The 40,512-nt window shown below is 71.6% G+C and carries 31 protein-coding genes and 1 pseudogene; 10 read left to right on the forward strand and 22 right to left on the reverse strand.

Going from position 1 to position 40,512, the window contains the following annotated elements; genetic code table 11:
- From G3I41_RS28070 to G3I41_RS28080, 3 genes are all read right to left on the reverse strand, one after another.
- Positions 1 to 313: TSUP family transporter (locus tag G3I41_RS28070; RefSeq protein ID WP_164403174.1), on the reverse strand; the 313-nt coding region annotated here is incomplete at its 3' end.
- Positions 310 to 1,683 carry an MBL fold metallo-hydrolase gene (locus G3I41_RS28075; RefSeq protein ID WP_164403175.1) on the reverse strand — a complete coding sequence of 458 codons (1,374 nt, stop codon included), beginning with the start codon at positions 1,681 to 1,683 and terminating at the stop codon, positions 310 to 312. The genes G3I41_RS28070 and G3I41_RS28075, both read right to left, overlap by 4 nt.
- A gap of 133 nt (positions 1,684 to 1,816) precedes the next feature.
- Positions 1,817 to 2,458, reverse strand: coding sequence for a class I SAM-dependent methyltransferase (locus G3I41_RS28080; protein WP_164403176.1), 642 nt, complete (start codon positions 2,456 to 2,458; stop codon positions 1,817 to 1,819).
- Between the two features lie 542 nt (positions 2,459 to 3,000).
- Here G3I41_RS28080 and G3I41_RS28085 point away from each other — a divergent pair.
- Positions 3,001 to 5,829: an FAD-binding and (Fe-S)-binding domain-containing protein gene (locus G3I41_RS28085; protein WP_164403177.1), complete on the forward strand. Its 2,829-nt coding sequence runs from the start codon at positions 3,001 to 3,003 to the stop codon at positions 5,827 to 5,829.
- 80 nt (positions 5,830 to 5,909) lie between these two features.
- Here the strand turns inward: G3I41_RS28085 and G3I41_RS28090 are convergent, their stop codons facing one another.
- On the reverse strand, positions 5,910 to 6,125 hold the full coding sequence (locus G3I41_RS28090) for a DUF397 domain-containing protein (RefSeq protein ID WP_164403178.1): 216 nt from the start codon (positions 6,123 to 6,125) through the stop codon (positions 5,910 to 5,912).
- Entirely contained in the window at positions 6,101 to 6,949 is an 849-nt protein-coding gene (locus tag G3I41_RS28095) for a helix-turn-helix transcriptional regulator (RefSeq protein ID WP_164403179.1), read from the reverse strand. Before G3I41_RS28095 ends, G3I41_RS28090 begins: the two co-directional genes overlap by 25 nt.
- Before the next feature lie 177 nt (positions 6,950 to 7,126).
- On the opposite strand from G3I41_RS28095, the gene G3I41_RS28100 reads away from it, so the two are divergent.
- The 3 genes from G3I41_RS28100 to G3I41_RS28115 all read left to right on the forward strand — a co-directional run bounded on the left by G3I41_RS28100 (position 7,127) and on the right by G3I41_RS28115 (position 9,432).
- Complete coding sequence (locus G3I41_RS28100; protein ID WP_164403180.1) at positions 7,127 to 7,393, forward strand: hypothetical protein; 267 nt, start codon at positions 7,127 to 7,129, stop codon at positions 7,391 to 7,393.
- Positions 7,390 to 7,671 (forward strand): hypothetical protein, encoded by a 282-nt coding sequence (locus tag G3I41_RS28105; protein ID WP_164403181.1) that lies wholly within the window; start codon positions 7,390 to 7,392, stop codon positions 7,669 to 7,671. The genes G3I41_RS28100 and G3I41_RS28105 overlap by 4 nt, the downstream gene beginning before the upstream one ends.
- A 513-nt stretch (positions 7,672 to 8,184) precedes the next feature.
- Positions 8,185 to 9,432, forward strand: coding sequence for a cytochrome P450 (locus tag G3I41_RS28115; RefSeq protein ID WP_203601763.1), 1,248 nt, complete (start codon positions 8,185 to 8,187; stop codon positions 9,430 to 9,432).
- A 34-nt stretch (positions 9,433 to 9,466) separates the two neighbouring features.
- Here G3I41_RS28115 and G3I41_RS28120 read toward each other — a convergent pair whose 3' ends face one another.
- A complete protein-coding gene (locus G3I41_RS28120) occupies positions 9,467 to 11,113 on the reverse strand; it encodes a glycosyl hydrolase family 18 protein (RefSeq protein ID WP_164403182.1) in 1,647 nt (548 codons plus the stop codon).
- Positions 11,114 to 11,461: 348 nt separating this feature from the next.
- Positions 11,462 to 11,655, reverse strand: a pseudogene (locus G3I41_RS37130) (CDP-diacylglycerol--serine O-phosphatidyltransferase); the annotation flags it as partial.
- 212 nt (positions 11,656 to 11,867) lie between these two features.
- Between G3I41_RS37130 and G3I41_RS28125 the strand changes: the two are divergent.
- The 6 genes from G3I41_RS28125 to G3I41_RS28150 are packed head-to-tail and all read left to right on the forward strand — an operon-like array spanning position 11,868 to position 19,836.
- On the forward strand, positions 11,868 to 12,614 hold the full coding sequence (locus tag G3I41_RS28125; protein ID WP_343242238.1) for a thiamine biosynthesis protein ThiG: 747 nt from the start codon (positions 11,868 to 11,870) through the stop codon (positions 12,612 to 12,614).
- 22 nt (positions 12,615 to 12,636) lie between these two features.
- On the forward strand, positions 12,637 to 13,308 hold the full coding sequence (locus G3I41_RS28130) for an HAD family phosphatase (RefSeq protein WP_164403184.1): 672 nt from the start codon (positions 12,637 to 12,639) through the stop codon (positions 13,306 to 13,308).
- A complete protein-coding gene (locus tag G3I41_RS28135) occupies positions 13,301 to 15,133 on the forward strand; it encodes an ABC transporter ATP-binding protein (protein ID WP_164403185.1) in 1,833 nt (610 codons plus the stop codon). Before G3I41_RS28130 ends, G3I41_RS28135 begins: the two co-directional genes overlap by 8 nt.
- On the forward strand, positions 15,130 to 16,914 hold the full coding sequence (locus tag G3I41_RS28140) for an ABC transporter ATP-binding protein (RefSeq protein ID WP_164403186.1): 1,785 nt from the start codon (positions 15,130 to 15,132) through the stop codon (positions 16,912 to 16,914). The genes G3I41_RS28135 and G3I41_RS28140 overlap by 4 nt, the downstream gene beginning before the upstream one ends.
- A 46-nt stretch (positions 16,915 to 16,960) precedes the next feature.
- Positions 16,961 to 18,520, forward strand: coding sequence for a nucleotidyltransferase family protein (locus tag G3I41_RS28145; protein ID WP_164403187.1), 1,560 nt, complete (start codon positions 16,961 to 16,963; stop codon positions 18,518 to 18,520).
- Positions 18,521 to 18,537: 17 nt separating this feature from the next.
- Positions 18,538 to 19,836, forward strand: a complete 1,299-nt coding sequence (locus G3I41_RS28150) for a glycosyltransferase (protein WP_164403188.1) — start codon at positions 18,538 to 18,540, stop codon at positions 19,834 to 19,836.
- A 99-nt stretch (positions 19,837 to 19,935) separates the two neighbouring features.
- Here the strand turns inward: G3I41_RS28150 and G3I41_RS28155 are convergent, their stop codons facing one another.
- The 15 genes from G3I41_RS28155 to G3I41_RS28230 all read right to left on the reverse strand — a co-directional run.
- Positions 19,936 to 21,279: a dihydroorotase gene (locus G3I41_RS28155; RefSeq protein ID WP_164403189.1), complete on the reverse strand. Its 1,344-nt coding sequence runs from the start codon at positions 21,277 to 21,279 to the stop codon at positions 19,936 to 19,938.
- Positions 21,276 to 22,175, reverse strand: coding sequence for a dihydroorotate oxidase electron transfer subunit (locus G3I41_RS37720; protein WP_164403190.1), 900 nt, complete (start codon positions 22,173 to 22,175; stop codon positions 21,276 to 21,278). The genes G3I41_RS28155 and G3I41_RS37720 overlap by 4 nt, the downstream gene beginning before the upstream one ends.
- Positions 22,172 to 23,476, reverse strand: coding sequence for a Zn-dependent hydrolase (locus G3I41_RS28165; RefSeq protein WP_164403191.1), 1,305 nt, complete (start codon positions 23,474 to 23,476; stop codon positions 22,172 to 22,174). Before G3I41_RS28165 ends, G3I41_RS37720 begins: the two co-directional genes overlap by 4 nt.
- Positions 23,473 to 24,087, reverse strand: coding sequence for a hypothetical protein (locus G3I41_RS28170; protein WP_164403192.1), 615 nt, complete (start codon positions 24,085 to 24,087; stop codon positions 23,473 to 23,475). The genes G3I41_RS28165 and G3I41_RS28170 overlap by 4 nt, the downstream gene beginning before the upstream one ends.
- Positions 24,084 to 24,986 (reverse strand): IclR family transcriptional regulator, encoded by a 903-nt coding sequence (locus tag G3I41_RS28175; protein WP_164403193.1) that lies wholly within the window; start codon positions 24,984 to 24,986, stop codon positions 24,084 to 24,086. The genes G3I41_RS28170 and G3I41_RS28175 overlap by 4 nt, the downstream gene beginning before the upstream one ends.
- A gap of 50 nt (positions 24,987 to 25,036) precedes the next feature.
- Positions 25,037 to 26,305, reverse strand: a complete 1,269-nt coding sequence (locus G3I41_RS28180) for an MFS transporter (RefSeq protein ID WP_164403194.1) — start codon at positions 26,303 to 26,305, stop codon at positions 25,037 to 25,039.
- Between the two features lie 18 nt (positions 26,306 to 26,323).
- Positions 26,324 to 27,298 (reverse strand): dihydroorotate dehydrogenase, encoded by a 975-nt coding sequence (locus G3I41_RS28185; protein WP_164403195.1) that lies wholly within the window; start codon positions 27,296 to 27,298, stop codon positions 26,324 to 26,326.
- Between the two features lie 496 nt (positions 27,299 to 27,794).
- Positions 27,795 to 28,448: a dTMP kinase gene (tmk, locus tag G3I41_RS28190; protein WP_164403196.1), complete on the reverse strand. Its 654-nt coding sequence runs from the start codon at positions 28,446 to 28,448 to the stop codon at positions 27,795 to 27,797.
- Between the two features lie 59 nt (positions 28,449 to 28,507).
- Positions 28,508 to 29,302, reverse strand: a complete 795-nt coding sequence (locus G3I41_RS28195; RefSeq protein WP_164403197.1) for a BtpA/SgcQ family protein — start codon at positions 29,300 to 29,302, stop codon at positions 28,508 to 28,510.
- A 2-nt stretch (positions 29,303 to 29,304) separates the two neighbouring features.
- Positions 29,305 to 30,054, reverse strand: coding sequence for an orotidine-5'-phosphate decarboxylase (gene pyrF / locus G3I41_RS28200; RefSeq protein WP_164403198.1), 750 nt, complete (start codon positions 30,052 to 30,054; stop codon positions 29,305 to 29,307).
- Complete coding sequence (locus tag G3I41_RS28205) at positions 30,051 to 32,324, reverse strand: M20/M25/M40 family metallo-hydrolase (RefSeq protein WP_164403199.1); 2,274 nt, start codon at positions 32,322 to 32,324, stop codon at positions 30,051 to 30,053. Before G3I41_RS28205 ends, pyrF begins: the two co-directional genes overlap by 4 nt.
- Before the next feature lie 659 nt (positions 32,325 to 32,983).
- A complete protein-coding gene (locus G3I41_RS28210; protein ID WP_164403200.1) occupies positions 32,984 to 34,006 on the reverse strand; it encodes a hypothetical protein in 1,023 nt (340 codons plus the stop codon).
- A gap of 173 nt (positions 34,007 to 34,179) precedes the next feature.
- Entirely contained in the window at positions 34,180 to 34,692 is a 513-nt protein-coding gene (locus G3I41_RS28215) for a hypothetical protein (protein WP_164403201.1), read from the reverse strand.
- 43 nt (positions 34,693 to 34,735) lie between these two features.
- Positions 34,736 to 35,629, reverse strand: coding sequence for an IclR family transcriptional regulator (locus G3I41_RS28220; protein WP_164403202.1), 894 nt, complete (start codon positions 35,627 to 35,629; stop codon positions 34,736 to 34,738).
- A 1,320-nt stretch (positions 35,630 to 36,949) separates the two neighbouring features.
- A partial coding sequence (locus tag G3I41_RS28230; RefSeq protein WP_203601765.1) for a non-ribosomal peptide synthetase occupies positions 36,950 to 40,512 on the reverse strand: 3,563 nt, incomplete at its 5' end.

The following is a 40,512-nucleotide window of genomic DNA, read 5'->3' on the forward strand; positions in this document are numbered from 1 at the left end:
CGAAGGCCGCCGTCAGGACCGCCTGCGGGAGCCGGGTCGCGGCGAGACCGGCCACCGCCGCCGGGACGACGCCCGCCGCGGCGAACGCGGCCCCGGCCTTCCAGCGGACGTGTCCGGCGCGGGCGTGGGCGTACAGCGCGGTCGCGGAGGTGGCGGTGACGATGAACAGGCTCGCGGTGGTCGCCGCGGCCGGGCTGAGGCCGAGCAGGTAGATGAGCGCGGGTATCGCCAGGACGCTGCCGCCCCCGCCCAGCGCGCCCAGCGCGAGACCGACCACGGCCCCGGCGGCCAGGGCGAGGATGAGCACGCTCACGCGGCGGAACCGGTGGTGACCGTCAGCCCCGCCTGCCGCGCCGCGTCGAAGCCGTCGTCCACGGCGACGACCGCACGGCCCTCCGCGTCGAGCAGGGACGCGGCGATCGCCGCGCGCATCCCGCCCGCGCAGTGCACCCACACCTCGCCGTCCGGCACCTCACCGGATCGCTCGTGGAGTTCGTGCACGGGGATGTGGACGGAGTCCCGTACGTACCCCTCGGCCCGCTCCGAGTCGCGGCGCACATCGAGCACCACGACCCGCTCACCGCGTTCGCGGGCCCGCTTCAGGGCCGCGAAGTCGGTCCGGGGGAAGGACCGGGGCTCGTCGCCCGCGCGCAGCCAGGCGTCCGGTCCGCCCGTGGCGGCGGCGGCCGGGCGGTCGATGCCGACCCGGACCAGCTCCCGCTGGGCGTCCGCGAGCTGCTCGGCGGTGGCGGCGAGCAGGGTCACCGGCTTGCCCCACGGGATCAGCCACGCCAGGTACGTGGCGAGCTTGCCCTCGCCCTCGAAGTTGAAGGTCCCCGCCACGTGCCCCTCGGCGAACGCGGTACGGCTGCGGAGGTCCACGACCCACTCCCCGGCGGCCAGGCGCTGTGCGATCTCCTCCGCGCCGGCGGTCCTCGGCGGGGTCAGGTCCACGGGGGCCGGTCCGCCGGCATTGAGGGGCGCCATGTGCGCGTAGTACGCGGGGACGTCCTCGAGACCGGCGAGCATCCCGGCCACGAAGGTGTCGACGTCCTGGGTCAGGGCGTCGTTGCCCGTCCGCTCCGCGCCGATGGTCGTGGAGTCGCCCTCGGCCTGCGCGGACGAGCAGAAGCTGCCGAAGCCGTGCGTGGGGAGGACCCGGACGTCGTCGGGGAGCTCCCCGGCGAGCCGGTGGGCGGAGGCGTGCTGGGCCCGGGCCAGCTGCACGGTCAGCCTGGGCTCCACGAGGTCGGGGCGCCCGACCGTACCGATGAGCAGCGAGCCCCCGGTGAACGCGGCGGTCTCCCGGCCGCTCTCGGCGAGCACGTACGAGGTGTGGTGCGGGGTGTGCCCGGGGGTGGCGAGGGCCCTCAGTTCGAGGCCCGCGTCCACGGTGAACCGGTCGCCGTCCGCGACGGGGACCCGCGCGAAGGAGACCCGGGCCGCGGCCGGGACCAGGTACCGGGCGCCGGTCAGCCGGGCCAGCTCCGGGCCGCCGGTGACGTAGTCGTTGTGCACATGGGTCTCCGCCACGTACGCGATCCGCACGCCGCGCGCGGCGGCGGCCGCGAGGACCCGCTCCACGTCACGCGGGGGATCCACGACGACGGCCGTCGCCTCCCCGCCGGCCAGGTAGCTGCGGTTGCCCAGACCTTCGGTCTCCAGGGTGTCCACGAAGAACACGGTCGACTCCCTCCATCACCCATCACAGTCGGTACGGTTACCCCGGGGGGTATCCGTTTTCCACTGTAACAGGGATACCCCCCAGGGTATTTCCCGGGCCGTGGGCGCCCCGGGGAGCGGGCGCCGCCCCGCGCTACGCCTTGCGCGCGAGCAGGTGCACTTCCTGGAACTGGCGCCGGTCGTCCGGCCGGGGCTCGCGGACCATCCGGGCCGTCTCGGTCAGCCCGTGAGCCCGCAGCAGACCGGCGAGGTGGTCGGGCGACCACCGGTAGGCCGTCGCGACGGCGTGGTCGAAGGACTGCGTGGGGTGGCCGGGTCCGTCGGTGGCGGAGAAGCCGATGAGAAGGTGGCCGCCGGGTGCGAGCACGCGCCCGAACTCGGCGAGGACGGGCGGAAGCTCCGCCGGCGGGGTGTGGATCACGGACCACCGCGAGAGCACACCGGCCAGGGAACCGTCGGCGATGTCGAGCGCGGCCATCGACCCGACGTCGAACCGCAGCCCCGGGCAGGCCGACCGGGCCAGCTCGACCATGGCGGGCGAGGCGTCGACACCGAACGGGTCGAGCCCCAGCCCGGCCAGGTGGGCGGTGACGTACCCGGGCCCGCAGCCGAGGTCCGCCACCCGGCCGCCCGCGCCGACGGCCTCGGCGAAGACGTCCAGCATCGCGCGGTCCAGCGGGCTGTCGCGCAACGAGTCGCTGAACAACCGCGCGTACAGCTCGGCGGCGTCGTCGTAGGCGGCCCGGGTGACGGAGAGGGCTTCGTGTTCGACCATGGCGGCGAGGGTAGTGCCTCAGGGGACAGGGCCGGTCGCGAGCCCGGCGTGGGTCTCGACGTCGTAGCGGACACCGTCGTACGCCGGCTTCCTGCCGCTGCCGCGTTCTTCGGCGGGGCCCGGGAGGCGAGGGCTGGGCGGCGGGACTGGATGAGCACGACGGCGGCTGGTGGCCGCGCTTCGACCGGGACGTCATGACCGGCTCGCTCACGGAGAACGCCCGGCGCTCCTTCCACGAGGAGGGGGACCGGGTCGCGTGTCCCGCCCAGCTCGTCCGGTCCGCAAGGGCCTCGTCCCGGCGGACGAGGTGGACGAGGTGGACGAGTGAAAGCGCCCGGTGTTCGGGACGGTCGCCGCGTTCGCCGGGGCGGGCGGCAGCCCGGGCGCTACCCCTCAGCCGCCGTGAACGGGTGAGGGACGCCCTGCCGGTGGCCCGGCACTCCCGAGCGGTGGTGCGACGGCCGCGGGCGGACCGCTGAGAAGCTACGGGGGTACGGGCTTCGTACCCGTACCGCCGGCCCTCCCCCCAGGAGCAGCACTCGATGGACGCGACCACCGCAGATGCCCCCGCCCCCCTCAGCGAGGCGTTCCTCGCCGCCCTGCGCGGGGAGCTGGGCGATCTCGTCGACGCCTCGGCCACGACCCGGGCGGTCTACTCGTCCGACGCGTCGAACTACCGGATCGTCCCCGGGGCCGTGCTCACGCCCCGGACGAAGGAGGACGTGGTCACCGGGGTCGGGATCGCGCGTGAACACCGGGTTCCGGTCACCGTGAGGGGCGGCGGGACCTCGTGCGCCGGGAACGCGGTGGGGCCGGGGCTGGTGATCGACTTCTCGCGCTCGATGAACCGCGTGCTGTCCGTCGACCCCGCCACCTCGACGGCCGTGGTCGAGCCGGGCGCGGTCCTGAGCACGCTGCAGGCGGAGGCCCTGCCGCACGGGCTGCGGTTCGGGCCCGACCCCTCGACGGCCACGCGCTGCACGATCGGCGGGATGATCGGCAACAACGCGTGCGGGCCGCACGGCCTCTCGTACGGGCGTACCGCCGACAACGTGGTGTCGATGACCTGGCTGACGGGCGGCGGCGCGGTGATCACGGCGGGCTCGGGGCCGGACGCGCTCGCGGAGGTGCCGGGGCTGGACGCGTTCGTCGCGGAGCACCTGGCGGTCCTGCGTACCGAGTTCGGGCGGTTCGGACGGCAGATCTCCGGCTACTCACTGGAACACCTGCTGCCGGAGAACGGGCGCAACCTCGCGGCCGCGCTGACCGGCACGGAGGGCAGTTGCGGAATCCTGCTCGAAGCCGTGGTCCGGCTGGTCCCGCAGGCGCCCGCTCCGGCGCTCGCGGTCCTGGGGTACGCGGACATGGCGACGGCCGCGGACGACGTGCCGCGCCTGCTGCCGTTCCGCCCGCTCGCGCTGGAGGGCCTGGACGCGCAGCTCGTGGAGGTGGTCCGCCGGGCACACGGCCCCGGCTCCGTCCCCACGCTGCCCGCGGGCGGCGGCTGGCTGATCGCCGAGGTGGGCGGGGCGACCTCGCGGGAGGCGGTCGAGGCGGCGCGCGTGCTCGTCGCGGCCTCGACGGCAGCCGACAGCGTCGTCCTGCCCGCCGGCCCCGAGGCGGTCCGGCTCTGGCAGATCCGGGCCGACGGGGCCGGTCTGGCCGGACGCACCGCCGACGGCAAGCAGGCGTGGCCGGGCTGGGAGGACTCCGCCGTGCCGCCGGAACGGCTCGGGGACTATCTGCGCGGGCTCCAGGCACTGATGGCCGAGAAGGGGCTCTCCGGCCTGGCCTACGGCCACTTCGGCGACGGGTGCGTCCACGCCCGTATCGATTTCCCGCTCGACGCCGGGGGCGCGCCGATGCGCGACTTCCTCGAACGCGCCGCCGCCCTGGCCGCCGGGCACGGCGGATCGCTTTCCGGCGAACACGGCGACGGCCGCGCCCGCTCCGAGCTGCTGCCGACGATGTACGGCCCCGGGGCGCTGCGCGCGATGGAGGCGTTCAAGGCGCTCCTGGACCCGGACGACGTCATGAACCCCGGTGTCGTCGTCCGCCCCGCGCCGCTGGACGCGGACCTCCGGCGGCCCGGGGCGCGCCGGCTGCGGGCGACCGACGGTTTCGCCTTCGCGCATGACGGCGGGGACGTCACGGACGCCGTGCACCGGTGCGTCGGGGTGGGCACGTGCCGGGCGGACCTGCGCGGCCAGGGCGGCTTCATGTGCCCCTCGTACACGGCCACCCGTGACGAGAAGGACTCCACGCGGGGGCGGGCGAGGGCGCTCCAGGAGATGCTGAACGGCGGGTTCGTCGCGGAGGGCTGGAGCTCGCCGGAGGTCCACGAGGCGCTGGACCTGTGTCTGAGCTGCAAGGCGTGTGCCACCGACTGCCCGACGGGGATCGACATGGCCGCGTTCAAGTCGGAGGCCCTGCACCAGACGTACAAGGGCCGTCGCCGCCCGCTGAGCCACTACACCCTGGGCCGGCTCCCACGGTGGCTGCGCCTGCTCGCGCCGCTGGCCCCGCTGGCCAACCTGGCCGGCCGGGTGCCGGTGGTGCGGCGGATGACGATGAGCCTGATCGGCGCGGACGCGCGCCGCTCACTGCCGCCGCTGCCGGCGAGGCCGTTCCGGTGGAGCGGGGCTTCCCGGACACGGCTCGGGGCGGACGGCCCCAAGGTGCTGCTCTGGGTCGACTCCTTCTCGGACGCGCTCGCACCGGACATCCCCCGGGACGCCCTGGAGGTGCTGACGGCGGCCGGCTGCGACGTGGCGGTCGCGGCGCCGGGCGCGTGCTGCGGCCTGACCCTGATCTCCACGGGCCAGCTGACCGCCGCCAAAGCGAAGCTCCGCTCCACGGTGGACCTGCTGCTCCCCCACGTCCGGGCCGGCCGCACGGTGATCGGCATCGAGCCGAGCTGCACGGCGACGCTCCGCTCGGACCTGGTGGAGCTCCTGCCGGACGACCCCGGGGCGGCGGAACTCGCGGGCGCGGTCAGGACGTTCGCCGAATTCCTCACCTCGATCGACTGGACGCCCCCGCGGACGGCGGAACGCCTCCTGGTCCAGCCCCACTGCCACCACTACGCGGTGATGGGCTACGAGGCGGACCGCTCGCTGCTCCGGTCGATGGGCTGCGACATCGAGATCTCCCCGGGGTGCTGCGGCCTGGCCGGAAACTTCGGCATGGAGAAGGGCCACTACGAGGTCTCCGCGCGGATCGCCCGGGAGGGCATCCTCACCCGGGCGACCGCCGCCCCGGACCGCCGCATCCTCGCGGACGGCTACTCCTGCCGCACCCAGGTCCGGGACCTGGCGGGCCTGGACAGCCGCCATCTGGTGCAGGTGATCGCGGAGGCGTTGCGGGGGTGAGGGGCAAACGCGCTGGAATGCCGACGGCCCCGTTGGCGGATCACCGGCCAACGGGGCCGCGCCTCACGCGGTGGGGCGACTCAGACGCCCAGGGTCCCGTCCTTCACGGCCGACACGAAGGACGACCAGTCGTTCACGGGGAAGGTGAGGGCGGGGCCACCCAGGTCCTTGCTGTCACGGACCGGGACGACATCGGCGAAGCTGTGGGAAACCTCCACGCACGCCCCACCGTCCTGGTTGCTGTGGCTGCTCTTGCGCCAGGTCGCGACGCTCAGGTCGAGGTCGATGGATCGCACGACAGTTCCTCCAACATACGCAAGATGAATTTTCGCGACTCGGCCGGGGAAAGTGCCAGGTCGCGCATCGCATCGTACGCACGTTGCATACGCTCGACCGTAACGCTTTCCTCATGCAGCTCCCCGCCGTACCCATGCTCCGTGTACGCGACCGTACGAGTGTCCTGCAACCGGAGAAACCAGACGTCGGTGCTCGACAAGCCGTGGAGTCCGGCCTCTTGAGGCAGGATCTGCAGCGTCAGGTTCGGCCGCTCCCCCGCCTCGGCCAAGTACTCAAGCTGCGCTCGCCACTCCTGGGCGCTACGCAGAGTCGTCCGGAGCACTGTCTCCGAAAGGATGGTGCGGAAGGGCGGCGGGTCGTCCCCCGTGAGCAGGTGCCGCCTTCCCATCCGCGCCTCCACCTGTTGCTCCAGGGCGTCACCACGCAGCCCTCCAGCCACGAGCAACTCCCGTGCGTAACCCGGTGTCTGCAGCAAACCGGGCACGACGCTCACCGCGAAATGCCACAGGCTCGTCGCCTCCGCCTCCAGCGCCATATACCGCCGGTACCGCTCCTTGAACTGTGTCTGATCACTGATGGCCAGTTCCCACAGCGCCAGCAGCAGACCCGGTGTCCCGTAGTGCTGGTCCAGCGCCTCCACGACCTCCGGGCCGCCGACCGTCTCGCCCTTCTCCATCTTTCCGAACAACGACCAGTCCCAACCGAGCCGTTCACCGAGCTGCCGCAGGCTGTCACCGCGTGCGGTGCGCAAGTGCCGCAACTCCTCCGCGAACCGTGCCCGTGGTTCCCTGCTGCGGCCTGTGACCGCCCGCCTCGTCGGCATCGCGCCCTCCGTGGAACGTGTGGAACGTGGCTCACCCCCTGGGGAGGCACCCTCCACCCCCGGTGTGTCACGCCTCGGACGGGGTCATGCTCGTAACGAGCCCCTCACGCACCGTATGACCGGGCGTGGGGCCGGACAGAGGAACCGCGAAAAAATACACCCGAAGGAAGACCCCTCATGAAGCCGTCCCTCCCCCGCAGGACGCCCCAGGCGGAGAACACGTCAACGGCCAAGGTTCAGGAGGCCGTCGACGCCCGCGACGACCTGGCCGCCGCCCTGAAGGCCGCCGGCATCCAACTGCCCGCGATGGACGTACGCACCCCGTGGCGGGACGGGGAGGAGCGCGCCCGGCCGGCCGATTACGCGCTCGTCCACCTCGGCATCTGCTCCGCGCCCGTGGCGCACGCCCTCGCCGGAGTGATCCGGAAGGGAGCGGCCGGGTGACCGACGCCGGCGTCCCCCGCGTCGGAACGGCCGTGCACGATGCCGGGAGCGGCCGAGTGGGCCTGGTGACGGGCCGCGACGGCCCCCGCCTCCGGCTCCGCCCTCTCGGTGGTGGCCGCGAATGGCAGGCGGACCCCGCCCGCGTACGCCCGCTCGGCCCCGCCGAGTTGCTGAGCGCCCGCGTCGCCGAGGCCAACGCCCGCAGCCGCACCGGCCTCGGTGTCGGCCGCATACGGGGCTCCCCCCATGCCGGCCCGGCTGAAGAAGATGCCCGGTGAGGGCACGGACGGCGGTCAGGGCCCGCACGACGGCGCGGTAGTCGGCCGCGGTTCAGGGCCCAGGGAACCCGCCGCGTCAGGGCGGCGGGGGACGGCTGGCCCTGAAGGCAGACCAGGGAGGCGCACCGGGTGCCGTACGTGTCGGCGGCTGCGGCGAGCGCCGACCGGTTCTGGCGGACACGGGCCATCGGCGGCACCGGGCCGGGCGTGGGCACGGCCCAGGAGCCGGGAGGAGAACGCGGGAAGCGACACCGACGGTTCGGCCGGGAGGGCTTTCACGGCGGTCGAGGGCCCGTCCACCGAAGTGGCCGATGCTGCCGGAGGGCGGCGCCTCCTCCGACGTCGAGGACCACGACGCCTACGACCTGGCCCGGGGAGCGCTGCTGCGCCTCGTGGACCGGATCGCGCCGGACTACAAGGACTGAGCGTCCCGGCCCGGCTCTTGCGCAGGGGCGTCGAGGCTGGCCACACTGGCCCGCCCGTACGCCGTGCTGCCCGAGACCTGGAGCCCCGTTGAACACGTCACCGGTGAACCCCGAGGCCGATCGGCCGCACCGCCCGGACCCGGCCGGGGGCTGCCCGCACGCGGCCAACGCCCGGCTGCTGGCCCGGGGGGCGGTCGCTCCGGTGGTCCTTCCCGGCGAGGTACGGGGGATGGCGGTGCTGGGCCACGAGGCGTTGAAGGAGTTCCTCGCGCATCCCGACGTCGCCAAGAGCGCCCAGCACTTCACGGCGCTCCAGGCCGGGGGGATCCCCGACGGCTGGCCGCTGAAGACGTTCGCCACGGTGCAGGGGATGACCACCGCGGACGGCGCCGACCACCGGCGGCTGCGGTCGCTGATGGGCAAGGCGTTCACGGCCCGGCGGGTGGAGGAACTGCGTGCGTACGTGGAGGAGCTGACGTCCCGTCTGCTGGACGGCCTGGCGGCGGCCGCCGACGGCGACGGCACCGTCGATCTGCGCGCCCACTTCGCGCTGCCGCTGCCCATGGGCGTCATCTGCGAACTGCTGGGCGTGGACGAGGCCCACCACGACCGGCTCCACCGCCTCTCCAACCAGCTCGTGGCCACGGACATCGGCCCGGCCGAGGTGATGGCGGCCAACCGGGAGACGGCGGAGACCCTGAGTGCGGTCGTAGCCGCCAAGGCCGCCGCTCCGGGGGACGACCTCACCAGCGCGATGATCGCGGCCCGTGCGGAGGACGGCGACCGGTTCAGCCCTCAGGAGCTGATCGGCACGCTGATGCTGACCATCGTCGCGGGGCACGAGACGACGCTGAATCTGATCACCAACGCCGTACGCGCCCTGTGCGCCCACCGGGACCAGCTCGACCTGGTGCTCTCCGGCGCGGCGAGCTGGGCCGACGTCGTGGAGGAGACCCTGCGCTGGGACAGCCCGGTCAGCTACTTCCCCTTCCGCTACCCGACCCGCGACCTCACCCTGGACGGCACCGTGATCCCCCGGGGCACCCCGGTCCTCGCGGGCTACTCCGCCGCCGGCCGCGACACGAGGGCCCACGGCCCGGACGCGGCCCACTTCGACATCACCCGCACCGGCACGTCCCGCCACCTCTCCCTGGGCCACGGCGCCCACTACTGCATGGGCGCGCCCCTGGCCCGCCTGGAGGCCACCACGGCCCTGGAACAGCTCTTCACCCGCTTCCCGGGCCTGGACCTCGCGGTTCCGGAGGCGGAGCTGCCGCGCCACCGCTCGTTCGTGGGGAACAGCGTGCGGAGACTGCCGGTGCGGCTGCGGGGGTGACGCGTCCGGCCCCGCGGGGCCGGACGCGTCGGGTCTAGCGGCGTTGCAGTGACTTGACGTTGTCGCCGAAGGACCAGCCCTTCGAGCCGTCCCAGTTGAGGGACCACGTCATCAGGCCCTTGAGCGAGCCGTTGAACGTGTTCCACGCCTGGCTGACCTGACCGGGCGTCATGTAGCCGCCGCCCGCGCCGGGCTGGGCCGGCAGGCCGGGCACCTGCTTGTCGTACGGGACCTTGATGGTGGTGCCCTGGATGGTCAGGCCGTTGTTGAGGCAGGTGGTCTGAGCGGCGAAGCCCTCCACGGTGCCGGCCTGGTACGAGTCGCCCGAGCAGCCGTACATGCTGCCGTTGTAGTACTGCATGTTGAGCCACCACAGCCGGCCGTTGTCGACGTACTTCTTGATGATCGGCAGGTACGCGCCCCAGATGGACCCGTAGGTGACGCTGCCGCCGGTGACGTACGCGGTCTCGGGCGCCATCGTCAGGCCGAAGCCCGCCGGCATCCTGGCCAGCACGCCGTCGATGATGCGGATCAGGTTGGACTGGGAGGCGGACAGCGTGTTGATGTTCCCGCTGCCGGACAGACCGGTCTCGATGTCGATGTCGATCCCGTCGAAGTTGTACTTCTTGAGGATCGGCACGACCGTCTCCACGAAGCGGTCGGCGACCTTGCTCGACGACAGGTCGATGCCCGCGGCCGCGCCGCCGATGGACATCAGGAGCGTGGCGCCGTTCGCCTTGGCCTGGCACATCTCCGCAGGCGTCGACACCTTCACGCCCGCGTCCATGCCGTCCTCCCACAGGACGGTTCCGTCCGAGAGGATCACCGGGAAGGCGGCGTTGATGACGTTGTAGCCGTGCTGGGCGATCCGGCTGTCGGTGATGGGGACCCAGCCCATGCCGGGGTGCACGCCGTTCGAGGCGCCGTCCCAGTTCTCCCAGTACCCCTGGAGCACCTTGCCGGCCGGCTTGGGCTTCGTGGCGCAGGTGGCGTCGCCCGGGGGGTCGGTGGGCGGGGGCGTGGTCGGCGGGTCGGTGGGCGGCGGGGTGGTCGGCGGGTCGGTGGGCGGAGGCGTGGTCGGCGGGGGCGTCGACCCGCCGGGACCGGTGAGCGACACGTCGTCCGCGAAGTACGCGGGTGTCCCGTACCAGCCGTGCAGGTAGACCGTCACCGACGTGGTGTTCGCACCGGTGGTGAAGTCGACGCTCAGTTTGCTGTACGACGAGGAGCTGGGCGTCCAGGTCTGCGGTTCGCTGGTGGCACCGGTGCCGCCGGCGCCGAGGTAGACGTAGCTGCCCTGGACGAAGGCGCTCAGCGTGTACTTGGAGTTGGGCTGCACGCTGACCGTCTGGCTGCACTGGGCGTTGCCCAGGCCGGACGGCGTGGCCTTCAGCGCGGACGAACCGGAGTGCGCCGGGCTGCTGACGGCCTGGCCGGAACCGTTGGCGCAGGTCCAGCCGGAAAGGCCGTTCTCGAAACCGGAGTTGGTCACCAGGTTGGCGGCATCGGCAGCGCCGGCCGAACCGGAACCGACCAGGGCGACGCAGGCGCCGAGAACGGTGGCGGCGCTCAGCCCCGCGATCGTACGGGTCAGAACGGTCGAGCCGCGCCGAGTCCGGACGGCGGCCGAAGGCCCGTCATCCGTCCCAGGCGAAGCAGTACGAATCCTCCGATGGAACATGTCGTGCTCCATTCTCGCCACGTGCCGTGGCGCGGGCGTGCGCAAGGGGTGGACGCACGGCCCCGGATGAACTGGAGAGATGCGGTCCGGCGATCGACGGAATCGTAGGAAGGGGGCCTGGGCCCGTCAATAGGTCTGGACCAAAGGTGCCCGACTGTCGGGGGCCCCGCTTGACGGAACTTGACGGACCGGGCCCCGCCCGGCGCATCGCTTGCGCGCGAGCCCGGTCCGGTGCGAGAGTGCCGGACCCCAGCCCGTGGTCGCGACCTGAAGCCGCGTGCCGGCGAGCGCGAGCCGGCCCGGGACCGGAGCGGCGTGCCGAGGGCCGGCGGAGGTGTGCGCGGGACGTCAGCCCGAACGCCGGTACCGCATGGCGTTGACCCGCCGCCCGGCGGCGAAGAGCGGCAGCCCGGCCGCCAGCGTGACCTGAAGGGCGCAGCCGGTCACCAGAAGCTCCTCGGCTCCCCCAGGTTGGTGGCCCAGGCGGCCAGGCATCCGTTGTTGACCGCCGCCCACGCGATGGCGGCGACCGCTGGCTTACCCGCCTCCCGCCGTGCCCGGTGCGGCGGACGCGGCGGCCCCGCCGGGGCGCAGGCGAAGCCCGGCTGGCATTTTTATGCCGCTGCCGACTTCATACGGCACGTTCATGCCGAACTCCTTACCTTGTGTGCGCAAGTCGGCATCACTAACGTTCGGATTCCAAAGTCCGACTATTCAGGTGTCACTATCTCCTGCACAAAGCAAAGGATCTGACGTGACCTCTGCCCTGCACTCGCCTGTTGGCATTGATGACCCGTGGCTCAACATCGGGAAGCATCATCTCGTATCGAGGCTGCTGCTGGGAATCGAGCAGTACACCGACCCCGCGCTTGTGGCAAAGGTGCTGGAGGCGTCCGGGACGGACGTCTTCATCACCACCTATGACCTTGAGCAGACGCGGGGAAGCCTCCTGCTGGACGACCTGGATCAGAAGATCGAGCTGTCCCGCTACGCGTGGATCGGCACGACCTCGTTCGCGTACTCGGCCGATGTCGCCGTCCGCACGGCGCACCACCTGCGTGCGACCCTCGGCCTGGACGTGATCAAGCTCGACGTCCGTGACGCCGGCAACGGCCCCGACGGTCCCGCCACGATCACCGCCGCGCGCCAGTTGCTCGCCGACGGCTTCAGCATCATGCCGTTCGTGCACCCCGACATTCACGTGGCCCTGGAGCTTCAGGACATGGGGTGCTCCGCGATTCGCCTCATGGCATCGCCTGTCGGCAGCTACCGCGGAATATCCGATCCCGAAACAATGCGCAGGTGTATCGACGCGCTGAGTGTGCCCGCCGTCGTGGAAGGCGGAATAGGCTCTCCCGCGCATGTCACCGAAGCCATGGAATTGGGCGCTGCGGCAGTTCTGGTGAATACGCTGGTCGCGCAGGCGGAGGATCCGGTTGCCATGGCAGCCGCGGTCCGGCAGGCCGTCTCGGCGGGAATTCCGGCAGTTCAGGGTTCCTGACGTGCCATTCACGCTGGGCCCGATGGAGGCCGTTCTCTTCGACTTGGACGGCGTACTGATCGACACCGACGCCGCCGTCGCGGCACTCTGGCGCAGGGCCGCCGAGTCGGTCGGGCGCGACCTGAGCCCCGAGGACATGCGGACGAACGTCCTCGGCTGCTCGCCCGAGCGCACCATCGAGCGCGTCTTCGGTGACTGCCCGGAGGCTGACCGTCTCCGCGTACTCGAAGAGGTCCGTGCCGGAGAGCCCGAACTGGGTTGGGAAGCACTGCCGGGGGGCCGGAACCTCGTCCGCGCCCTGGCCGCAGCGGGCGTACCGCTGGCCCTGGTGACCAGCGCGTCGGCTGCTCGCGCCACGGCGGTCACGCGAGGGCTGGGGCTCACGGGCCACTTCGCGGCGATGGTCACCTGGGAGGACGCGGCGCGCGGCAAGCCCGACCCCCAGCCGTACATGATCGCGGCCGACCGGCTCGGGGTCCCCGTCGGCGGGTGCGTGGTGTTCGAGGACTCCGAAAGCGGCGTCCAGTCCGCTGTGGCCGCCGGGGCGACCTGCGTCGCCGTGAGCGTCCGCGGCTACCGGAGCGAGCTGTCGGCGCTCGGGGCGGCCCACGTCATCACGTCGCTGGACCACGTCCGGCCCACATCAGCCGGTCCCCACGCGGAACTGTGTCTTCTCGCGGACCCCCATGGCTGAGCGCACCCGTCCGGCGGAACGCATCCGCCGCCGCAGGACCGCGGCGGGACAGCTCCTGACCCTCGCCAGGTCCGCCGGCACGCCCGTCGTCCTGGGCACCTGCGTGCTCCACCTGGTGGCCGGGGCACTGCCCGTCGTGTTCGTGGTGTGCGTCGGTCTGGCCCTGCAGCGGCTCTCCGGCGGTGGCGGCGTCTCCACGCCGCTCGCCGTCGCGGTCGGCGCCTTCTTCGTCCAGCAGATCCTGATCCCCGTCCAGGGAGTCGCGTCGCAGAGCATCGCCCGCCGGGTCGACGCGTACTGCACGGCACGGCTCATGCGCTCGGCCGGTACGGGGATCAGCCTGCGTGCCCTGGAACGGCCCGAAACGGCCGACGCGGCGCGGGACGCGGGCGAGGCGCTGAGCAACCGGACCCTGACACCCGGCGCGGCCGTCGAGGGCGCGCTGGCGCTCATCGCGAGGTACACGCAACTGGCCGGCGCTGTGCTCGTGGCGGCGATCGCGACGGGGCCGTTGGTCGCCGTCGCGGGGCTGGCGGTCGCGCTGATCTGCCGGTTGGGGCAGACGGCCGCGTTCGTGCGCTGGGGACAGCACGTCAGGAGCTTCTCGCGCGCCCGTCGCCGCCTCGCGTACCTGCGGGACCTCGCCGTGGGGACGCGGGCGGCCAAGGAGATCCGGCTGCTCGGCCTCGTCGACTGGCTGGACCGGCGCTACGCCGCCGAGAGCGTCGGCCTGCTCGGCCCGCTGTGGGCTTGGCGGCGGCGGGTCTACGGACGCCCGTTCGTGCTGTACACGCTCCTCGGCCTGGTCTGTGCCGTCGGCGGTCTGCTCGCGCTGGCCATGGACCCGGGGCTGCGGGTCGGGGCCCTCTCCATGGGTTTGCAGGTCCTCGTGATGTGCGTCCGGTTCGGCGTCGTCTTCCCCGAATCCGACGTCAAGATGATCTACGGCCGCAGCGCCTGGGAGTCGCTTCTCACGTTCGAGCGGCTCGGTGCCGCTTCGGACACCGCGCTTCCGACGGCCCCCCGCGGGACGGGCGTCGGCTGCCCGGAAGGGGACATCGTCTTCCACGACGTGCGTTTCGGTTACGAGCCCGGCCGGCCGGTCCTGAACGGGCTGGACCTGACCATAGCCGCAGGGGCGTCGACGGCGGTCGTGGGCGTGAACGGTGCCGGGAAGAGCACGCTGGTCAAGCTTCTCACCGGCCTCTACGAGCCCGGCGGGGGAAGAATCACCTGCGGCGGCGTCGACCTGGCCGAGATCGACCGGCGGCAGTGGCAGCGTTCGCTGTCCGTCATGTTCCAGGACTTCACCCGGTACGAGCTCTCCCTGCGGGACAACGTGGCGATGGGGGCGATCGGCCGGCGCGACGACGACGCCGGTATCGCCGCCGAACTGGACCGGGTCGGGCTCGGTGGCCTCGCGGATGCACTGCCGGCCGGACTGGACACCCCGCTCGGCCAGTCCGTGACGGGAGGAGTGGACCTGTCCGGCGGCCAGTGGCAGCGCGTCGCCCTGGCCAGGTCGCTGTTCGCCGTTCGCCATGGCGCCCGCGTCCTGGTCCTCGACGAACCCACCGCCCAGCTCGACGCGCGCGGGGAGGCGGACTTCTACGAGACGTTTCTGGAACTCACCAAGGGAACGACCAGCATCGTGATCTCGCATCGGTTCTCCACCGTGCGCCTGGCCGACCGGATCGTCACCATCGGTGACGGCAGGGTGCGCGAAGGCGGAACCCACGACGAGCTGGTCGCCGCGGGAAACGAGTACGCCGCCATGTTCGAGGTGCAGGCACGCCGCTTCGCGCCCGTGGGTGGCGCGGAATGAAGGACTTCCTGTTCTGCTTCAGGTTTCTGCTCGGCCTGTCCTGGCGCTCCAGCCGGCGGCGTCTCGTCCTGGGCGGCCTGCTGCTCCTACTGGGCTACCTGGCCTCCCCGCTGGTCAGTGTGGAACTCCGGCTGATCATCGACGCCCTGGTGGCAGACCGGCACTCTTCCGCCATCGGATGGTGCCTGGCCGGCGCGGCCACCCTCATGGCCGAGCTGATGCTCGGTCACTTCGCCCATCTCTTCTACTTCGAACTCGGGGAGCAGCACGAGGAGATGCTGGGCCGCCGGCTGCTGCGGACCATCAACGAGTCCCGGGGCCTGGCGCAGTGCGAGGACCCGGCCTTCGCGGACGATGTGGACCTGGCCCGGCAGGACCTGGTCAAGATGCGCGGTACGGTCGAGTCGGTGCTCCAACTCGCCTGCCTGGTCGTCCAGACGCTGGTGACGGCGAGCATTCTCGTCTCCGTGGACGCGTGGCTCCTGCTGCTGCCCCCGGTGGCCCTCGTACCCGTGCTGCTCGGCCGCCGGGGAGAAGAGATCCTGGACCGCGCACGCGGCCGGGTGTCCGCCGCTCAGCGCTCGGTGCGCCACCTGCGCGACATCGCGTCATCCCCTGACACACAGAAGGAGATCCGCCTCTCCGACAGCCACGAGTACCTGATCGGGCTCACCGGGGACCTCGAACGGGACATCGACCGCGTGCTGGGCGAGGCCGAACGCAAGCAGGCCCTCCTCCGCGCGCTGGGCCTCGGCGTCTTCGCCGCCGCGTACGCCGCGTCGATCGTCTTCGCGTTCCACCAGGCCCACGGCGCGGCGTCCATCGGCGCCACGGTCATGGTCATCACCCTGGCCACCCAGGTCAGCAGGCAGATGGCGAGCGGCTTCGACCTCCTCAGCGCGGCCGGCGCTGCCGCTCTGTGGCTGCGGAGGCTCACCAGCCTGCGTGAGCGGGCCGGCCTGACGGCCGACGCCGCACCGGGCATGGAGCCGCCCGCGGCCATCACGGCCGGAATCGCCCTCGACCAGGTCTCCTTCACGTACCCGGGGGCCGCCGCGCCGGCGCTGCGGAGTGTGAGTCTCCACCTGCCCGCAGGGAAGTCGGTGGCGTTGGTCGGCGGCAACGGGGCCGGCAAGAGCACGCTGATCAAACTGCTGAACGGCCTCTACGAGCCCACGTCGGGCCGCGTCCTGATCGACGGCTCCGATCTTGCCGGTATCGGCGCCGACGGCTGGCGGTCCCGCGTGGCGGCACTCTTCCAGGACTTCGCCCGGCTCCACTTCTCCCTGCAGGACAGCGTGGGGGTCGGGCAGGTCTCCGACGTCGGATCGGCGGACGCCGTGCGACGGGCGATCACGCGGGCCCGGGCCGAGCCGCTCCTGGAACGCCTCGACGACGGGCTGAGCACCGTCCTCGGCAACGGCTACGACGACGGCGTCGACCTGTCGGGCGGTCAGTGGCAGAACGTCGGGCTGGCCCGCACGATGATGCGCGACCGCCCCCTGCTGCTCTGCCTGGACGAGCCCGGACACGCCCTCGACGCTCTCGCCGAGCAGTGGATGTGCGAAACGTACGAACGAACGGCCGGCGAGATCGCCGCGGCTGTGGGAGGGGTCACCATCTTCGTCACCCACCGCCTGTCCACCGTCCAGCTCGCCGACCTGATCGTGGTCCTCGACGGCGGAGCCGTGGTCGAGACGGGCTCCCACCGCGAACTCATGGAGCGCGCCGGCCACTACGCCGAGCTGTACGACCTGCAATCCCACGCCTACACCTCATAGCGCCCGGCCCCGCGCACAGGCACCCCTGATCATCCCGAGGAGACACATGAATTCCACTGACGCGCTTCGCCGTACCCTGATCTGGGCGGCAGGCGGCCCGGGAGCACCGGAGCTCTCCCGGCTCACCGAGGACGACCTCCTGTTCGCGCTGAACAAGCACCGGCTGGAATCGCGATTCCTGCACCAGGCGCGTGAGGACGGGGTGTCCCTGCCGGCCGGCCTGGCGGACCGGCTGGCCAAGCGGCAGAGCGAGTGCCTCGACCTCATCGAGAGGAAGGCGGAGCTGTACGCGCGGCTCCGCGACGCGATGCGGGAGATCGACCCCGACGGCGGCGTGGCGCCCGTGAAGGGGTTCGGCCTCTACGCGCTCACGGGTGAGGAACGGCACATCCGGTTCAGCGTGGACCTCGACGTCCTGGGGAGCGACCCGGCCGAGGTCGCCCGGGCCGCGATGTCCGTCAACGACGTGGGGTACCACCACCACGGTGAGGACCACCCCTACGTCTTCGCGCACATGCGGGAGATCGAGGTGCATACCCGCTACCTCGTCACCGGCTTCCGGAAGGGCGAGCAGGCCGGCACGTACGACGTGTCCGCCGGCGCGCCGGTCATGCAGATCGAGAATCCGTTCTCGGTGTCCGCCATCGACTACCCCGCCCTGGCCGCCAACCTCGTGGACAGCCCGCTGGGGCCCGTGCCCAGGGCCGAGTTCGCGCTGCTCATCAGGTGTGCGCACATCTATGTCGGGTTCGCGATGGACCCCCACCCGCTCCCGGTCGCCACCGTCCGGCTCGACGAGCTCGCCCAGGTGCGGGACCTGATCGCGCTCGATGCCTTCAGCGCTGCGGAGTTCCAGAAGCTGGCCGACGACTTCGACGCCGACCTGGTGGTGTCGTTCGCCCGGACTCTCTGCCGCGAGCTGCTCGGGGCCGACCCGTTCGAGGAGGCGGGCAAGGACGCGGACGTCCGCCCGGTCGCCCATGACTGGTTCCCGCAGAACCTGTGGTGGGACGGGTCCGGGGCCGGCTTCCCGGTGCTGCTCAACTGGTCGCCGATGGACCTGGTGGCGCGGGACGAGGACCAGCCGGACTTCATCCACGCGCTCGGTCCCGCCCCGGTCGCCACGGGGCCGGACGGGGCGGCGCGGGTGACGTTCCTCGCCGCCGGGCCGGACGAGTCGTCCCGGTACTTCTGGCACGAGTTCCATGGCGGCATCGGGCAGATCACAGCCGAGATCACGCTCTCCGACACGGGCATCCGCACCGCGGTCACCCTGCCGGCCACACCGGAGGACCAGATGTCGATGGTCGGCGTCGCCTCCAGGGACTCGCGGGTGGAGCTGTTCTTCAAGCCGCGGGAGGGCGAATCGGAGTTCTCCGACTACTCCTTCACCAAGCTGCCCGCCGGTTCGGCCGGCGGCGAGGGCCGTGTCTCGGGCGAGACCCACGTACTGACCGTGGACCTGCCGTGGGCCGCGTTCGGTCTGGAACAGCGCCCCGCCCCCGGCACGAAGGTCCAGCTCCTGCTGCGCGCCCGGCAGCAGCGCCGCCCCTGGAACGAGATCCCGGGCGGGATCGTCGCCCCGCTGCTGGTCTCCTGCTCGTAGGAATGAGGACACCGACCATGACCGGAAACCCATCGGACGCGCCGCTCCGGATCCTGCCGTCCCGGACCGACATCACCGCGATGGTGATCAGCAGCATCGCCCTCGTCCAGGACGAGTTCGCGCAGACCGCTGCCCTCGACTACTGGGACATGTCCGCCGCCGAGCACCATCAGGTGGTGTCCTGTCTGAGAGCCGCGGCACAGGCCGACGGGGCCGGCGAGCTCCTCGGTGCCCTGGACGCGGCGCTCGGCGGGCCTCTTCGGCCGGGCCCGGCCCGGAGACTCGCCGAACTGACCGAGCCGGGCATCGCGCTCGGCTGCGACACCCGAAGCACCGACGGCCCCCCGGAACGGCGGCAGGCGTGGCGCGCCCTCGCCCTGCAGGCGGTCCGTGCCGACGCGGCCAGCCGGCTCTACACGCACCTCGGCGAAAGCCCGGCCCAGGTGGCACCGGTCGCGGCGGCCGACGTGCCCGCACCCGGGCCCGTCGCGTCCGGAGCCGGCCGGCCGACCGTCACGGTCGTCATCCCCTTCCGTGACAGGTCGGCGGACCGGAGCCGCCTCCGGAACCTGCTGGCCTGCCTGTCCGCCTTGGGCGACCAGTCCCTGCCGCGGGAGGAATACCGCGTCGTCGTCGTGGAAGCCGACTCCGAACCACGGCACGCGGAGCTGATCCGGCCACGCGCCGACCACTACCTGCACCTGCCGTGCGACGGCCACTTCAACAAGTCCTGGGCCGTGAACGCCGGAGTGGTCCAGGCCGGTGGCGACGCCGAGATCATCTGCGTCCACGATGCCGACATCCTGGTCGGCCACGACTTCCTGGAGCGGAACGTCACCAGGTTCCGCTCCCCCGGCCACCAGGCGCACTGGCCGTTCCGTGACCCGCTGTGCATGGACCCGGCATCCACGGACCTGGCGATCACTCGGCGCTGCGTCGAGGGAGCCCGGGACATCCCGTTGGGCATCATCGGCGGCGTCCGTCTCAGGCAGCCCCCCGGGCACTGCGTCTGGGTGCGGAGCAGCACCTTCCACCGTGTGGGCGGGCTGGACGAGCGGTTCGAGGGCTGGGGCGGGGAGGATCTGGACTTCGCGTTCCGCCTCAACGTCGTCGTACCGGTCGACCGGTTCGACGACGTGCTGCTCCACATGTTCCACCCCCGCCCGCAGATCACGCAGAACGGTCAGCGGTTCTACGCCGGACGCACCTTGCTGACCTGGAGCCCGTCCGGCCCGATCGGGCAGCTGGGCGGGCCTGCGGGCTCCGTCGACGACGACCTCGCCGGAATCATGCAACTGCCGGTGGGCGGCGCCTGAACGCGCCGGGCCACCGCCCGCCGGGCCGGTGCTGCAGCGGGTGACGACGGGGTGCGGCGGCCTCTGCTCCGCACCCCGTCCCCTGCTCCCTGCCCCCGCTCAAGCGCGTGGGCTGAGCAGGCGGTCCCGGTCCGCGGTCACGAGGCCGTGCACAGCCGTGGCGACCACCCGGTGCCGGAAGCGCAGGGCGGCGAACGGGGTGTTACGGGAGAGGCTCTCGCCCTTGGACGCGTCGACCTGCCAGTCGGCGTGCGGGTCGACCAGGGTGAAGGTGGCGGGTTCGCCCGCGCGCAGCGGGCGGCCCGCGGTGGCTTCGATGCCGCCGATGACGGCGGGCCGGTGCGCCATGAGGGCGGCGACCAGCGCCCAGTCGGGCTCGCCGCCGTCCCCCAGGACCTCGGCGACCACGGCGAGCGCGGTCTCCAGCCCGATCATGCCGAACGGGGCGTGGCACCAGTCGGCGGCCTTGCGATGGGCGGGGTGCGGGGCGTGGTCCGTCGCGATCGCGTCGATCGTTCCGTCGCGAAGGCCCTGGTGGAGGGCGGCGACGTCCCGCGCGGTGCGCAGTGGGGGGTTCACCTTGTAGACGGTGTCGCCGCCGGCGGCGCGGGTGTCGTCGAGCAGCAGGTGATGGGGCGTGACCTCGGCGGTGACCGGCCAGCCGCGCTGCTTCGCCCACCGGACGATCTCGACCGTCCCGGCGGTCGACACGTGGCAGACGTGCAGCCGGGCGCCGGTCTCACCGGCAAGGACCGCGTCGCGGGCCACGATGGTCTCCTCCGCCACGCCCGGCCAGGGTGGCAGGCCGGTGCGCTCGGCGGCGGGGCCGGCGTTGATCTGTCCCTCGCGGGCGAGGTCGCCGCACTGCGCGTGCTGGGCGACGACCGTGCCGGCGCGGGCGCTCTCGACGAGGGCGGCGCGCAGCAGGGCGGCGTCGTCCACGCAGCGGCCGTCGTCGGAGAACATCCGGGCACCGGCGAGGGCCATGGCGGTGAGGGGTGCCGGGACCCGGCCCGCCAGGTCCAGGGTGATGGCTCCCACCGGGTGGACCCGGCAGGAACCGACGCGCTCCCCGGTGCCGGCGATGTGCGCGACGCGCTCGGGCGCATCGGTGACCGGTCGGCAGTTGGCCATCGCGAAGACGTCGGAGTAGCCCCCGGCCGCCGCGGCGCGGGTGCCCGAGGCGATGGTCTCGCTGTCCTCGCCGCCGGGTTCCCTGAGGTGGGTGTGCAGGTCGACGAAGGCGGGCAGCATCACCAGCCCGGTGGCGTCGATCCGACGGGCGGCCTCACCGCTCCGTCCGGTGGCGCCGATGCCCGCGATGCGGCCCTCGCGTACGAGGACCTCGGTGGGCTCGCCGCCCAGGACGCGTACGCCGTGCAGGAGCGCCGTGCCGAGCGCGCCGCGGTGCCGGGCCACGGCGGGGACGTTCACGGTGGTCATCGGCGGCCCTCCGAGCGGTCGAGCCGGAAGACGGGGCCGTCCTTGCAGATCAGAGGGGACTCCTCCGGCCCGCCGCGGGTGCCGGTGGCGCAGCCGTGGCAGTAGCCGAGGCCGCAGGCCATGTGGGCTTCGAGCGACACCTGGACGTCGGCGTTCCACCTGGTGCCGAGGTCCCGGCACAGGTGGGCCAGGCGCTCGGATCCGCAGGTCATGATCTGCTGCGGCGGCTCGGCGTCCAGGTCGGTGGTCAGGCGCTCGCGCAGGGCTTCGACGGCGCTGGTGCCGGCGACGTCGGTGACCTCGTAGAGCGCCGCGGCGCCGCATTCGCGGTACAGCTGCCCGCCGATCACCGTCTGCTCGTCCCGGCCGCTGGCGACCGCGACGACGTCGGTGCCGGTCCCTGACAGCTCCTGGGCGACGGTGGTCAGCGAGCAGGTGCCGATGCCACGGCCGACCAGCAGCACCTTCCCCGCGTCCGGCGCGAGCTGGAAGCCCTGGCCCAGCGGGCCGACGACGAGCATGCGCTCGCCCGGCCGGAAGGCGCGCAGCGCGCGGGTGCCGGCGCCCACGACGCCGTAGATGATCTCGATGGTGCCGGCCTCGGTGTCCCGGCGGTAGACGGCCATCGGCCGCGGCAGCGCCGGGCCGGGTTCGCCTTCGCGGACGGCCGTGAGCATGACGAACTGTCCGGCCCGGGTCAGCCGCGCGATGCTCGGCGCCTCAAGGCGCAGATAGTGGTAGCGGTCCGAGAGCAACCGGTGCTCCAGCACCTTCGCCCGGTGCCAGGTGGGCCTCGGCCGGGTACTGCGCTCCGGGCGGATCGGCGTGAGGACCTCACGGACCGTCCCCGTCCCGGCCGTCGTGGCCGCCTTGCGTACCGGCGCTGCGGTGCTCACGCCCGGTCCTCCTTCTCGTCGCGGCGGTCGAACTGCCGGTCGAGCGCGAGCAGGCTCGCGGCCAGCACCTCGGTTCCGACCGCCAGTTCGTCGGTGCTGGTCCACTCCACGGGGCTGTGGCTGATGCCGTCCCGGCTCGGCACGAAGATCATGCCGGTGGGGACCACGTGGTTGACCATCTGTGAGTCGTGGCTGGCGCCGCTGGGCAGGACGCGGTAGTCGACGCCCAGCCCGGCGCAGGTACGGGCGATCGTGTCGCGCAGCCAGCCGGGCAGGATGACGGGTGAGGCGTCGGCGAGGGTGCGCGCGGCGAACTTCACGCCGCGGTGCGTACAGGCCGCCTGCGCCCGTTCGACGATCTCCGCGGCCGCGAAGCGCTGGCGGTCGCTGTCCACGTCGCGGACGTCGACGTACAACTGGACCCGGCCGGCGATGGTCGTGATCGATCCGGGCAACGCCTCCATGCGGCCGACGGTCGCCCGAGTGCCCCGGTGCCGGGTGTCGTTGGCGATCGACTCGATGAGCAGCACGATCTCCGCGGCAGCGGTCATCGCGTCGGCCCGCAGGTGCATCGGCGTGCCGCCGGTGTGCGAGGCGCGGCCGGTGATGTCCAGCAGCAGCCGGGTGCTGCCGGAGATCAGGTCGACCACCCCGACCGGGATGCCGGTCGATTCCAGGACGCCCCCCTGCTCGATGTGGAGTTCGAGGAAGGCCGCCCAGTCCTCGGGCCTCCACCGCGCTTCGGCCACCTGCTCGGGTGGGAAGCCGACCGACCGCATGGCCTCGGCCAGGGTGGTGCCGTGGGCGTCGCGCTTGGCGTCCAGGTCCTCGGGCTCGGTGAGCCCGGCGATGATCCTGCTGCCGGTGCACGCCTGGCCGAAGCGCGCGCCCTCCTCGGCGGCGAACGCCACGAACCGGATCGGGTGGGCGTGCCGGGTGTCCCGCTCCGCGTACATCCGGGCGGTCTCCATCGCGGCGACCACGCCGGCGATGCCGTCGAATCCTCCGGCGTTCGGCACGCTGTCCAGGTGCGATCCGGTTCCCAGGGCGGGGAGTCCGGCCGTGTCGCCGGCCCGCTCGGCGATGGTGTTGCCGGCCGCGTCGGTCCACACCGTCAGGCCGAGAGCGCGCATCTCGCGGGCGAACACCTCGTGGGCCCGCCGCTCCAGCGGGGTGTAGGCGAGCCGGGTGACACCCGGCCCCGCTCCCGGCTCGGACAGCTCGGCGAAACCGTCGAGCAGGGTCTGCAGGCGCTGCGGGTCCGCGCTGAGCGGGGCGGCGTCGATGGTGGGCGTACTCATGCCTCTCCCCCTGTGATGACGTGGGTGGCGAGAACCGCGCCGTCGTCCGCCTGGAACAGCGCGTGCAACTCGTGGCCCGCGCCGGCGAGTGCGGCACCGGCGCCCCGGCACCCGTCGATGACGGTGAAGACCCCGGCGGTACGGGCGCCGCGGGCGTGCACCAGCCGCGCGATGCGCGCGGCGCGTGTGCCGGTCGTGGTCACGGGGTCGAGGACGGCGATCTGTTCGCCGCTGTGGATCTCCCCGCGCAGCCTCGCCGGCCCGTCACCGGCCCCGGCCTCTGCCACGAGGGTGAAGGGCAGACCGGTGTGGAGTGCGACGGCGGTGGTCAGCGCTGTGCCGACGGGGTCGGCGGTGACCAGGCGGTCGGTGCGGACGGGCAGTTCCTCGGCCATCAGCGCGGCGACCCGGCGCAGGATCGTCGGCCGGATCTGGAACGCGAAGGGGTCGAGGGTGTCACCCGTCGGGCCGGCGGTTCCGGTGCCGGCCGTGCTCCCGCCCACGAGAGCGGCGGCCAGGATGTCGGCGCGGAGTTCGGCGCGGCGCCTGGCGGGATCGAGGAAGACCGCCGACACGTCGGTGGCCGCGGCGAGCTCTTGGTCCAGGGTCATCGAGGGCTCCTCGTGGCGGTGCGCGTCGTCCTGGTCCCGGTGGGAGCCGGCTCCTCGGGCGGGCCGCCCCCGGCCCCGTCCGCCTGGGCGGGGTCCCGATCGGCCGCCGCCGGGGGGCCGGCCGGCTCGGCCGCCGCGTCCCGCCACTCGCCGGTGAAGCCCAGCCCCTCGGAGAGGGCGCGGGCGGCCGTGAGTACGGTCTGTACGGCGGTCGCGCGGACGAGCGGGTCGCGCATCCGGCCACCGGCGGCGGCGAGGGTCACGCTGGCGGCCGTCGTGCCGGTGGAGGTGAACACCGGGGCGGCCACCGCCCAGACGCCGCGGTCGAGTTCGTCGTCGCAGACGTCGTATCCACGGGCCCGCACCAGCGCGAGGTGTTCGAGCACCGCCTCGACCGTGGTCGGGGTGTCCGCGGTGAACGCGGTCAGCGGGCGCTGCCCGACCAGGTCCTGCACGGCCCGTTCGGGCAGATGGGACAGGAGCGACCGGCCGGACGCCGCGGCGTGCAGGGGCATCTCCTGCCCGATGCGGACGAACAGCCGCAACGGGTGGCGGCCTTCGGACAGAGCGACGCACACCGCGCGGTCGCCGATGAGTTCGGTGAGGAAGACCGTCTCCCCGCTGGCCTCGGCCGCGGCGGAGATCGCCGGGTGCGGAGCGAACAGCAGGGCCGACCGGTCGGTGTTCTGATCCGCGAGCCGGCGGGCTTCCTGGCCGAGGAAGAAGCGCCGGTTGGCCGGAGAGCGGGTGACGAAGTCCTGCTCGGTCAGCGTGGCGAGCACCCGGTGCAGGCTGCCGACCGGGATGTCCAGCTCCTCGTGCAGCTCCTGCAGCGTGGCGCCCCTGGTCTTCGGCGCGAGGGCTCGCAGCACGTTCAGCGCGCGAATGACAACTTGCACGTTCTGTCTCCAGAGAGCGGTGGGGCGGGAGGATGTGGCCACCGCCGGGCTCATGCCAGCTCCTGTGCACGCTGCTCGGGTATGAGGAACATGGCAGCCATATCCAGGACGTAGATCACGGTGAGCAGGCCGATCGCCATGCTGAGCCCGACCTCGTCAGCGGCCATCGCCACCGCGACGGGGGCCAGACCGCCCACAGCGCGCCCGATGTTGAACAGGACGTTCTGCGCGGTGGAGCGCACCGAGGTGGGATACAGCTCGGCGATCAGCGCGCCGTACCCGCCGATCATGCCGTTGGCGAACGCGCCCATGACGGCGCCTCCGATGAGCAGCGCCCAGGGTGACACGAGCTGACTGTAGATCAACACCGAGGCAGCCGCGCCGAATTGGAATGCCCAGAAGGACCTTCGGCGGCCGATCCGGTCGGCGAGCTGCCCGAAGACGAAGATGCCCACCCCCATACCGACGACGGTGACCGCGGTCCAGGCGGACGACTTGGTGAGGCTGTAGTCGAACCGGTCGGCCAGGTACGTCGGCAGCCAGATCATGATGCCGTAGTAGCCGAAGTTCTGGACCGAGGTGAGGACCAGCACGCCGATGGTCGTGCGGGTGGTCCTGCCGTCGGCGACCAGCAGTCGCAGCGAGGCCTTGGGCTTGTTCTGCCGGCTCGCCTTGTAGGCGACGAACTTCTCCGGCTCGTGCAGGCGGGAGCGGAAGACGATGGCGATCACCGCGGGCAGCGCACCGAGGAGGAACAGCCCGCGCCAGCCCCAGAGCCCCAGCACGGGCGCCGAGACCAGTGCGGCGACCAGGACCCCGGCCTGCCAGCCCAGGCCGACCCAGGCGGTGGCCCTGGCCCGCTTCCTGGCCGGCCACGCCTCGGCGGCCAGCGTCATGCCGATACCGAACTCGCCGCCGATACCGATACCGGCGAGGAACCGGTAGACGGCGATCTCGGCGAAGCTGTGGGCCAGCGCGGTGAGGCCGGTGAACACCGCGAAGAAGACGACCGAGTAGGTCAGCATCTTCACACGGCCGATCCGGTCGGCCAGGATCCCGAAGACCACCCCGCCGAGCACCGCGCCGAACAGCGTGATCGTGGCCAGCGACCCGGCCTGGGTGTCGCCCAGGCTCAGGTCCGCGGATATGGCCGACAGCGAGAAGCCGAGGATCAGCAGGTCGAAGCCGTCCATCGCATAGCCGAGCGAGGAGGCGACGACCGCCTTCTTGGCATACGGGCTGACCTTTTCCTCTTGTGCCGCGGTATCCGGCCGACCGGAATCAGGCACCTTCACTGTCGCGTCGCCAACGTCGAACATGAATTCTCCCGCAGGGAATTAAGAGTGGAGTCCGCCGATGAGTTCGTTCGGGCGGGCGGCGCCGAGGTCGGCGCACAGGACGGGCAGATCGCGGACGATCTCGGCCATGGCGTAGGGGTGGGTGAAGGTCGCGGTGCCGACCTGCACTGCCGTCGCCCCGGCGAGCAGGAACTCCACGACGTCGCGGGCGGTGCCGATGCCTCCGCATCCGACAACGGGGATGTCGACCGCGGAGGCCGCCTGCCACACCAGCCGCAGAGCCAGCGGCTTGACCGCCGGGCCCGAGAGCCCGCCGATGCCGTTGCCGAGCACAGGACGGCGGGACCGGATGTCGATCGCCATGCCGGGGAAGGTGTTGCAGACGGTGACCGCGGTGGCGCCCGCGTACTCCGCGGCGCGCGCCACATCACCGATGGAGGTCACGTTCGGGGTCAGCTTGACCAGCAGGGGAAGGCTGGTCCGGGCGGCGATGCCCGCCACCACCCTCTCGACCGCCGCGGCGTCGGTGCCGATCGCCAGGCCGCCGTGTTCGAGGTTGGGGCAGGAAACGTTGACCTCGAACGCGTCGGCATCGGCGTCGGCCAGCTCATCGGCCACCCGCCAGTACTCGTCGACGGTCAGCCCGCCCACGCTCGCCACCACCGGCACACCGAAGGCCCGGTAGGCGGGCAGTACTTCCCGCTTGAACCCGGCGGTGCCGGGACTCGGGATGCCCACGCTGTTGAGCATGCCGTGCGCGCTCTCGGTCAGCCGGTGGGCGGGGTTCCCCGAGCGCTGGTCGGCGAACAGCGTCTTGGTCACCACGGCTCCGAGGCTGCCGACCGGCATCAGGCCGCCCAGCTCGGGGCCGAAGCACCCGGACGCCGGCATCACCGGGTTAGCCAGGGTGAGCCTGCCGATGTCGACCGTCAGGTCCATACCGGTGTCGGCGGTTGCGTCGAACAGACGGTCGCGATCGTCGAGGACCAGTGGGCCGTCACAATCATCCGTCATATGGAAAAAGCTCCTCCGCGTCGTGGATGAATTGAGGATGTGTTCGGCATCCGCCTCTGTCAAGAGATTCCGAAGAAATTGGTCTCCCGGGTCCCCAGAACACTGAAAGGGCAGCTCACGCCTCTTTGGCTAAACGATTCCACTTCACGGGGAAACTGGATTGCAAATCTCCGCCTCGCGGAAATAAAGACCTCATCGGGTGCCACGGGATGACAATGACGGGCTGCTTCCGGCGGGCGAGCACCGCGGCCTGGGCGCGGAAACAAGTGTCCGGCGCGTGCCACGTGGCACCGCCGGACAGGAGGGGACAGTTCATCACGGAACGCACAGTGGACGTCCCGTCCGGGGGCGGCAGCGACGCCGCACCGGGACCGAGGCGGAGCGCCCCGGTCCCGGTGCGATGCGCTCCCGTCCCCAGCAGCGGTCCCAGGGGGCTTCACCGTGCTCTGCGGCAGCCGCTCCGCCGAGGCCGGCAGCGCATCTCCGCCCGCTCTGCTCAGCCGTTCCGCATGTGGCGGAGGATCGACTCCGTGACCTCCTCGCGGGTGGCGGTGCCGTCGATGTGGACCAGCTCGGCCCCGAGTTCCTCATAGGTGCGGGTGATGGACTCGATGCGTTCGGCCGACCTCTCCTCGAACTGCAGCTTCCCGCCGTCGCGTTCGTGCAGGCGGCGCAGCAGCTGGTCGGTCGGGAGGCGAAGGTAGAACGCGTGGTCGGGTCGTGGGATCCCCTGGTTGATCGTCGCCAGGAAGCGGAAATCGACGCCGCGGTGCACGAGCACGCCGAGGGTGGCGTAGATGTAGCGGTCGCAGAGCACCACGGCCCCGCGCTCCAACGCCGGATCGATCACCTCCATCACATGCCGGCGCCGGTCGGCTGCAGCCAGCAGGGCGAGGATGTACGCGGCCTCCACCGAGCCGCCCTGGTCGTGGAAGACCCGGACCTGTGGCAGCTCCCGGTACCAGTCCGTGGGCTGGCGGGTCTCCACCACTTCGCGCCCCGTGGCGCGGATGGCCTCGGCGACCCGCTCGATCTGGGTGGTCTTGCCCGAGCCGTCGAATCCGACGATGGACACGAGCAGTCCCTTGTCGGTGCGCTCCGGCTTGAAGAGCTCGGCCATGGCCGCGTCGTCGACCCTGCGTTCTGGCATGTTCCGTCCCTGTGCTTGTTCTGCTTGTCCTGCTTGTCGCGGATGGCTGTGGGTCGTGGTCACGGCTGTGCGCTCTCGCGCAGCGTCCGCACCTCGGCCATGAAGGCGGCCACCCGTGATTCGTCCACCTGGTTTCCAGGTACTCCGTCCACCTTGAAGTAGCTGCCGACGATGAACCCGTCGGCGTGCGGGTACACGGCGGAGAGGTTCTGCGGGGTGGTGCCGGAGCCGACGTACACGGGGCTTCCGCTGGCCTTGCGCGCCGTCAGCAGGTCTTCCGGGCTGGTCTCGAGACCCGTGAGCTCGCCGGAGACGACGATGCCGTCCGCGCGCTGCGAGAGGTCCCTGACCTCGGTGGCGAGGCTGGGGTAGGCCCATGGCTGGGAGTGCTTGACCCGGGCGTCGGCGAGGATCGCGACATCGCTGCCCAGGGCCCGGCGCAGACGCAGGGTCTCGTGGCTGTTGCCCGTGACGATGCCCTGCTCGGACAGAACCGCGCCGACGTGCACGTTGACGCGGATGAACGCGGCACCCGTCGCCGTGGCGATGGCCAGGGCCGCCGACGCGTCGTTGCGCAGCACCGCGACACCCGTGGGCACGGACGACATCCTGACGACTTCGCGTGTGACGCCGGCGACGGTGGCGACGGTCTCCGGCGGGACGGTCTGCGGGTAGAACGGGGCGTCCCTGAAGTTCTCGACGATCAGGGCGTCCACCCCGTGTCGCAGGAAGACCGCGGCATCGGCGAGCGCCGACTCGTAGATGTGACCGACGCTGCCGCCGTACCCGGGGGCTCCGGGAGTCGGCGGAAGGTGCACGCAGGCGATGACAGCCTTGTCGGGAAGGCGAAGCATGCTCAGGCGGCTCCTTCGATCTCGCGCAGCACTTCGAGCGCGGCCCGGCGCCGGTCGCGTGCGTGATGGATACGGCGTCCCAGGACCAGCAGCGAAGAGCCGCCGGCCAGTGCCTCGGCATGGGTGCCGATCCGTTTGTGATCGTTACCGCTCTCGCCCGGAGACCGGGTGCCCGGCGTCACGTAGAAGAAGTCCTCCGGCAGACCGTGCCTGACCGCCTCGATGTCCGAGGGCGCGCAGACGATGCCGTCGAGACCCGCCTCGGCGGCCAGCAGGGCCCTGCGCCTGACCTCGTCCTCGACCGTGCCGGGCACATGGAGGTCGCCGTTGAGTGTCTGCTCGTCGACACTGGTGAGCAGGGTGACGCCCACCAGCTTCGGGCGCTCGACGCCCAGCTCGGCGGCCGTCCTGTCCGCCGCGGTCACCGCCGCGCGCATCATCTCGGTCCCGCCGCCCGTGTGCAGGGTGACGATGTGGGCCCCGAGGCTCGTCACGGCATGGCCGTAACCGGACAGGGTGTGGGGGATGTCATGGAGTTTGAGGTCCATGAAGACCTTGACGTCCCGCTCCAGGATCTCCCGGACGAGCTCGGGCCCGTGGAGCGTGAAGGCCGAGTTGAGTTTGAAGTACCCGATGAGGTCTTTCAGCTCGTCCACCAGGCGCAGGATCTCGCTTCGGTCGTGGAGGTCGAGGGCCAGGCACAGACGCTCGCGTGCGGTCTCGAACGGGCGGTCGGGGGATGCTGCTGTCACTTCGTGTTCCTGTCTTGATGGGGGTGCCGCCGTCCCGGCTGAGCGCCGAGCAGGATGCTGCGGTAGATCTCGGTGGCCGCGGTGAGTTGTCCGAGTTCGACGCCCTCGGTCTCAGCGTGTGAGCAGCGCGCGTCGCCGGGGCCGAAGACCAGGCTCGCCCGGCAGAACTCCGCCAGCACGCCCGCCTCACTGCCGTAGGCGAACGCCTCCGGTTCGCAGGCCCCCGCCACGTCTCGCACGACCGCGTAGAACTCGGCGACCAGCGGGTCCGCCGACGACGCCTCGTTGGGCGGTGAGACGAAGGACAAGGGCTGGAGGACGAAGTCCACGTGGGCCGGCAGCAGTGCGCGCAGCTCACTCTCCATGCTCGCGGCGAACTCCTCGCCGGTCGTCCCCGGCAGGAAGCGGGCGTCGAAGGCGACGGTCACTTCCGCCGCGCTGAGGTTCATCCCGCCGGAGCTGTCCAGCCGGGTGACCGTCACGGTGGGGGAACCCAGCGAGGAGTGGCCGGGACGGGCGCCCAGCTCCGTGTTCAGGCGACCGACCGCGCCGACCAGTTCGGCCGCGCAGGAGACGGCGGTGACGTCGGAGGGATAGGCCGCGTGGCAGGGGGGCCCGCTCACCAGGAACGTGCCGCGGACGATGCCCTTCTGCGCGGCGACGGGGGCCAGCAGGGTGGGCTCTCCGGTGATGCCCAGGGTGGGGCGCATGCCGTGCTCGGCCAGACCGCGAACGCCGCGCAGAAGGCACTCCTCGTCGACGGTGGCGGCCAGATACGCCTCGCGCCTGTCCGGCTCGGCCGCGGCCTGGAGGAAGGCCGTCATCATGGCCGCGAGGGACCCCTTGGCGTCCGCGCTGCCTCGCCCGTACAGCGTGCGGCCGTCGCCGACCGGCTCGTACGCCGCGCGCGGGCCGCCCGCCGGGTAGGTGTCCATGTGAGCGCTGAGCAGGACGACAGCGTCGTCGGCCTGTCCCGCGCGGGGCAGCCTGGCGATCACGTTGCACCGGCCGGCGGACACCTCCTGCGTGTGGACCTCGACGCCCGCGGCCCGCAGCCGTTCCGCGACGAAGGCGGCCACGTCCCGCTCGTCGGGGACGCCTTCGGAACCCGGCAGCAGCGGGTTGACGCTCGGGATCGCGATCAGCTCACGCAGCAGTTCCTCGGCATCGGTGGGACCACCGAACAGCCCGGGGTGGCTGCGCGCCGCCTGCTCGTAGGTCTGCTGGAAGGCGGTGAACACCTCGTTGCCGAGCTCGGTGAAGACCTTGTCCGCGTGCGGCTCGATCAAGCGCAGGTCGCGCTGGTGCCGGGCGGCCACAGAGCGCAGGTGCTCTTCGAAGGACGGGCGCTCGTCGGCGAGGTCCGGACCGTCGTCCAGGGCGCCGAGAACGATCTGGTACTCCATGTGCTCCGTGAACAGCCCGTGGAAGGCGTCGTACACGCTCCGCGGGTCCTCCCGCCCGATGATCTCCGAGAGAGGGGACTCGGGGTCCACCTGGAAGAAGTCACCGCGGTGCAGGGTCGCCTCGCTGAAGAGCACATGGCCGCCCTGGTGGACGAGTTCCTCGACGAAGTAGTCGGCGCTCGCTCCCTCGGGAACGTTGAGGAAGATCATTCCGTGCATGCCCAGAGCCGCGAACGACTCCGCTGTCGGGTGCCGGAAGAGCAGGACCGCCCGCAGGGACTCGACGAGGGCCTGGTGGTACACAGGGCTCACGGCCGCGATCACTTCGAGTGCGCGTCCGATCTGCGGCAGGTACGCGCTGCCATCGCTGACGACGGCCAGTTTCTCGGGTTCGTCGATATACATGTCGAGGAACGCCCGCAGAAGAGGGTCGAGCCGCTCGGCAAGCTCGATGCGGGTACCCGGAACGAAGCCGGCCGGCTCGAGCGCGTACGTCTCGTCGCCGCCCTCCAGTTCGAGCGCACGGGTCCCGGGCACTCGGCGTACGGAGCGTGCGACGGAGCGGTGCTCGGTCGCGTACCGCCCGAGACCGGGCAGATGGATCACGCCTTCGTCGTCCGTGAGGACGGAGAACGCGGTCTCTTCGTCCGGTGTGGCGGCGAGGAGGAGCTGGTCGGCCGTCATGGAGGGAAATCCGCCGAGTACCAGTTGGCTGTAGAGCCGTGGTTCGTAGAAGGCGTGCAGCGGTGCCATCGGGATGGCTTTGCTGTGCGGCTCCTGCTGCGTCGCCAGTGCTCGCACGGTCTCGGCGAGTTCCTCGCGCGCAGCGCGTCGCCTGACGCCGAGCAATCCTTCAAAGTCCATGTGTCCAGGTGCCGTCATCGACGCAGCCCCCTCAGGTCTCGTTCTCGCGCAAGGTCGTGGCGGCTGCCGTGCCGCCGGCTACCGGCTACCACAGCTCCCGCACGGCAGCCTGGGCGACTTCTTCATGAGCTGGCACATGCACGAAGGCTGGCCCTCCAGAATTTCCCGATCCGCCGCAGAAACCTCGCTCGTGACGTGTTTGCATGCCATCTGAAGTCCTTACGTGAGCAACGGCCTTCGAAGTGGGCTCCTGGCATTCGCCCCGCAGAAGCGTGCCGGACACGTCGGAGATGGGCCACCCCCGGAGGGTGACACAAAGTCTCCAGGCACTTTCGTGCCACACGAGTTCGCGGCAAGAACATGCCAGGCTTATTCGTGCCATGCGAATTGAGTGGCACTCGGGGATTCGGAGTGGGACGCTTCATCTCGGCGGTTCCAGAATATCCAGTCGGTTCGGAACCGTTTTCTGACCGCGTATGCCACCAGGCATACCAATCGATTCGGAGATTAATCATGAACGTGAACTCTGATGTCCTGCGCCAGCTGTCGACCGGTGCCGTGAAGCGCGGCTGCCAGAACTGCAAGTAGGCTCATCGGACGGCGGCGGCATCGCGTACAGCGCCGCCGCCGTCCACCTCGCATGGCGACATGCCGCGGGACTACAGCAGCCGGCGCTCGGCGACACGTTGCCCCAGCTGGAATCTGCTGTGCGCGTTGAGACACTGCGAGAGCTTGGTGAGCATCCGGCGCTCGGTCCGCAGCGAGATGCCCATCCTCCTCGCCGCGGCTTCATCCGTGAGCCCCTCCCCCAGCAGGTGCAGCAGTTCGATGTGCTGCGGGGAGAGCGCCTCGTCGCCACGCGTCGCGGCACTGAACGGGACGGCCGAGAACCAGACGGTCTCGAAGAACGAGACCAGGATGGCGACCATGGCGGGCTCCTCGATGACGAGTGCCTCCCGCGACGGGTCTTCGCTGTTCAGTTGGACCAGGGCCGTCCGGCGGTCCGCGATGCGGAGACAGATGGAGAGTTCCGGCACCGTTCGGTACTCCGCGGGGCGCTGCGCCGGCTCCGGCGACTGCCCCTCCAACTCCCGGGCTCGGCATACACGCTCGGGGAACACGGCCCGCACCTCGACCGGGCGGGACGACATCGTCTCCGTGAGCGGTTCGGACATCGGCCCGCTCCCCTCCCCCGGTGGCCCGTCCGGGGCGAGCACCATCAGCTCCCGTTCGGTGACCGACATCAGCTGCCGCGTGCGCATGCGCACGGTGGCGGCTCCGTGGATGCGCTCGACGCCCATGCCGCGAGCGGCCGCGAACTGCCCCATGTAGTGGTCGACCATCGAGCCCAGTTGCGCACGGGTCTCCTCCAGCGCCAGTTGCTGTCGGGCGATGTCGCCCTGCTTCCTGGCCAGCAGCGCCTGGAAGCCGAGTTGCGGACTGACCGGGTGTATCTCCCCGGCCCGCTCCCAGGAGTTGTGGATGAGCGCGAGATCGGAGAGTGTCCGCAGGGCTTGGCGGAACTCGCCCTGGCCGATCTGCAAACTGGCCTGGAGATCGTCGACACGCACTCCGGGACGTCGCAGGATCGCCCGGTAGACGGTGTCCGTGGCGCCTTCGAGCTCCCAGAGCTGCGGCATCATCTCTTCGGCGGGATCCGGCGTGGCGACAGCGCGGTGCATGAGGCCTCTTTCAGCGGAGAACGGATGACCGTGGTGTGGCGCCGCCTGGCGCAGGCGTCCAGCGCGGTCCGTGGTCACCATGCCTGGCGCGGGAGTGGCGCCTGGACGATGCCCGTGACCATCGTCCAGGCGCGCTGGGAGCGCTCCCATTACGTGGGGTTCGCTGAAACGGGTCATGCCTCGGCTTCCGAGGTCCTCGCCGGCCCTTCGGCACCCCGCCCGTCCGCGTCGAGCAGGCGGACCGCGGGCACCCCGAGGTCGCGCACTGCCGGGCTCTCGAACACCGAGGCGATGGCGACGACTTCGGCCGAGCGCTTCCGGACGATCGCCGTAAGCGCCTTCAGGTACTTCTCGTTGGTCCAGGCGGTCGCGAGCAGTACGACGCGCGCGCCGGCGCCGATCTCGTTGGAGAGCGCGGCGATACCCGCGAGTTCGTCCGCGCGGACCACTGAGGCACCGAGCTCCCGGGCGACGACGTGACCGAGCACGCTGTCGTCACTGGAGTTCCAGAACGCGAGTGTGGTGGGACAGTACGGACGCAGGGTCTCGCAGAGCGCTGTGCCGACGACCTCCACCGCGCTCAGGGAGACCGTCGTGTTCAGTGTCGGTCCGTAGACGTCGGATGCCGTGCCCAGCTCCCGGACGGCCTCGGAAACGGTGGTGGTCGGGCCGGATGCGTTACTCATGAGGAGTTCCTCTCTCCATTCAGTGCGGGGATCGAGTGAAGGCTCATCGAGACTCCTTCGCAGGGAGGTGGTCCACGGACATCGCCCCGGGTGGCTCCCAGGGATCCGCCCGAGGCGTGGCCGGGTGCTTCGACTCCTGGCGGAGCTGCGTCGACCGAGCGGGCACGCCCGCGGTGCCGGGCCTCCCCCCGCTGAAGCCCAGTTCGGCCGAAAGGTCGTGGGCGGCGGCCTGGATGGTCCGCAAAGCCTCGGCGCGGGCCCGCTCATCACGCATACGGCCGCCCGCCGCGGTGAGGGTCACGCTCGCGGCGACCGAACCCGTGGAGGTGAAGATCGGCGACGACACGGCCCACACACACCGGTCGAGCTCGTCGTCGCACACGTCGTACCCACGCGTCCTCACCAGCGCGAGGTGATCGAGCACCTCTTCGACGGTCCGTGGCGTCTCCTCCGTGAACGCCACGAGATCGTGCTTGCCCAGCAGCCTTCGCACCACGGGATCGGGGCAGTAGGCCAGGATCGACCGGCTGGACGCGGCGGCGTGCAGCGGCATCTCCTGACCGATGCGGACGAACAGGCGCAAAGGGTGGCGCCCTTCGGACAGGGCGACACACACTGCCCTGTCGCCGATGAGCTCCGTGAGGAAGACGGTCTCGCCACTCGCCTCCGCCGCTGCGACCACCGCGTGGTGCGGGGTGACCAGAAGCGCGGACCGGTGCTGGTTCCCCTCGGCGAGCTGGTGGGCGACGGGGCCGAGGAAGTAGCGGCGGTTCATTGCGGAGCGGGTGACGAACGCCTCTGCCGCCAGCGTGGCGAGCAGCCGGTGCAGGCTTCCCGTCGGGATACCCAGTTCATTGTGCAGCTCCTGCAGCGTGGCGCCCTTGGGCTTGGCCGCCACGGCCCGCAGCACTTCCAGCGCTCGAACCACAACTTGCATGGAGGTCTCCTTTGTGCGACTGCTATCGGCTGGGCTGCGCGACGCGGCCGGCGGCGCGGCGGTCGGGGGGTGTCAGCAGCCTCGTGACCGTGGCGGTCACGCAGCTGGCGGCAAGCGGAGTTCCCCACCGACCGCGGAGAGCGCCAAGGCCGGCATCGGCAGGGGTAAACCGCCTCTCGCGTGCCGACAGGACGGGGCGGAGACCGCGTTCCCTCCGGCCGAGCCGACGGACGCGGGACGCGGCGCACCCGCCTCGGCCGTCGCATCGGCCCCGTCGTTCACCGGGAAGGCGTCGGCCCCTCGCATACGGTCTCCTGTGGTGGTGGAGGCGATGGACGTCGGCGACGTGGACGACGCCGAGTCCGGCACGCCTCGTCGAGTGTGCGGACGGCCTCGACCATGGCTTACCGACGGTCACGGGTCGCGGTGCCCACCCGTACGGCAGTCGCACCGGCAAGGGGGAATGCGACGGCGTCGGCGGCCGAGTCGATCCCTCCGCGGTTCACTACGGGAATCCGATGGCCGCAGCGGCCTGCCAGGCAGGCCGGCGGCTTGATCGCGGGGCCCGGAAGAACCCCGACACCGCTACCGATGCCCAGGACGGTGCACGTTCTCCGGGCCGCGTGCAATGGCCGGATTTCGCCTCTGACCTCGGCGTCTCTCCGGCCATCCGGTCCCGGTCATCCACGTCGACTCCCACGCCCACACCTCCACCACACGAAGACTCCCCCTCCGCCTCGCGGACAAAGTGACTATGCGTCGTCGCCGTCTGCACCGTCAAGAGGCGTCGCGTTGACTCTTGTTGGTTTCTCAGGCATGGACAAATAGCAGGTCAGGGACCTTGCACCCAGAACCTCCACGGAGCGGAAGCAGGTGTTCGCCACTCCTCCGCGTAGCGGAAACCAGCGCACTGCGGAGCACACGGGAAGGTCCCGCTCACGCTCACCCGGCTTGAGTCGATTCATCGGCTATGACAGCGTTTCCGCTCGGTGACCGGCTCATCCGGATACACCCTGATGATGCTGGTTCGGGGTCGTCACGAGGCTCTGTGGTTGCGCCAGAATTCACGCGCCGGGGGTGGTGCCGGCCACACGAAAAAAGCGCGCTCACGGCGAGTTGACCGCGGTGCCGCGGGCATGTTGTCCGTCGCCGCTCACCGGATGGGGCCGCCTGGTCCGGCCGTTGGCCGGGTTGCGCGGCCCATCGGCCGGCCGATGCCTCGTATCCCATCCCCTGTCCCGGTGTCGCGTTGCCGCCCGGACCGGAGAACGGGCCGGGGGCCATCGCCAGTCGATCGGCGATGGCCCCCGGCCTCGTGTGTCAGCCCTCCGAGGGCTCGCCCGCCAACCGCTCGGCCACCGTGTCCCAGGCCGCGCGCAGCGACTCCGGCCTGGCCAGTTCGTGGTGCTGGCAGGGCAGGGCGGTCTGGACCACCTCTCCCATGACGTACGGCTTCCACCTGGCCCCGAGCGGCACGCCCTCCGGCTTGCCCAGCAGGGCCGCCACATGGATCAGGTCACCCTGGTACGTGCTGGGTACGTGCGCGGTCGCGAGGGCGATGTTGTTTGCCCGCACGCTCTCGGCCCTGGCCACTTGTTCGTCGGAGAGGTCGAGCCCGAAGCGCTCGCCGACCCGCAGGACGGCGTCCGTCCAGTCGACCTCCTCGTCCTGCTCGGCCCTCTCCCGGCCCGCCGACGGATAGGCGTCGAGCACGACCAGTGCGGCGACCTCCTCGCCGGCCTCCTGAAGCTGCACCGCCATCTCGTGTGCGACGACACCGCCCAGGGACCAGCCCAGCAGGTGGTACGGGCCCGACTGCTGGACCTCGCGAATCCGCGCGAGGTAGTCCGCTGCCATCTCCTTCACTGAGCCGGGCAGGGCGCCCTCCTCGCTGAGGCCGCGTGCCTGGAGGCCGTACAGCGGCCATGCCTCGGGCATGATCCCGGTCAGTGGCGCATAGCACCAGCTGAGGCCGCCGGCCGGGTGCACCGCGAAGAACGGCGGCCGGGTGCCTTCCGTGCGCAGCGGGAGCAGGACCTTGAGCCCGTCGGCTCCGGCCGGCCGGCTCAGCCCCCGCACGAGGGATTCGACCGTCGGGGTCTCGAACAGGTTCCGTATCCCCAGTGCGACTCCGAGCGTCGAGCGCAACTTCTCCACGAGCGTCACCGCGAGCAGCGAATGGCCGCCCAGCTCGAAGAAGTTGTCGTCGATACCCACCCGCTCCAGGCCGAGCACCTCGGCGAACACCCCGCAGACCAGCCGCTCGTCCCCGGTCCGCGGCTCCCGGTAGGACGCCGCCGGCACCGCGGTGCGGTCGGGAGCCGGCAGGGCACGGCGGTCCAGCTTGCCGTTGACCGTCAGCGGGATGGCGTCCAGGACGACGGTCGCCGAGGGGACCATGTACCCCGGCAGTACCGACGTCAGGTCGGCCCGGATCGCGGCGGTGTCCACCGCCGTGCCCGCGGTGGGCACGACGTAGGCGGTGAGCCGACGGTCTCCGGGTACGTCCTCCCGGACGATCACGACGCCCTGGGCGACGTCCGAGCGGCCGAGCAGGGCCGCTTCGATCTCGCCGAGCTCGATGCGGTGGCCGCGGATCTTGACCTGGTCGTCGGTGCGCCCCAGGTAGTCCAGCGTGCCGTCCGCACGCCACCGCGCCAGGTCGCCGGTACGGTACATGCGCTCGCCCGCGGCCCCGAACGGGCAGGCGACGAACCGTTCCGCCGTCAGCCCCGCACGCCCCAGGTATCCGCGGGCCAGGCCCGCACCGGCCACGTACATCTCACCGGCCACACCGACCGGGACCGGGGCCAGGAACTCGTCCAGCACGAACACCCGGGTGTTGAGCACGGGCGAGCCGATCGACACCTCTCCCGCCGACGGATCGCAGCGCCACAGCGTCGCGTCGACCGTGGTCTCGGTCGGGCCGAAGGAGTTGAACAAGCGGTGGCCACGAGCCCAGCGCGCCATCACGTCCGGCGGGCACGCCTCACCCGCGGTCACCAGGACCACGTCCTGGGCGATCGACCCTTCGTGGAGAGTGGCCAGAACTGCCGGCGGCAGCGTCACGTGCGTCACCCGCTGCTCTGTGAGGAAGTGCGGCAAGGCCTCGCCGAGACGTCGGTCCTGCGGGATCACCACGAGGGCCGCGCCGGTCAGCAGTGCCATGAACCACTCCCAGCCGAAGGTGTCGAAGCCCGCCGAGGCGAACTGCCCGACCCGCGACCCGGCACCGACTCCCAGGTAGCGCTCGTGACCCGCCACCAGGCTCGCCACACCCGCGTGGGAGACCAGCACGCCCTTGGGCCTGCCGGTGGAACCGGAGGTGTAGATCACGTACGCCGCATCGGCGGCCCGCACCGTGCGGCCGACCGGTGCGGCGGCGTCCAGAGCCGCCAGTTCCGCCACCGTCTCCGGCGCGTCCAGCACCAGGGCGGAGGGCGGCAGCACCGCTGCCGCGTCGGAAGCCGCGGCGGGGGCGGGCAGCAGCGGTGCCGTGTCCGAGGAGACCAGCACCATGACCGGCGCCGCGTCCTGCAGCATGTATCCGATGCGGTCGGCCGGGTACGCTGCGTCGATCGGCATGTACGCGCCGCCCGCCTTCGCTATCGCGAGCAGCGCCACCATCAGCTCGGCGCCTCGCTCCAGACACACGCCGACGAGCGTCTCCGCGCCCTCGCTCGTGCCCGCACCCACACCGCGTGCCCTGAGCAGCCGCGCGAGACGGTTGGCCCTCGCATCGAGCTCGGCGTACGTCATGTCGACCCCATCGGCGACCACGGCGAGAGCCTCCGGAGCCCGTGCGACGTGTGCCTCGAACAGTTCCGGAATCGTCGCAGCCGGTATCTCGGACACCGTGTCGTTCCACGTCGTCAGCAGCTGCTCGTGCTGCTGGGCGCCGAGAACCGGAATGCGGTCGAGCCGGGTGTCCCGCTGTTCCTCCAGGGCACCGACCACGTTCTCGACGGTGGTGTGCAGCAGCGCGCAGACGACCTCCGGGTCGATCGGCCGGCCCGCCTGTACGGAGAGCCGGAACCCGGTACCGGTGTCGTCGACCGAGGCGGTGAGCGGGTAGTTGGTGCGTTCCTGCCCGAAGAGGGGGGTCACCCCGGCGAGCCCGGTTCCGGTGTCGTCGGCTCCTCGGCTGTGTCGGTAGTTGAGGAGTGAGGTGAACAGGGGGCTCTGGGCGGGGAGGCTGGTGGCCTGCTGCGCGAGGGTGAGCGGTGCGTGCTCGTGGGCCAGGAGTTCGGACAGTTGCACCTGCACGGAGCTCAGGCCGTCGGCGAGGGTCTGGGTGGCGTCGATGCGGATGGGGAGGGTGTTGATGTAGAGGCCCGGGGTCCGGTTCGACGCGTCGCCGGCGTCCATGCGTCCGAGGAGGACGGTGCCGAAGACCGGGTGGGTCTGGCCGGTGGTCGCGGCGGCGACCCGTGCCCACGCCAAGTGGAAGAACGCCGCCGCACTCACCCCGTGACGCCGCGCCTGCACCCGGAGGCGCTCGGCGGCCTCCGCCGGCAACTCCACCACGGCCTCGCCGGTACCGCTGCCGTCGCCGTGGGTGTCGAGCACCCCGTAAGGCGCGGTCGGCTCCTCGACCTCGCCCAGCTCGCGGGCGAAGTAGGCCTGGTGCTGCTCGACCGAGACCGCCAGGCGTGCGTGTGCGACGAAGTCGCGGTACGGCGCAGGCTCCGGCAGCTGGGCCTCTTCCTGCTCCAGGTGCGCGCGCACCTCGGCGAAGAGGATCTCCAGCGCCTGGTGGTCGCGGATCAGGTGGTGGCTCTGCAACGCCAGCAGCCAGCGGTCCTGCTGGGGGTCCTGGGCGAGGGTGAGACGCATCAGCGGCGCGCGACGGATGTCCATCGACGCCGGACACGCCTCCAGCA

It is taken from the genome of Streptomyces sp. SID9727 (assembly GCF_010550605.1).
In the GTDB taxonomy this organism is placed as follows: domain Bacteria; phylum Actinomycetota; class Actinomycetes; order Streptomycetales; family Streptomycetaceae; genus Streptomyces.

Coding starts and splice junctions, on each gene's coding strand:
- G3I41_RS28195 (WP_164403197.1), bottom strand. CDS start 29,302: ATGCTTCGCCTTCCCGACAAGGCTGTCATCGCCTGCGTGCACCTTCCG.
- G3I41_RS28100 (WP_164403180.1), top strand. CDS start 7,127: ATGAAGCCGTCCCTCCCCCGCAGGACGCCCCAGGCGGAGAACACGTCA.
- G3I41_RS28095 (WP_164403179.1), bottom strand. CDS start 6,949: ATGCCGACGAGGCGGGCGGTCACAGGCCGCAGCAGGGAACCACGGGCA.
- G3I41_RS28185 (WP_164403195.1), bottom strand. CDS start 27,298: ATGACGGATGATTGTGACGGCCCACTGGTCCTCGACGATCGCGACCGT.
- tmk (WP_164403196.1), bottom strand. CDS start 28,448: ATGCCAGAACGCAGGGTCGACGACGCGGCCATGGCCGAGCTCTTCAAG.
- G3I41_RS28170 (WP_164403192.1), bottom strand. CDS start 24,087: ATGACCCTGGACCAAGAGCTCGCCGCGGCCACCGACGTGTCGGCGGTC.
- G3I41_RS28150 (WP_164403188.1), top strand. CDS start 18,538: ATGACCGGAAACCCATCGGACGCGCCGCTCCGGATCCTGCCGTCCCGG.
- G3I41_RS28210 (WP_164403200.1), bottom strand. CDS start 34,006: ATGCACCGCGCTGTCGCCACGCCGGATCCCGCCGAAGAGATGATGCCG.
- G3I41_RS28085 (WP_164403177.1), top strand. CDS start 3,001: ATGGACGCGACCACCGCAGATGCCCCCGCCCCCCTCAGCGAGGCGTTC.
- G3I41_RS28120 (WP_164403182.1), bottom strand. CDS start 11,113: ATGTTCCATCGGAGGATTCGTACTGCTTCGCCTGGGACGGATGACGGG.
- G3I41_RS28155 (WP_164403189.1), bottom strand. CDS start 21,279: ATGACCACCGTGAACGTCCCCGCCGTGGCCCGGCACCGCGGCGCGCTC.
- G3I41_RS28165 (WP_164403191.1), bottom strand. CDS start 23,476: ATGAGTACGCCCACCATCGACGCCGCCCCGCTCAGCGCGGACCCGCAG.
- G3I41_RS28205 (WP_164403199.1), bottom strand. CDS start 32,324: ATGGACTTTGAAGGATTGCTCGGCGTCAGGCGACGCGCTGCGCGCGAG.
- G3I41_RS28220 (WP_164403202.1), bottom strand. CDS start 35,629: ATGCAAGTTGTGGTTCGAGCGCTGGAAGTGCTGCGGGCCGTGGCGGCC.
- G3I41_RS28180 (WP_164403194.1), bottom strand. CDS start 26,305: ATGTTCGACGTTGGCGACGCGACAGTGAAGGTGCCTGATTCCGGTCGG.
- G3I41_RS28135 (WP_164403185.1), top strand. CDS start 13,301: ATGGCTGAGCGCACCCGTCCGGCGGAACGCATCCGCCGCCGCAGGACC.
- G3I41_RS28080 (WP_164403176.1), bottom strand. CDS start 2,458: ATGGTCGAACACGAAGCCCTCTCCGTCACCCGGGCCGCCTACGACGAC.
- G3I41_RS28140 (WP_164403186.1), top strand. CDS start 15,130: ATGAAGGACTTCCTGTTCTGCTTCAGGTTTCTGCTCGGCCTGTCCTGG.
- G3I41_RS28130 (WP_164403184.1), top strand. CDS start 12,637: ATGGAGGCCGTTCTCTTCGACTTGGACGGCGTACTGATCGACACCGAC.
- G3I41_RS28145 (WP_164403187.1), top strand. CDS start 16,961: ATGAATTCCACTGACGCGCTTCGCCGTACCCTGATCTGGGCGGCAGGC.
- G3I41_RS28215 (WP_164403201.1), bottom strand. CDS start 34,692: ATGAGTAACGCATCCGGCCCGACCACCACCGTTTCCGAGGCCGTCCGG.